Genomic DNA, 57,671 nt, shown 5'->3' with positions numbered 1-57,671 from the left:
CCATCCGCATTCTGGGTCTTGAGAAAAAGACCCGCTTTTATCAGGCCAGCACCAGTGAACTTTTTGGCCTGGTGCAGGAAATCCCCCAAAAGGAAACCACACCCTTTTACCCGCGCAGTCCCTATGCCGTAGCCAAGCTGTACGCCTACTGGATCACGGTGAATTACCGCGAAGCCTACGGCATGTATGCCTGCAACGGGATTCTTTTCAACCATGAATCTCCCCGCAGGGGGGAAACCTTTGTGACCCGAAAAATTACCCGAGGCCTTGCCAATATTGCCCAGGGTCTTGAGCAGAGCCTTTATCTCGGGAACCTTGATGCCCTGCGGGACTGGGGGCATGCCAGGGACTATGTGCGTATGCAGTGGATGATGCTGCAGCAGGAAAAACCCGAGGATTTCATCATTGCCACAGGAAAGCAGTACAGCGTGCGGGAGTTTGTAATGTGGAGTGCTGCGGAGCTTGGCATCCATTTGCGCTTTGAAGGTAAAGGCGTGGATGAAGTGGCCAGGGTGGAAAAGAAAGAAGGAGATCAGGCACCCTTTATCAGGCCTGGGGATGTCATTGTGCGTGTGGATCCCCGTTATTTCCGGCCCACGGAAGTGGAAACCCTTCTGGGGGATCCTTCCAAGGCCAAGGACAGGCTGGGTTGGGTCCCGGAAATCAGCGTTCGGGAGATGTGCGCGGAAATGGTGCGGGAAGATCTGAAAACCGCCAGACGGCATGCGCTTTTGAAACAAAACGGGTATGAGATTCCCGTTTCCATTGAATAAGACTTTTTCAGCCGGAGAGATCCTGCCAGGGGGGAAAGCCTTGGGAGGAAGGGAGGGGCAAATGACCGCAGAAGGGGTGGTTTCAGGGCCAAGAATTTTTGTCGCAGGTCACAGAGGTATGGTGGGAAGCGCCATTGTTCGGCGTCTCCGGGCCCTGGGGCAGGGGACCCTTATCACGCGGTCCCGGCATGAGTTGGATCTTCTGGACCAGAGGGCGGTATGGGATTTCATGCGGTCGGAAAAAATTGATGAGGTTTATCTTGCGGCCGCCAGGGTGGGAGGCATCCATGCCAACAGCTACTATCCTGCGGAATTTATCCATGAAAACCTTGTGATTGAGACCAACATGATCCATGGAGCACACAAAAGTGGGGTTCAGAAACTGCTTTTTCTGGGAAGCAGCTGCATCTATCCCAAGCATGCGTCCCAGCCCATGCGGGAAGATGCCCTGCTCACAGGTCCCCTGGAGCCCACCAATGAGCCCTATGCCCTCGCCAAGATTGCAGGCATCAAGCTGTGCGAAAGCTACAATCGCCAGTATGGGCGGGATTACCGCAGTGTAATGCCCACCAATCTCTACGGGCCTGGGGATAATTTTCATCCGGAAAACAGCCATGTGGCCCCTGCGCTTTTACGGCGTTTCCATGAGGCTGTGGAGAAAAACATACCAGAGGTGGTGATCTGGGGCAGTGGGGCCGTTATGCGGGAATTTATGCATGTGGATGACATGGCTGCGGCCTCGGTGTATGTGATGGGACTGGAAAAGGATGTATACCAGGCCCATACCCAGGCCATGTGTTCCCACATCAATGTGGGTACGGGAAAGGACTGCACCATCCGGGAATTGGCGGAAACCCTGGCAAAGGTGACGGGATTTCAGGGGAAATTGGTTTTTGATGCGACCAAGCCGGATGGCAGCCCCCGTAAACTTCTGGATGTCTCTTTGTTGAAATCCCTGGGATGGGAGGCGGGGATTTCCCTTGAAGAGGGGCTCCGTGATACCTATGCTTGGTTTTTGGCCAATCAGGACCAGCTGAGGGCCTCTTAGGCCCTTTTACATGAAGTATTCACCTTGTTTTCCGGAGTTTTTGAATGGATGTGCTGAGAATTCTGCATGTGGCCAATTTCGGTTGGTTTCAGAATGCCACAAACTACTATGCCATTGACCATAAAATTTCCAATGGCCTGATCCGGAAGGGCCACAATGTGCATAACTGGAGTTATCGTGAGCAGGTCCGGAGCCTTTCGCCCCTGAAGACCACAGGAGATGTGTTTGCACGGAAAAAAATGAATCAGAGCCTTTTGGCCACTGTGGAGACCTACAGGCCGCATCTTCTGCTACTCGGCCATTCAGAGCTTGTCACCAAACAGACCCTTGAGCGCATTCGCTTGAAATATCCAGAGATTCGTATGGCCCAGTGGTGGGTGGACCCACTGGACACGGTGGCCCATATCCGGGATCGCCTGGATATTCTGGATGCTTTTTTTGCCACCACAGGCAAGGAAACCCTGCAGCGGGTCTTTGGATCCCTGCATGGCGAGAAACTCTTTTTTTTCCCGAACATATGTGATCTCTGTGTGGAAGTGGGTCGTGCCTTTGAAAAGAGCTCGCCTGCCTATGACCTGGTGTTCATTGGACGATCCACCCCGGACCGCATGGCTTTGCTTGATCACTTGAAAGCTGTGTGCAGGGGCCTTGTCATTGGGCATTTCGGCCACTCTCCGGAAACCATGCGATTTGGAAGCGCCTATGTGGAGACCCTGAAAGAGGCAAGAATGGGTTTGAATTACAGCCGTTTCAACGATATTCCCCTCTATGCCTCAGATCGTCTGGTTCACCTTGCGGGCAATGGATTGCTGGTGTTTTCTCCCAGGGTGCCTAAAATGGAGCTTCTGTTTTCCCAGGAAGAGCTTGTGTATTACGAGGATGTGGGGGATCTTGTTGAAAAAATTGCCTATTATCATGCAAATGAAAAAGAGGGGCAAAGCATTGCCCAGCGTGGATGGATGCGCGCCCATCGGGCTTATGCCGCGGAGAGGGTGGGACAGTTCATGCTGGAAACAGTCTTCAGAAAGCCGTATTCAGAGCCTTATGAGTGGATAGGCGCATAGATCCCATGGTGGATTGGCCATGGGGGGGATTAAAGGAGGCATGAGCGTGTTTCGTCACTATTTTAAAAAAGATCCCCATGAGGGGGCAGAGTTGCACTCCGGTGACCAGCGCCTGCACCTGGTTATTTTTTCCAAAGACAGACCCTGCCAGCTGGCCAGTCTTCTTGAGAGTCTTCAGGACCACATGCGCTGGCCGCTGGCTTCCATTCATGTTCTTTTTAAAAGCACTTCGCCGGATTTTGAAGCCGGATATGCCCTGGCCCGCAGGGAAAGCCCCATCCGGGATATTCACTGGCAAAAGGAAGGGTCTTTCCGTTCAGACCTCCTATCTCTGCTGGAAAGGATGGAGGGACGGGATCTCATCATGTTTCTTGTGGATGATGACATTGTTTTTCGCAGTGTGGATCTTGCCCCGGTGATGAAGCACTTCCGTGCAGACCATCTTTTTATCAGTCTCAGAGTTTCTTCAGCCTATGAGCCACTCCAGGGGTGGATGCCCTGTTTTAAGCAGGAGGATGGATTTTTGATGTGGGAATGGAGATTTCATCGCAGAAAAAGCAATGCATGGAATTATCCCTTCAGTCTGGATGGCAACATTTATCATCTGGATCGCATTCGCTCGATCATTTCCAGCGTGGACTTCAAAGCCCCGAATTCTCTGGAGGCTGCCATGCATGCCTATCGTCATGTGCCTTGGGTGAAGAGGATCCGAACAGGTCTGGCTTGCGTTCCTCCCTGCGTGGTGAACAATCCTTTGAATCGGGTGCAGACCGAAGGGGAAACCGCCCACAAAAATATTGATCCTGCATGGATCAATGCCTGCTACCTCCGGGGCCAGCGGATTGACAATCGTCAGCTTTACGTGCAGAATCCGGGACATACCCATTGGGATCTGGGATTGCCCCTTACGCCCCTGGCAGAGGCCCTTTTCTAGGGAAGGCGGATCATTTCAAAAATACCGCATCCGTAGGTGCAACCGTAATTATCCGCAACGCCTACCTCTTCAAGGGGTACATCGCGATGGAGGTTCCCCGCATCGTCCACATAGGAAAAATGGACAATCCGGTATAGGGGGGATACAAGATCGAGAAGATAGGGAAGAGAAAAAACCCTGTGGGCGTTGAATTCAATGCGCAAGGGGCCGATGGGTACAGAAAAGTAAAAGACACCTCCGGGTTTCAGCAGGCGGGTGATGGCCATGAAACCTTTGCGATGGCCCTCAATATCCAGGGGATCTCCGTAGCGACCCAGCCCGAAGTGTTCCAGGGCATGGAGACAGGATACGGAATCGCAGCAGGCGGTGAGTTCAGGTACAGGGTGCATGAGGTCGGCCTGACGGAACTGGATGTTGGGATGATCAATGGAAAGGGGGCGCACATCCAGAACTTCAATTTTCCGGAAAGAGGCTACGTGGGCAATGAATCCATCAATTCTGGAGCCAATGTCCATATGAGTTTGGGGCTTATTTTCGAAGATTCTCTGTGCAACCAGCAGATCCTGATGAAAGTAGTGACCTGAGGCTGTTCCGGAGGGCGCTTTCTTGTCTTTCAGACAAGGATAGGGTTTTCCGAAGGGAATGGGGGATGATTTTGCTGAAGACTGTTTCCTGAGAATGCGATAATCTTTTAAATATGCGAGATACTGCAGCATAGGTCTCCTGTCTTTGTGTTTGACAAGGGGCTTGTCGTTTCCGGCCTGGCTTTTTAAGAATTCTGTGATACATAGCAACAGATTCTGGTAAATGAAAATATCCCTTGCGTCAAGCAATACCCATGATCCATCCTAAAAGGAGGTTTTTTATGCAGTACGAAAACATCGTTTATGAGTGCGCCGATGGTATCGCAACCCTGACCTTCAATCGTCCCAAGGCTCTGAACGCCCTGAACGCGGCGCTTCTCAGGGAATTCTCCCAGTGCCTTGAGGTCATTGACCAGGATGAGAATGTGCGCGTTCTTATCCTGACAGGCAGTGGCGACAAAGCCTTTGTGGCTGGTGCGGACATCTCCGAGCTGGCTACCCTCGGGCCCCTCGACGCCAAGTTTTTCTGCCAACTTGGCCATGATGCCATCGGAAAACTCCAGGCTCTTTCCATCCCTGTCATTGCCGCAGTCAACGGTTTTGCCTTGGGTGGCGGCAGCGAAATGGCCCTGGCCTGTGATTTCATTTATGCCTCGGAATCCGCCATGTTTGGCCTGCCGGAGATTACCCTGGGCATCATTCCGGGCTTTGGCGGAACCCAGCGTCTGCCCCGTCTGGTGGGGAAAAACATGGCAAAGGAGATGATTTTCACGGGAAAAATGCTTTCTGCTGCGGAGGCCCTTGCCATTGGCATGGTTAACAAGGTCTGCAAACCCGAAGAACTGATGGATGCGGTGCGCAAGACGGCCAAGGGTATTGCAGCCAAAGGCCGGGTTTCCCTGCGTGCTGCCAAGGCTGTGGTGAATGCGGGAATGGATGTGGATCTGGCCACGGCCTGCCGTATGGAAATTGATGCCTTTGCCCTGTGTATGGCAAGTCCGGATGCCAAGGAAGGGACCACGGCTTTCCTTGAAAAACGGAAACCGAGTTTCACAGCCGGCCTGAAGGGGTAATGGCTTTTTCCAGGGACATCCCAGGCTTGTTTTTATCTGGACTCGACCTGGGGTGGGGGGCTCACTTCACGCACAGGGTTTTGTCTGGAAATGGGCTTGACAAGGGGGCTGCCTCCGGTTACATTGCCCTGGAATTTAAGGGGGAGGTGCAGCGTGCAGGGGCGCATATATGATCGGGCAACTTATCTTTTTTGTAAGTCTGCCCATAAAGATGCGGATCTCGGATTGTAAGAATCCGGCCACCTCCCATGGGCAGACGTACTCCGTCGATACCGCCCATGGAATCTGAGTAACCATAAAGCTGTGGGAGGATCGCTCCCGCAGCTTTTTTTGTATGGGGCGTATCCGACCCGGGATTAGGACCCAAGGAGAATGGTTCATGATTTATGATATGGAGTTTGAAACCCTGCCCAGGGAAGCGCTGGAAGCCATACAGCTGAAAAGACTTCAGGCGACGTTGCAGAGGGCCTATGCCACGGTTCCTTTCTACAGGGACCGGTTTCGGGAATACGGGGTTCTGCCTACGGACATTCGAAGCCTGGATGATATGGAAAAGCTGCCCTTTCTTGTAAAGCAGGATTTAAGGGATAACTATCCCTTCGGGCTTTTTGCCGTTCCCAAGGAGAACGTGGTACGCATCCACGCGTCCTCCGGCACCACAGGTAAGCCCACGGTGGTCGGGTACACGGCAAGGGACATTGAAACCTGGGCCAGCCTCATGGCCAGAGCCCTGTCCGCTGGCGGCGCGCGGCGGGGAGATATCATCCACAATGCCTACGGCTACGGTCTTTTCACCGGCGGTCTCGGAGTGCATTACGGTGCGGAAAAACTGGGAGCCACTGTGATTCCCGTTTCCGGCGGCAACACCAAACGCCAGATCACCATCATGAAGGATTTCGGGCCTTCCATTTTGACGGCCACGCCATCCTACACCCTCCATCTTGCGGAAGTGGCGAGGGAGATGGGGGTGGATTTCAAGGAGTTGAATTTCCGCCATGGTATTTTTGGGGCTGAACCCTGGAGTGAGGCCATGCGGCGTCAGATTGAAGGGGATCTGGGGCTTTCGGCTGTGGATATTTATGGCCTCAGTGAGGTGATGGGACCGGGTGTGGCTGTGGAGTGCCATGAGGCCAAGGCAGGTCTGCATATTTTTGAGGATCATTTTATTCCGGAGATCATTGATCCGGATACGGGTAAGCGCCTTCCCATGGGAGAAGTGGGCGAATTGGTATTCACCTCCATCACCAAGGAGGCCTTTCCCGTGATCCGCTACAGAACCCGGGATATCACAAGACTGACCGCAGAGCCCTGCGTCTGTGGTCGGACACTGATCCGTATGGAAAGGGTCTCCGGACGTACGGACGATATGCTGATTATCCGGGGAGTGAACGTCTTTCCCTCGCAGATTGAATCCGTCCTCATGATGATTTCCGAAGTGGAGCCCCATTACCAGCTGGAAGTGGACCGGGAAGACAGTCTGGATATTCTGACCGTCAAGGTGGAAATCAGCCAGAAACTTTTCACCGATGAGGTCCGGGGGTTACAGAACCTTGAGCGTATGATAGCCAAAAACATCAAGGAATATCTTGGAATTTCAGCCAAAGTCCGACTTGTGGAGCCTAAAAGCATAGCAAGAAGTGAGGGAAAGGCTGTCAGGGTTATTGATCGGAGAAAGATATAAAGCTAGTATGACCTCCTGGCTTCATGCGTATGCGTGTCTGGCGGAAAAGCTCAGGTTCTGTCCGCTCCGGGAAAAGGAAAGGGCTTTGCGGGATGGATTGTTCTGGAAGCCCCTGTTTTCCAGCGTCCCATGGACACAAAAAAAGCATTTCGTTTCAACACCCATTCACGACGGTGACAAGGAGGATTGCTGATGAAGGTGGAACAGATTTCGATTTTTATGGAAAACAAGGCTGGGCGTCTTGCGGAAGTGACCGCCATCCTCAAGGAATCCGGCGTGAACATACGGGCGCTTTCCCTGGCGGATACGGCGGATTTCGGTGTGCTGCGTATGATCGTCAATGATACGCAGCGGGCGGACTCTGCCCTGAAAAAGGCCGGATTTACCGTGGGGAAAACGGAGGTTGTGGCTGTGGAGGTTCTGGATACCCCAGGAGGCCTGCACGATATTCTTGAAGTGCTGAGGGAAAAGAACATCAATGTGGAATACATGTATGCCTTTGTGCAGCAGAGCGGGGACAGGGCGGTGATGATTTTTCGGTTTGATGACGTGGATGCGGCCATCACCCATCTTTCCGCCCGCGGCATCACCATAGTTTCCGGAAAACGTCTTTATTCCATGTAACCTGAGATTGCTGAACCCAATGACCATCAAAAACGGCGTCTTTTTCCCCACCTGGGAGAAGACGCCGTTTTGAGTTGAAAAAGGGCTCTTTCAGAAATACCCGGGAAGGGTTCAGGATTTCCAGCCTCCGATGAGGTGGAGGTGAAGATGAAAGACCTCCTGACCGCCTCCCTTTTCCACATTGAACTGGAGTTTGTAGCCGCTGGCGCTGATGCCTTCCCGTGCGGCCATTTCCCTGGCTGCGAGGAAGAGTTTTCCAAGCACAACGGTATGGTTTTCTTCGATATTGTTGATGCTGCGGATATGCTGCCTGGGGACAATGAGAAGGTGTACGGGCGCTTTGGGGTTGATATCCCGGAAGACTACCAGGTCTTCGGTTTCCATGAGAAAATGTGTGGGGATTTCTTTTGCGATGATTTTACAGAAAATACAGTTTTCCATGAAAGCTCCTTATGTGGCCGGGGTGGAAAGGTCGCATGTCCGATAGGCATCCCCTGTAAAGGCAGGGAAAGGGTCCGCCTGGCTTAGCGTTTTTTTAAGGCTTTTTCCGGGATTCCTGGGGAAAATGATCCTGGATATAACGCCGGATGCCGTCCAGAATCCCGTCGGCAAGGCGGTTCTGGTACTGAGGCGTGGTCAGGCGCTGGCACTCCCTGGGATTGGTGATAAAGCCCGTTTCAATGAGAATGGAGGGCATCTGAGCCCCCAGGAGCACATAAAAGGGAGCCTGCTTGACGCCTTTGTCGCTGATATCGCTGTAATGGGGACGCACGCTTGTGACCATGCCCCGTTGCACGTAAGAGGCCAGTCGACTGGATTCATTGATTTTGGCATTCTGCATGAGATCGTTCAGAATGGTCTGGAGATCACTGATGTTTTTGGTGGAAGTGGCGTTTTCCCGTGCAGCCACTGCGATGGATTCCTCATCGGTGGCAAGGTTGAGAAAATAGGTTTCAATGCCATGGGCATTGCGGTTCATGGCCGCATTGGTATGGATGGAGATAAAAAGATCTGCTTTGTGCTGGTTTGCAAACTGGGTGCGTTCTTCAAGGGCGAGGTAGGTGTCCCCGGTGCGGGTAAGAAGGACTTCGCACTTGAGTTCTTTTCGTAGTTTTTCCGCAAGTTTCTGGGCAATCTGGAGATTGATGTCCTTTTCATAGACCCCCTTGGTATGGCCGATGGCACCGGGATCCTTACCGCCGTGGCCGGGGTCCAGTACGATACGGTGAACCCCCAGGGCCAGTTGTCTGCGGATGGCACCAGGGGCCAGATTGCCAGCCGGAGGCAGAGGAGCTGGGGGCGCAGCGGGCAGGGCTGCGGCGGGCAGAGAGGCAGCGAGCTGGGCCCTGTCAGCGGGTTTGCTTTCTCCCCAGATGTCAATCACGGTCCTGGGCGGATCAAAAAGCTGAAAAACTTTGAAGTCCCTTGATTTATCAAGGTCCATCACAAGGCGGACCTTTTCTGGTGTGTTACGGGCAATGCGGACGGTTTTGACCTGGGGGTCATTGATCTGCAGGGAGGGGGGAAGATCGGCCATGAGGGTGGTGTTCTGAAAATCCACATAAACCCTGGGCGGTAGTCCCTTATCTCTGTCCTGATGGAGATCATTGTACGCGTAGGCAATTTCTCTGTCCGCATCCACCACAATGCGGGTACGGTTGGGATAAGTCTGGTAGCGCACACCTCGGATAACGCCCATCTGTGAGGGGTCCGGGTTTTTTTCCGCTGAACCCTCTGAGAGAAGCTCAGGGGGTTTTTCCGGCTCAGGGGAGGGAAGGGCTGCCGGGATGAGTACCAGAGGTAAGGCCGGAGGCGATGGGGATTCAGGCAGGGGAAGGGAAAGAATGGGAGCCTGCTCTTCGGGCCTTGTGGTTTTTGTGGTTTTGATGGGAGGCGGAGAAAGGGTGGGCTGCGGGGATACGGCCTGCTCTTTTTTGACAATGGGGGCCTGAAGGGGAGCTCCCAGTTCTTTGAGCTGTTCCGCAGCCCTGAATTTGTAACGACTTTTGGGACACTCGTGGAAAACCCTGCGGAAAAGGGTGATGGCGTTTTCCCTGTCACTGCTGCGGCCGGAAAAAAAAGAAAGGCCCAGGTAAACCTCGCCTGCGCGGTACAGGGAGGCGGGAGCCCAGGCATCCTGGGGATCAAGGGTATAAGCCGCCTCAAAGTTTGCGGCGAGTTCTTCCCAATGGGATCGGAATTTGCGTTTCTGGGGATCCTTTTGCAGATCCTGAAAGGCCTTGTCTGCCTGAAGATAGAGGTTGCGTACGGATTCGGCCCATGCAGGCATGGCATGAAGGCTGAAAGCAAAGAGCATGAAAAGGCAGAACGCGGCTTTCCTGCAGGAAAAGCGACCTGCGGCATGACAAGAGGATGCGGGGTGTGCCCGGGTCCGGTGCAGTTGGGTAACCATGGGTGCGGAGGTTCCTTGAGCTAGCCCTGTTTCGATTCTGTTGCCATGGCCTTTTCCTTGAGTATGAAGAGCATGTGCATGGCTTCCATGGGGGTCATGGTATTGGGATCCATTTCCTTAAGCATTTTGACGATGGCCGCCTCAGGACCTGGAAAAAGACGCATCTGCCTTGGATCTTCGCGGCGGCCTTCCTGTTGCGCGCCCATTTCTTCCCAAAGGGGCTTTCCGTTTTCCACCCGCGCAAGCAGAACGCTTGCACGATGTATCACAGAATCCGGAAGTCCGGCAAGCTTTGCCACCTGAATACCGTAGCTTCGGTTGGCCCCTCCGGGGATGAGCTTGTGAAGAAAGATGATATGATCCTGAAACTCGCGCACGGCCACACTGAAGTTTCTGACCCTGGGCAGGGTTTCAGAAAGCTGAGTCATTTCATGGTAGTGGGTGGCAAAAAGGGTTTTAACTCCTTTTTTTCTGAGGTTGTGGAGATACTCGGCAACGGCCCAGGCGATGCTCAGCCCGTCAAAGGTGCTGGTGCCTCGTCCGATTTCATCCATGATGACAAGGCTGTTCGGGCTTGCATTATGGAGAATATTGGCGGCTTCTTCCATTTCCACCATGAAGGTGGATTGACCCTGGGCAAGATTATCCGAAGCACCCACGCGGGTGAAGATGCGGTCTGTGATAGGGATGCGGGCGCTGGTTGCGGGCACAAAGCTGCCCATCTGGGCCATGAGTACGATGAGGGCCACCTGGCGCAGCACCGTGGATTTGCCCGCCATGTTGGGCCCTGTGATGATCAGCACCTGGGATTCGCTGTTATCCATACAGATGGAGTTGGGCACATAGCGTTGGTCTCTCAGCATGCCCTCCACAACGGGGTGACGGCCTTCCCGGATATCCAGGATGCCGTCTTCGGTCATTTGCGGGCGCACATAGGTCCTTTCCTCGGCCAGCTGGGCCAGGGCAAAGAGAACGTCCACCCGGGCGAGAAAATCTGCTGCCAGGAGAATTTCTGCATGCAGCTCTGCGGCCTGGAGGCGGAGATCTTCCAAAAGGGCCAGCTCCATGCGGCTGCGCTCTTCCTGGGCGGAGAGAACCCGTTCTTCAAAAATTTTCAGTTCATCGGTAATATACCGTTCCGCATTCACAAGGGTTTGTTTTCGAACATAATCCGGAGGAGTCGATTTGGCCTGGGCCTTGGATACTTCAATAAAATACCCGAAAACCCGGTTGAAGCGCACCTTGAGGGTACTGATTCCGGTTTTTTCCCGCTCCCGGGCTTCAAGACCTGCAAGATAGCTTTTGCCGTCTGTGGCCATGGCGATGAGGGTATCGAGTTCAGGATTAAAACCGGGCTTGATGACCTCGCCCTGATCCGCATTCACGGGAGCGTCCTCCCGGATGGCGGAATCCAGGGTCTGAGCCAGCTCCAGAAGGTTTTCGAGGTTACCGGCAAACAGGAAAAGAGGAGAGTGCAGAGCTTCGATGGGGCTGAGGAGTTCGGGAAGGGTAAAAAGGGAGGTGCGCAGGGCTAAAAGGTCCCTGGGATGGCAGCGTGCCATGACGATACGGGTGCTGATGCGTTCTAAATCGTGAATCTGTTTAAGTTTTTCACGGATCTGCCTGCGGACCAGGGGATGGCCCAGGCCAAGGTCTACGGCATGATGCCGCTGTTCTATGGCTTCTTTGTCAAGGAGGGGGTAGGTGAGCCAGTGCCGCAGGGTCCTTGCGCCCATGGCGGTGACGGTTTTGTCCATGGTGTGAAGCAGGCTGCCCTTGGGGCTGTTGTCCCGGAGATTTTCCGTAAGCTCAAGATTGCGGAAGGTGGTGTCATCCAGAAGCAACACACCGTTCAGGGCGTAAAGCTGCAGGCCGCGGATATGGGTGATATCCTGTTTCTGGGTTTCCCGCACATAATGGATGAGAGCACCCGCTGCAGCCACACCTGCCCCGGCCTTGCGGATGCCAAAACTGTCAAGACTCCTTATGCCAAACTGCTCGAGAAGGATATGCCTGCCCTTTGCCGGAAGAAAATCCGCCTGTGGCGCGGGACTGACGCGGGATTGTTGGAAGGCTGGGCCGAGAAGATGGGTTTGCACATGCTGGGTAAAATCTTCAGCAACGAGAATTTCTTTGGGTCGGATGCGGACCAGTTCATCCCGCACAGCGCCTTGGGAGCGGGTTTCTGTCATGCGGAAAACCGCAGTGGAAAGATCCAGGCTGGCGATGCCCCAGGTATTGCCCTGAAAGGCAAGGGCTGTGACAAAATTAGGATTTTTATCGTCCAGAAGATGGTCTTCCACCAGCATGCCGGGGGTGAGGATACGCACCACATCCCGTTTGACCAGGCCCTTGGCCTTGGCGGGATCTTCCATCTGCTCGCAGATGGCCACCTTGAAGTTGGCTTGCACGAGTCTTGCCATGTAAAGTTCCGCAGATTTCACGGGAACGCCGCACATGGGAATGGCATCCGGATCCTTTCGATTCCGGGCTGTGAGGGTGATGTCCAGAACGCGGGAGGCGGTTTCCGCATCCTCATAGAACATCTCGTAAAAGTCGCCCATGCGATAGAAGAGGAGGCAGTCGGGGTATTGGGCCTTGAGGTCAAGGTACTGTGCCATCATCGGGGTGGGGTTCATGCTGCTGTCCATGGGACGTCCTCTTCGGTATTACCAGCAACGATAAGGAGTGAGGTGAAGGGGGGAAAGACAGCTTCGGCCCGGCGGGAAGGCGCCGGGCCGAAGCTGTCCTGGAATCCGATCCGTAAAAACCTTTCAGGCCGTATGTTCCCGTCTCTGTCCACCGGACGCAGCCCGGTGATCCTCGGAGTCTTCGGGATCCGATTCAGGGGAGGCCATGCTTTCCAGTTCGTTCTGCAGGGCTTCGATGGTTTCCAGGTGTTCGAGATTTTCGTTGTGGAGCATGCGGATACGGGCTGCGGCGCGGAGCCGGAGGGCGATGCTGGAAAAAAACATAAGAAGGAAGCCTGCGGAAAAACACAAGACCCAGTAGATGCCCGTGGGGGTTTCTGGAAAATCATACTGAAAAAAATAAAAATTCAGGGAAAGGACATGGGGCTGAAGAAAGTAGGCCTGATTCTGGTAGAAAAGCAGCGCGATCAACCCAAGGGTAAGGAGGGTGAGGGTGAGTTTGATACGTTTCATGAATTTCCTTCTCCCATGGTGAGAAAAGCAGTAGAAATTTTTTCGAAGCCGGGAAGTGGTCAATGGGATGCGTATGCCGGGCATGACGGGATTGTCTTGGGCCATGGTAGACCGGAAAGGCCGCGCCACAGGGAGAGATAAGGCCGATGCCAGCGCACCCTGAATGTGTTTTGATACGTGTTTTACAGGTGAAATTCAACCTCTTTTTGTGGGGCGCTCCCCCCCCGCTGGTGTGCTGGGGGGCTTGGAGGGGGCAAGGGGCAGAATTTCAACATCACCGCAGAGGGCAAGGCGTTTTCCCTTGACGAGGATCATGGCGGAAATCTCGGGGATATTCCGGGCTTTTTCAATGAGGGTGTCCATGTCTTCGGCTTTATGGATGCCATTGCCCATGGCCGTTGCCAGGGCGTCGGCCATGGCGGTGTCCGGGCCGATCACCACAGCCGCATCCGCCCGTCCAAAGCTGAAGGAGTGCCCAAGGGTACCCGAGGAGGTGCAGATGCCCATGCCGGATTCGGAAGCGGGGATACGGAAGGCGATTTTTCCGGAAAAGGGACTGTCTCCGGCATAAAGCCCCAGGGTCAGGGGATGGCCTGAGCAGACAAAAAGATCGCCGCCGTTTTCCACGAGCACTTCCGGAGAGCGGCGGAGCAGCTTTCGTCCCAGGGCTTCGGCGATGGCTCCGGCAACCGCGGCCATGGGGCCAACACCCGCAAAGCGTCCGGCCCGGATCATGCTGCGGATGACCGGAGGGGCCAGGGGATCCTCGGGCCAGGGATCAAAGGTTTCAAAAAAACCCGGGTGGGTCCCGATATAGGCGCGGATTTCCCCGCGCAGTCGGAGCAACTCTTTTCTGGCGGGAAGGGAAAGGTCGGTATCTGCCTGAATATGGAGGTCGCTTTCTTTTTCCGTAATGCGAAAGGAGACAAGATCTTTACGGCCCATGAGGCGGCGGTAATGGTTGCGGCTGGCAAAGGGATCGTGCATGGGGGCTCCTGGGTAGAAAAGAACAAATTATACGGTAAAGGCGAAAGCGGAGCAAGGTGGGCCTGGGAGATTTTTCTTGTGGGAACTGGGATGGGAAGGCTGCGGCATGCGGCATTGACAAAGCAGGCGGGCTTCCGTCATAAAAGGCTGCTTTGCCTTGTTCTAACCCGAACAGGAGGACCGCTATGCCTGTGGACAGAATTTTTGCATCCGAAGATGCTGGCCTTGCGCCCTTTTCCTTTAATGCCAGTGTGGCTGCGGTTTTTGATGACATGCTGCACCGCTCCGTGCCCCTTTACCAGGAGATTCTGGCCCAGCAGAAAACCCTGGCCAGGCGTTTTTATCAGCCCGGAACCCGCATTTATGACCTGGGCTGTTCCCATGGCAATTTCGGGATTGCCTTTCTGGAAGCCGCAGGGGGCATGGACTTTTCCATGGTGGGCGTGGACAACTCACCACCCATGCTGGAAATCTATGAAAAACGGCTTTCCGTGCGCAGGGGAAGGGAGCGGATCCGGCTTTGCTGTGAGGATATCAATGATTTTCCCATGGAAGGGGCTTCGGTTGTGGTAATGAACCTGACCTTGCAGTTCTTACCCCTGCATCTGAGGGATGCCCTGATCCAGAGGGTGTATGGGGCGCTGGTGCCGGGTGGTATTTTTCTTCTTACGGAAAAGGTCGTGCATAAAGATCCCTTTCTGACATCCATACAGCAGGATATCTATTATGATTTCAAGGCACACAACGGATATTCGGCCCTGGAGATCAGCCGGAAGCGAGAAGCTTTGGAAAATGTGCTGGTACCTGAAACCCTGGAAGATCATCAGAAACGCCTTGGCGGGGCGGGTTTCAGGAAGGTTGAAATTTATCTGAAGTGGTTTCACTTCACAAGTTTTCTTGCGCTGAAGGAAGGTTCCCCATGCGACGTCTGATGCTGGAAGCCCAAAGGGTGGGACTTGGGTCCTATGGGGCAGAGCTTCTGAATCTGGTGGTCAGTCTGGAGTCGAAACTCGGGGAAAGGGAGGGACAGGCGCGGATACTCCGGGAAGCCTTTGAATGCCTGCCCGAAGTCAGACCGTCTGAGGTGGACCTGGATTCGGACTGGGTGCGTGTGGGCCGGGCTGAGGATCTTGAAGAAGGGCAGAGAATGGGCTTTTTGAGGGTATTGCAGGCCCTGATTCCCTGGCGCAAAGGGCCTTTTTCGATTTTTGGCACGGAAGTGGACACGGAGTGGCGCTCTTTTATGAAATGGCGGCGTCTTCTTCCGTTTATGCCTGCCCTTGAAGGCAGGCGGGTGCTGGACATCGGCGCGAGCAACGGCTACTATCTTTTCCGCATGGCGGCCCACAGGCCAGGTCTGGCCCTGGGCGTGGAGCCCTTTTTACCCTATTATTACCAGTTTCAGCTGATCCAGCGTTATGTGTCCCATCCTGATCTTTTCATGCTGCCCGCAGGCTTTGAGGATCTGCCTGAAATGAAGGGTTTTTTTGATGTGATTTTTTGCATGGGCGTGCTTTACCACCGGAAATCGCCTGTCACTTTTCTGCAGGATGTGCGGCGATACATGAAAACCGGGGGGGAACTTGTGCTGGAAACCCTTATCATTGAAGGGGATGCGCCCGTAAGCCTCACCCCTTTGGGCCGCTACGCCAAAATGCGCAATGTCTTTTTCCTGCCCACGGTGTCCTGCCTTGCCCGCTGGCTGGGGCATGCGGGCTTTGGGGATGTGCGCTGCATGGATACCGCCTTTACCACAACGGAAGAACAGCGCCGTACGGCCTGGGCCTTTGATGAATCCCTGGAAGATTTTCTGGACCCCCTGGACAGATCCAGAACCGTGGAAGGAGAACCCGCGCCCCTGCGGGCTGTACTGCTGGCACGGGCGCTATGAGGGGGGCTGCAACCTGCCTATTCAAGAAGGAATTTTTCTCAGATGGAAAAAATGGAAGATCCGAGGGCTGAAGCTTCACCTTTTACCGTTAAACTCATGGGTCGCATGTCCCCTGAGCATTTTGCCATGCGTTTCACCCGTCAGCTGCCCCGGCGGGATGGACGTCTGGGAAGCTGTCGTTTTTCCCTGGACTGGAACCTGAGAACCTACGACTGGCTGGTGGTGTACCATGACCTTTATCGGGCCCAGGGAAAACTGAGCCTTGAGCCTCTGGCCTGTCCCAGAGAGAGGACCATTCTGGTGACCACGGAGCCTTCCACCATCACGGTTTACGGAACCGATTACCTGCGCCAGTTCGGTACGATCATTACCAGCCAGGAGCCCTGGGTGATCCGCCATCCCAATGCCGTATTCACCCAGCCGGGTCTGGTCTGGTTTTATGGTATTCCCTATGAGGGAGGCAAGGTCTTGAACTATGAGGATCTTGAGGCAACGCCTCCCATTGTTAAAACGAAGGATCTTGCAACGGTGTGCTCCAACCGCAAGGGAAACCTGACCCTGCACACCCGCAGGGTGGCCTTTACCCAGAGACTTCAGGAAGCGATTCCGGATATGGACGTTTTTGGCCATGGCGTGCGGCCCATGTCAGACAAGGCTGAGGCTCTCGATCCTTACCGCTACCATATCACCATTGAAAACCATGTCTATCCCCATCACATGACAGAAAAGCTGCCCGATGCCTTTTTAGGTTATACCCTTCCTTTTTACCATGGCTGTCCCAATGCGGCGGACTACTTTCCAAAGGAAAGTTTTATCCCCATTGATTTCAATGATTTTGAAAAAACGCGGGACATCATCCAAAGCACCATCGCCAACCGGGAGTACGAAGACCGTCTGCCCTACATCCTTGAAGCCAGACGCAGGGTGCTGGAAGAGCATAATTTTTTTGCTGTCATTGAACGCTATATCCGAAACCATCCCGAAGGCGCTCCTTGTGTGGGGGAAAGATCCGGGACCGCCTCCCAGCAGTACATCATGAACCGCCCCACCCTGCGGATCCGAAAACCCCTGGCGGGTGTCCGGACCCTGCTGGAAAAGGTGGAAATCAAGGGCCGACACTGGATGCGCCGCACACCTGCGCCGGAGTGAGAGAAAAGGGCTTTGGCGGTTTTCAGCACGGGAGAGGGGGAAAAAGGGCGGGTTGATGGAAATCCGGAACCCCGCCCCCTGTGGGATGGGCGCAGAGGTACCGTCGTTTTTCTCCTTGTCCATGGATGGCGAAGGCATTAACCCGGGTAAGGGGGAGGGGCAGATGCTCCCTGGCCAGCCGGGCGCTGCCCTGCCATGCAGGGCCTGAAATTTTTGCCTGGAATGCCAGGGGGATGTGGGCTTTTTCCAGGCAGCGCACATCCTTGAAGAAAAGCACCAGATAGTGTCCCTGGGGCCCCATTTCAATTTCGATGTAACGCCCGTCCGCTCCCACGAGAAAAATTTCCACCACCTCATACTCCCAGAGTCTTTCCGTGCTGCCCGCTGGCTGGGCAGGCGCAGGGTCGCCATGATAGGGGGCTTCAAGCCAGAGTCTGAGCTCCGTATCCGTCAGCGCCATGCGGACCTCTGTCCGTTCTTCGTCGGCAAGGGGGAAGCCTTGCCAGGTGTGGGCAATCTCCAGTGTGTGTGTCATTTTCATAGGATCATCCTGGCAGGATCTGGGGTTGGGGGATATGGGACTTGTATCCCTTGCTTCCCCCATTTTTGTGAGGCCTGATCAGGTGGAAGCGGAAAATTCCGGTTGGGTTTTCAGAGCAGGGCCGTGGCCAGGCTGAAGTAGATCAATACGGTGCAGATATCCGCCATGGCCAGGGTGACGGGGCCGGCTGCGATCTTGGGGTCGAGCTTCAGCGCATGGAGCAGGGAGGGAATGCTGAGCCCGAAAAAGGAGGCGGCGCAGAGGGCCAGTGCAATGCTGCCGCCAATGATCAGAGCTACCCCGAAAAGCCCCTGCCAGAGCCAGACGATGAGGGCCACCACAGAACCGCAGCCCATTCCCAGGAGAAAGGCTGTGCAGATTTCCTTACGCAGAGCTGCGAGGTACCAGCGGAGGGTGGGCTGGGCGGATCGCAGGGCCTGGAGGGTAACGGTCATGGATTGAATGCTGACGCTTTCCCCGAGCCCCAGGACCAGGGTGAGGAAAAAGGCGAGCACCAGACTTTTGGCCAGGGTCAGCTCAAAAACCCCCACCAGAAGGGCGCAGGCCGTGCCGCTGGCAATGGTGGCAAGGAGCCAGGGAAAGCGGAAACGAAAAGCCCTGAAGGCCGAAGCATCCCGTACCTGGGAAGCGCGGAAGCCTATGGACTCAAAGACGGCATCCATGTGTTCTCTGTCTGCAATGGCGATTTCCTCGTCCGTAAGCATCCCCACATCCACCACACCGAGGATGCGTTTGTGTCCATCCACCACGGGCAGAGCCAGGAGCTTATGCCGGGAGAGGAGGTCATGGGCGTCCAGAATGGAGGCTCCCTTGTGAAGGCTGACCACATGATGGATCATGACGTCCGAGATCTTCTGATTCAGGGCCGTGGTGAGAAGTTTTCGGGTGGGCAGCACACCGGTGAGTCGGGCCTGGGGGTCCACAACATAGAAATAGGCGATTTTGTCCTCAAGCCCACGGGAGCGGATATCGTCCAGGGCTTCTTGTATGGTCATGTCCTGCTGAAGGGTGACCACTTTCTTCCTTGCGATGTCGCAGATGGGCTGATGGAGGCGATGATGGGCCGATTTTCTGGGCATTGACAGCGTCCTTTCCTGGAATGATTCTGGGCTATGGAGGTGGAGGAAGCCGGGAAAAGGCGTGGTCCGATGGGAATAGAGCATAAAAGCGGGGTAAAGGCAAGGCGGGGAAGGGAAGAAGGGAAAGGACGCTTAAGGGGGGGCTGGTGGCAGCCAGCCCTCAGTTTTTTTTAAAGGCACGGGGAGCCTTGGGGCATGGGAGACCTTTTTTCAGGATCTGGGCCTTCATGGGAATCCTGGGGGAAAGTTCAGGGCTTTTCCGGTGAAAGCCATTGCCTGAGGCGTAAAAAGAGATCCTTTGGGTTGATGGGTTTGACGATGTGGTCATTCATGCCTGCAGCCCTGGCCATTTCCTTATCGTCGAGCATGGCGTTGGCCGTGAGCGCAAGGATGGGAAGCTTTGCAAAGCGCGGATCCCTGCGGATGATCCGTGTGGCTTCATAACCGTCCAGCACAGGCATCTGCACGTCCATGAGGATACAGAGGTAGTGATCCGGTGGATGGCTTGAAAGGATGTCCAGGGCCTGTTGTCCATTCTGGGCCAGATCGATCCGGGCCCCAGCCTGCTGCAGGAGTTCGCTTGCCACCAGCTGGTTTACCTCATTGTCTTCCGCAAGAAGAATGTTTGCGCCCTGAAGATAGGCAAGGTCGCCGGGATTCATGCCGGATCTGCGTCGGGAAAGGAAGGGCTGCCTGTCCATGCTTCCAAGGCCTTCCATTATCATATCAAGAAGGTAGGAAGGGGTTACAGGCTTGATGATGAAAGCGCTGATCCCTTCGGCAAGGCTTTCTCTGAGAACTTCCTGTCCTGCAAAGGCGGAAGAGAGGAGAAGCCTGGGAGCGGGTGAGTGGGAAGGGATGGCGAGGATTTTTTTCGCGGTTTCAAGACCGTTCAATCCCGGCATCCTGTAATCAAGGATGATGAGATCGAAAACCGGATCCTGTTTTTCAAAGGCCTTGAGCGCGGCCTGGCCGGAGGTGACGGTGGTGACGCTGAAGGTGAGGGCTTCCAGATAGTGGCGGAAGATCTCCAGGGCCGTTGGATTGTCGTCCGCCACAAGAATCTGAAGTCCCTGCAGATAGCGGGGCGGCAGGGGGTCGCTTCCCCTTGCGCTTTTCTGGCGGGTAAATTCGCAGGATACCATGAAGGTGCTGCCTTCTCCGGGGCGGCTTTCCACCCGGATACTGCCGCCCATGAGGTGTACAAGCTGGCGGGTGATGCTGAGCCCCAGCCCGGTTCCGCCGAAATGACGGCTGGTGCTGCTGTCAGCCTGGGAAAAGGCGTTGAAAATCCCTGCGGTCTGTTCCGGCGTCATGCCGATGCCCGTATCCTTTACCACAAAGAAGAGGGCTGCCGTATGGGGGTTTTGCCAGAGGCATTCGATGCGGATGAGTACTTCACCGGAAGGGGTGAATTTGATGGCGTTGTGAGTGAGATTGGTGAGTACCTGTCCCAGGCGTAAGGGGTCGCCCATAAGGTGGGAGGGGGTATCCACCTCGCGCCAGAAGAGAAGTTCAATGCCTTTTTGTCTGGCGGCCTCGGAAAAAAGGGTGCGTACCTTTTCCAACACCTCATCCAGATGAAAGGGAATGCTCTCAAGGCTGAGTTCGCCCGCTTCGATCTTTGAAAAGTCAAGAATGTCATTGAGGATTCCCAGAAGGGAGAGGGCAGAGCTGTGGATTTTTTCCAGATAATCCCGCTGCACGGGGGCAAGATCGTTTTTGAGGCAAAGATCGGCAAGGCCGATGATGCCATTCATGGGTGTTCTGATTTCATGGCTCATATGGGCAAGAAAGGCGCTTTTGGCCACATTGGCATCCTGGGCCTTTTGGGCGAGAAGGTTGGTGTGATTGATGGCTTTTTCCAGCATGGCATTGGTGCTGCGCAGCTCCGCCTCAATGGCTTTTCGTTCCGTGATGTCCAAAAGGGTAAGAAGTACGTGATTTTTCTCATCCAGAAAAAGGGGAACTGCACGGATCTGAAAAAAGAAGGCCTGAGCCCTCTGGTCAATGAGGAGGGTCTGCATGGTTTCCACATCCCGGATTTCTTTTCGTGTCTCGAGTACGCATTCCAGTACGGCCCGGATGCGGCATTGGGAGCAGGGTTCTGTATCCGTGTACCCGCAGAGGTTTTCATGGGTGAGGGCCTGCATGCACCGGAGGATGGGGCCTATTTCTCCGGGCAGGAGAGAGGAGGGATTTTTTCCAAGCATGGTGGAAATCACGGGATTTATCCGTACGACCTCTCCTTTGTCGTTGATGAGAAGCATACCAACGGGCATGGTGTCAAAGATGGCCTGGAGATTGGCCCGTCTCCTTTCCAGGGTAAGGTGTTCCTGCCACCGTTTCCGTGCGGCCTCCTGTCGGGCTTTCTGGTTGAGGAAGAAGAGGAGGCTGGCCAGTGTGGTTCCCAGAAAGAGGGAAAGGAGAGCGCCTTTGCGAAGGAGATCTGCAATCTTAAGGTTTTGCCGTGTCATGGCGGAGGTGTTGGCGATGTTGTTGTCCGTCAGGGCGTTAAAGGTAAGGGCCATGGCGTTGGAAAGGGGAAGGGCCTTACGGATGAGGCTTTCGTACTGCCCATGGAGAAGTTCTTTTTGCAGGGGATTCTGGGTTTCAGTCAGTTCTTTGAGGGTTTGATCCATTTCCGCATGAATCCGTCGCCAGGTGCTGTATCGCTCACCCGCTTCTTCCATCAGGGCCCGACCCTTTTCCGATTGCCTGGGGATGGCGCGGAGGGAATTCCAGGCCGCGTCAATGTGCCGCCAGGCCTCCTGCTGGTGCTCCCGGAGCCGGATGTAGGCTTCCGGGTCTGCGTTCTGATGCTGGAGAAGGGCAATGGCAAAGGTATCGCCCCGGATGGTCATACGCTGTTGGTTCAGGGCGGCCAGGGCGCGGAGGTCGGGGATGCGGTTGTTGCCAAGGTTTTCCAGTTCATTCTGGAGGGTCGTCACGGCCACATACCCTGTGATGCCCACAACAAAAACAATGGCGATCATTGCCATGAAGGTGAAGGTGGTTTTTTTCCCTGCGGCCCAGAGGGCGTAGGGTGTGGCGGACGGGGCCTGGGTCATGGTTGGGGACTCCTTTTTCCATGGGATCCGGGAAAGTCCGGGGATGTGGGCGTCTCTTGGGTGTGACAGGCATGGAGCCAGGGCTCCTTGATATCGCAGCAGAACACAAGGCTGTATCCGGATCGGGGCGAAAGGATTTCCTGGGAAAGGGTAACACAGAGGCCATCCTGAAGAAAGGAGCGGTAAGGGCGGGTGCGGCAGATGACTCCGGGATGGTGCAGGGCGTTTTTGAGAAAGGGCTTATGGATGTTGTTTCTGCTTTTACCGGGCGTAAAGGGAAGAAAATAGGGATCCGTCACCTTGGGCGTGGGCGTGGGAAAAACAGGAGAACCCAGAAGGTGGCCTTCTGAGGTGAGGCAGAAGCAGCGCAGCACATCCGGATGAACCATGAGGGGATGGGCGGCTTCCGGAAGGGGGAGACCCTTTGCGATGTTTTGGCTCGTTTTCCGGAAGGCTTCACCCAGAAGGCGGTATTTTTCGAGGGTGTGTTTTTCCCTGGACAGGAGGTTTTGGTGATGGTGCATGTAAAGTCGGCTCCATGCGCCGAAAACCAGGGAAGGCTGGGGGGGCCGGACGGCCGAAGTAATACCCCTGAACCAGGTCGGCTTGGGCTTCCAGGGCAATGACCGCTTCCTCCTCGGTTTCAATGCCTTCCACAAGAACCAGGGATCCGCTTTCCTGAAGAAGGGAAACCATGCCGCAGAAAACATGGCGGATGCGTGGGCTTTCTGCGGCATTGCGGATGAGATTCCGGTCGAGCTTGACAATGTGGGGGGAAAGGCGCCAGACCCGGTCGAAATGGGATTGTCCTGTGCCAAAATCATCAATGGCGATGCCGCAGCCGATTTGACGGTAAAAGAGGACGGCATTTTCCAGGAGCGCAGGATCTTCCACAGGATGCTCCATGATTTCAAGGACCACGCGGTTGGGGTCAAGGCCCATTTCTGTGATGACTTTCTGGAAAAAGATCCCGTAGCTTCGGCCGTAAATGGCCACCTCATGGGCAAGGTTTAAGGAAAGCCAGAGCTCTTTTTCCTTTAGAGTCAGAAAGTTTTTTCCATGGAGCAGGCGACAGATGCGATCTGCCAGCACGATGCGCGCTCTGCTTTTTCCGGAAAAGAGCAGAGGGGGGGCCAGAAAATTCCCCTGGGTATCCTGCACCCGGACCAGGGCCTCCAGCCCCACGCACTGCTGGTGGGCTGGGCTGAAAATGGGTTGAAAGACGGAAGAAAGCCGAAAGCCTTCAAAGCGGGCGCACCAGCGGCCCTCACACTGAAAAAGGTGGTGCGCAATGTCGGCAATCTCCATGGGTTCAGGGGAAAAATCCGGGTTATCCAGTTGTACAATGGTGTTCATCCTGGGCTCCTTGGCATCCTATGCGGTCCTGAAGCGCCTGACCATGGATTGGATTTCCACAGCAAGAAGGGCAAGGCTTTCCGCCTCTTTGCGAACCTTGCTGCTGGTGGACTCCATGCGGCTGACCGCCTGATCCACCTCACCCATATTCCGGCTTACCCCATCCACCTCCTGGGCGGCTGACACCACACGACCTCGGACTTCCCCGATGCCGCATGCGGCTTCTCCGATGTTGGAGGCCACCTCCCGCATGGAAAGGGATTGTTCCTCCACAGCGGCGGCAATGCTGCTCACAATATCCTCAATGGAGTTGATGACCTCTGTGATGCCGATGATTTCCTGTTCTGAATCCCGGCTGCTTTTCTGAATATCCTCAATGCGGGCCTTGATTTCCTGGGTCGATTCCCCGGTCTGACGGGCCAACTCCTTGATTTCGTTGGCCACTACGGCAAAGCCGCGACCGGCTTCCCCTGCTCTGGCCGCCTCAATGGTGGCGTTCAGCGCAAGAAGGTTGATCTGGGCGGAAATGGCTTCAATGGCTTCGGTCACTTTGTCGATGCTACGGGCGGAAAGACCGAGGCTGGCCATGCGCTGGGAGGCAGAAGCGCCTCTCTGCGCTGCGTTTTCCGCGATGGCTCTGGCCCTGGAGGCATTCTGGGAGATCTCAGAGATGCTGGCGGTCATTTCCTCACTGGCTGCGGCCACCACATCAAGATTGCCTGAGGCCTGGGTCATGGCTGCGGCCACGGCCTGCATGTCCATGCTGGTTCGCGTAATGGCTTTTTCAGCGTTCTGGGAAAGGCTGTGGGTCTTGCGGGTTTCCCCATCCATGGATACGGAAAGGCCCGTAAGTCCCTTGGCCGCCCCATTGAGGGTTTCGGCTTTCAGGGCAATCTGGGCGATGATCTGTCGGATATTCTCGGCAAAGCGGTTGAACCATCCGGCCATTTCCCCCACCTCATCCTGGGTGTGAACGGAAAGCCTGCGGGTGAGATCGCCTTCTCCCTCGGCAATGTTCTGAAGCAGAAGGGAGGTGGCACGGATGGGAGCTGTGATGGCCCTTGTGATGAAAAAGATGAGAAGGACGGCCAGAATAACGCCGCCTGCGGCCAGTTTGATCAGGGTCTGGGTGGCCCTTTCCACAATGTCGCCTGTTCTTTTTCCGCCGCCAATGGCTTCGTCATTGGCCCGGGAAGCAAGCTCTGTGGCGCGATGCAGAAGTTCCTGGTAGGCAAGATCCTGGGTACGACTGGTCTCCTGGGCCTTCTGTCTTGCCAGAACAAGGGCCTGGACGGCATGAACATTGGCTTCCATGGCCTCCATGGCGTTTTGCAGTTGCGCAAGATTCTGGGGCTGGCGCGTGACATCCAGGAGGGCGGCCGTGCTTTGCCGGAGTTTTTCGATTTCTCCGGTCAGCTGACGGAGAGCGTCGGCGTTCCGTGCGGTTTCCGCTTCCCATAAAGACTGGTAGATGGCCCTGCCATCGGAAAGAATGCGGGCACCCGCCTGGATGCGCTCGTGGCGTATCTGCAGTTCTTCCTCAGAGGCAAGGTTGAGGCCTGCATTCACCATGGCATTGCCTTGGAAGGCCGCGCGGAGCTGGCGGGTCATGGCGGCTTTCTGCATGTCGTTGTAAGCACGGATGCTTTCCATGAAAAGGGTGGAGGAGGCCTGGACGCGTCTGTGATTTTCGAGAATCAGCAGGCCTGCATTTTTGGATTCGGGAAGGAGGCTGCGGTAATGGGTGAGAGTTCCTTCCATGCGGTTGAGCTGTGCGCTCAGTTCGGGCATGCCCGCCTCCAGGGCCATGTGTTTACCCTGGCGGAGGCTTTCCATGCAGCGCTCTGTGGCTTCCATGGCCCTTTCCCAGAAAAGCGGCTCCAGGTTCTGACCATAGGCGGCCATGAAGTATCCCGTTTCCGCAATGGCCTGGTAAAGGGTATTGGCCAGGGTCCACTGGGGCAGGCTCTGACTTACCAGGTCAAGGGCTTTGCCCCGGATGTGGTTGAGGTTGAAAATGGCTCCGCCCCCCATCATGAGGACGATGGCGGTGAGGATGCCAAACCCCGCGAGCAGCCGGGTACGCAGTGTCATTTTTTTCAGCATAGGTCTTATCCTCCAGGTTTGTGCCGCTTGGTTGCTTTCCCCCCGAAGAGGCAGATAGCAATAAGCCTGCCATGAATTCTCAGGCCTGGGCGCTGGCCCTGGAGGATGGGAAAGGCGCTTGGGGGTGTCCGTTCTTTTTACAGAATGTCAGGCTGGCATGTGGTGAAAATTTTGGGCTCAGGGACGTTTGCGCTGTACGCCCCAGCCGTAGAGAAAAAGAAGAAAAAAGACCACAAAGGCTCCGATGGCGCCCAGCTGCAGGGGAACCTTTGCGGAATGTGCGACAATGCGGCGGGTTGCGCTGCCCCCATGCATGGCATGGTTGTGGGCTTCCGTGGAAAGATCCGCAGCAAGGGAGAGGAGTTCCTGGTAAGCGGCTTTCTGGGCCTTTGAAGCATTTTCTGCAATCTGCCGGGTGCGCACCAGGTGTTCAACGGCCGCCTCATTGGCCTCCAGTGCGGTGAGTGCACTCCGTAACTGCCTCAGGTTCTGGGGTTGGCGCGTCACCCCAAGAAGGGTTGCCATTTTGTCATGCAGGTTTTTCATGTCCGGAAGCAGGGCTTCCAGGCGGGCCTCATTGCGCTGGGTTTCCGCTTCCCAGAGGCCCGCATAGAGGCCGTTTCCCTGCGCCAGTATCTGGCTGCCCGCCTGAATGCGCGCATGGCGGATTTTGAGCTCGCTTTCCGAGGCAAGGTTCAGTCCGAACCGGATCATGGATTCGCCTCCGAAGGCGGCTGAAATCTGCCTTTCCATTTCTTCCTGCTGCATCTGGTTATAGGCGCTGATATTCTCGATGAAAAGATGGGCCGACCTTTTGACGGTTTTGTGGTTTTCCGTGATGTTTTCCCCTGCAATGCGGGATCTGGCCATGACCTGCTGGTAAAGGAGGAGGGTGTCTTCCATCCGTTTGAGACGCCTTGCCAGTGCGTCCATGGACTCGGTCTGGGCCAGGGTTTGGGCTGCCCGGATATGCTGCATGCAGATATCAGAAGCGGACCTGGCCCTTTCCCAGGTTGCGGGATCGAGGTTCTGTTCATAGGTGGCCATGAAGTAACCGATTTCTCCGGTATGTTTGTAAATGGTATTGGCAAGGGCCCATTGGGGGAGGTTCTGGGTCACGAGAAGATCCGCATGGATGCGGATTTTTCTGATGTTGAGGAAGCTGCCCACGCCCATGATGAGGACGATAACGGCAAGAAAGACAGATCCCGCCATAAGGCTTTTATGGATTTTCGGATGGTTTGCCATCGGCGGCCTCCCCTGGTGTGAAATTTCATGCCAAGCCCCTGATACGGAGAATTAGCAAGAAATGTTCCATGGCCCCTGATGCCGCCTTCAGATTTTTTCCCCTCCGGGATGGGGCAAATCCCCGTTTCCCGTGGACGTCCGGGGCAAAACCCGGGAGACCCGATTCCGGCCTGAGGATTTTGCCGCATACAGCCCCTGGTCCGCAGCACGGATCAGGGCTTCCGGCGTAAGGGCATCTTCAGGATACACCGCAAGGCCGATGGAAACGGTGAGGGGGATGACCCGGTTATCCCCAAGGCGGGTGGGGGTATTGAGCACAGCAAGGCGGAGAAGCTCTGCCTTTGCCATGGCGGCTTTGGGACATAGGCCTGGCATGAGCAGAAGAAATTCCTCACCGCCGAAGCGGCAGGCCACATCCTCGGCCCGGATATCCTTTTTGAGGAGTGCGGCCAGGTGGATGAGAACCCCATCTCCTGCCTCATGCCCATGGTTGTCATTGACTTTTTTGAAGTGATCCGCATCCAGAAGGAGCAGAGAAAGACAGATACCTTTGCGTTGACATCTGGAAAATTCCCTTCGCAGCGTTTCTTCCATGTACCTTCGGTTATAAAGGCCTGTCAGTGCGTCGGTGATGGATTCCTGACGCAGCCTGTGCATGAGATGGAGGGTATTGAGCCCTGCACTGAAATGGTCGGCGACATTGCGGGCCAGGGCCTTGCGTACGGCATCCCTTTGCCCCATGAACAGGGAGGAGGGATGAAGACGGATGCCAAGCAGGGCTTCCTGACCTTCCGGAGGGCATATGGGAATATAAAAATCCCTGGACGAGGCTGAACTCCCTTCTTCCTCGGTTCCCGGAGGCGGTACATCCGGAGGATGGTTTCCCCAGGTCTGGATGAGGCGAAGAGTGGGGCCGGGATCCATGAGGGCCAGTATGCCGGCATCTTTGCTGAAAAGCCTTTTGCAGGCCTCAAGGGTGCAGGCGGTGGCTTCGGATACATCCTTTGCCTGCCTGAGACTCTGGGCCAGGCGGCTGAGCTGGGTCATTTCCAGGCTCTGACGTTCCAGGCTGGAAATCCGTGCGTGCAGGACGATGAGAATCCAGATGCCTGCAAGGGCCAGGGGAATGAGGAGTTTTACAAAATTTTCCGCAATGGCCTGGGTGCGGTTGCCACCATAAAGGGCGCTGTCGTGGGCATGGCTAGAAATGTTCTTTGCAAGGTGTAAAAGGTTCTCATAAGCCCGGGTGTGGCCGAGGTGGGCTTTTTCCGCGGCTTGCCTTGCCATGGCAAGGGAAGCGACAGCCCTGGCGTTATCTTCGAGGGCCGTCAGAGCGGCTTGCAGCTGCTGACGGTTGGGTTCCTGACGTGTAACTGCAAGGAGCGTGTGAAGGTCTCTGCGCGCTTCTTCGATTTTTACAGCAAGATCCTGGATCCTTACGACTTTTCTTTGCACATCCGCCTTGAGCAGAATTTCATAGATACTCCTGCCCGTATTCAGAATCTGGGTGCTGGCCTGCAGGCGCTCCTGCCTGATCCTCAGCTCTTCTTCTGTGGCGAGATTGAGTTCTCCCCGCATGAGAGGGGTTCTGGCAAAAACCGAACGGATCTGCAGGTCCATGTCGCCATGTTGCATTTCGATATAGGCCTGGATGTTCTGGATGAAAACCAGGGAAGCCCTTTCAACGATGCTGCGGTTTTCAAGGGTGCTTTCTGCGGCTTTGCGGGCTTGCATGAGTGCCTGGTGGTAGTCGGCCAGGGTTTTTTCCATCTCAAGAAGCTGGTTTTGGAATTCGGGCAGATTGTTTTTTCTGGCAAGCCTCAGACCTTTTTGGAGGGTGGTTGCGCAGCTTTCCATGGAAAGGCGGGCTTTTTCCCACCACTGGGGCTCCATGAGGAGTCCATAGGCCAGCATGAAGTAGCCGATCTGTGCAACTTCATGCTGAATTTCGTGGGCAACGGCCCATTGGGGCAGACTGAGGTGAGTGAGTTTTTCCGCATGGCTGCGGATATGAAAGAGGTTGAAAAGGGCCATGCCGCCGATGGTAAAGGCAATGAGACTGAAGGCCGCTATGGCGGTGAGGATTTTTCCTGTGGCCTTGGGAAAGGGGAACATGGGAATCCTCCTCCTGGAAAATGGGGGATGCGATAGTCCTTCCGGGAATCAGGAAAGCAACAAACGTTCCAGAAAGAGGCTGGGGGAAGCAGGCGGGGAATGCTGAAGGAGGGGGCCGGTTGGATGGGGGAAAGGGCTCAGTAGCGGTTCATCTGGCGGATTTCTTCCAGCTGGGCCAGATGAATGAAACGGCTGAGGATATCTTCGCTCTCTGGTTTCATTTTGATGAAGTGGAGTCCGATGAGGGCGGTTTTTTCATTGAAGCTGGGGTTGATGCGCACCACCTTGGCTGCGCAGGCCATTTTTTCCATGGCGCTGGTTTCACCCTGGGGATATTTGAGGGCCATGCCCAGGGTGAGGGTCGCCCCTGCTTCCATGTCGAGCAGGGGGTTGCGCTGGGATTCGATGCGCTGGGGAACCAGAAGGCCCACGCCGGTTATGGAAATATCGAGGATGGAAAAATCCTTGCCATAGATGTATTCCTTGGTCTCCCAGAGGATTTTGGCAAAAATGGAAAACTTCTTGTTGGGCGACATGCGAAAGGCGGAACGGATGTTCACCTCTGTGATGGGGCCTTCGTGGCGGAAAAGAACGACTTCGGCAAAATGGTTTCCGGAAAGGGGATAGTTTTTCTGGAAACCCTGGATGCTGCACCGGAGACCATAGCGTTTCTTTTCCCTTTTTTCTCCGGTCACCAGGGTGGTGATGTGCAGCTCCTCAAAGGGGGTGTGGGGAAGGATTCTGGGCGTGGTCTGTGCGACAATCAGCTCCCTGGTTGCGGGGGTGGCGTCATAGATCATGGAGGAACGCACCAGGGGAGCCAGGGAGTTGAGGTTGAACACAATGTCAATTCCGGCTCCGGGGTGAAATATTTTCTGAGGGATATCCGTCATAAAAAATCCTGCGGAGTGAAAATGGCTGTCTTGGGGTTGTTCCTCGTGAATGCCCGTTATCCGGTCTGCTGCGCCCTTTAGGCCTGGGGATTTCATGCCCAAGGCGGTGTCTGAAGAATTGTCTGTCAGTGTAACACAAAGATTCCCGAAGGCAATGCTTTCGTGCAAAGCGTTCCCGTTGCGGCCGGAGGCCCGGAGAGCCGGATGTCAGAGGTCGGCGATGAAATGAAAACCCGGCTGGGCTGCGCGGGGAGTCAGGCGGCGGACCTGATCCTGAAGGTCCCGGATTTCCTGCCGCCAGAAACCCTCGCTGCCCCAGTCGGGAAAGGTGGCTGCGAAGCGGGCGTCTTTCTGCTGCCTGTGGCACCAGGCGAGAAAGTAGATCTGTCGCATGGCCCTTAAGGGCTCCACAAGATCCCGGCTTCTGGGGGGAAGGGGACGGAAGCTTTCATAGCCTTCCAGGAGCAATCCCATTTCCCTTGGGCATTTTTCCGGTCGATCCGGTAAAAGCAGCCAGAGATCCTGGATGGGAGGACCTGTCATCATATCGTCAAAATCAATGAGCAAAAGCCCCTCTCCTGGCCTGTGCAGAATGTTTTTACGATGCAGGTCCCCGTGGAGCCGGATGACGGGTTGTTTCTCAAAAAGGGGAAGGGCGGTTTCCTTCAGCCTTGCCAGCAGATCTTCAAACTCCTGGCGCAGCCGGGGCGGAATGCAGTCGGCCATAAGGCTTCGGGCATCCTGATGCAGGGTTTTTTCCGGATGCAGATGCAGGCGGTGGGCGGCCCGGCCCGAAGCCGCCACATTGTGCAGCCTGGCAATGAGCCTGCCCAGCATTTCCCAGTCGCCATCGCCTGTGATGTCCAGCTCCCGACCGGCTTTTTTGGGAAAAAGCGCGAAGAAAATCCCACCCGCCTCGGCCAATGTAGGACCGTCGGCAAAATTTTGGGGTGCAACCACGGGGAGTTCGGCTTCCTGGCAATCCAGAAGAAAGCGGTGTTCATCCAGAAGGGCGTTTTTTGCCCACCTTCCCGGTCTGTAGAATTTAACGATGTGACGCAGGCCACTTGTATCCTGCAACTCGTAGACCCGGTTGATGTAGCTGGGCAGAGGGGCCACAAGGCCTGTCATGCGCAGGCCTGTGGCCTTTTCCACGGCCAGCAGGATGCGTTCGGGTGTCAGTTCGCTAAAAGTCCACGGCATCCTTGGGGTTTCCATATCAACCTTTCAGGCAAAGGGCAGCAGCCCTGTTTTTTTACGGATTTCGGCGAGAAAGGGAGCCGCAACGCTCCTGGCCTTTTGGGCACCTTCAAGGAGAATCTTTTCAATCCTGGCGGGATCCGCCATGAACTCGGCGTAGCGCTCCCGGGGATCCTTCAGGATGGCGTTGAGATATTCAAAGAGAAGAATTTTCATTTCTCCCCAGCCGATGCCCTGGGCATAGCGGGCGCGCAGGGACTGGATTTCCTCTTTTGTGGCAAAGGCGCTGTAAATCTCAAAAAGGGTGCAGGAATCCGGATCTTTGGGTTCGGAGGGTTCCTGGGAGTTGGTTTTGATTTTCATGATGATTTTTCTGAGCTGTTTTTCCGGCAGAAAAAGCGGAATGGTGTTGTCATAGCTTTTGGACATCTTGCGGCCGTCAATGCCGCTGAGTACAGCGGTTTTTTCATCCACCACAGCCTCGGGCAGGACAAAGGTGGGGCCGAAGATATGATTGAAGCGGCCTCCGATGTCGCGGGCCATTTCGATGTGCTGGACCTGATCCCGACCCACGGGTACCTTGCTGGCGTTAAACATGAGGATGTCCGCAGCCATGAGTACGGGATAGCTGAAAAGTCCCATGGTGATCCCCTTGTCCGGATCCTTTTCCTTTTCTTCCTCATTGATCTGCACAGCGGCTTTGTATGCGTGGGCGCGGTTGAGAAGGCCCTTGGCTGTGACACAGGTAAGAATCCAGGTAAGTTCCGGAATTTCAGGGATGTCCGATTGGCGGTAAAAGGTGGCGTTATTCGTATCCAGCCCCAGGGCCAGCCAGGTGGCGGCCACTTCAATGCGGGATGCGGCCACCCGCTTGGGATCCTGGCACTTGATGAGGGCATGATAGTCCGCAAGAAAATAAAAGGCTTGCGCATCGGGATTCTTGCTTGCTTCAATGGCGGGACCAATGGCGCCCACAAAATTACCGAGGTGGGGCGTACCTGTGGTGGTGATTCCGGTGAGCACCCTGTGTTTTTGGGTCATGCTTTCAGCTCCCTGTCTCCGTTTTCCGGAGTATCTTTGAGAATACGGGCCACAAAGGCCATTTCTTCTTCCCGGTTTCTGAGAATGCCGTTGAGCTTTGCGTCCAGTACCTGCATGAGGATTTTCCGGTAGCGGGGACCGGGCGGCACGCCCATGGCCTTTAAATCCCGGCCCTGAACGAGCGGGGTGACGGACCGCAGTTTGGCAAGGTAATGGGCAATGGCCTTTCTTACCTTGTTTTTGCCTGTGGCGGCCATCATGTATAACAAAACTTCGGTTTTGAAAACATGGAGTCTGCTGTAAAGGATGCTGTTATCGAGGGGCAGGTCGCGTTTGAGCCGCAGAAGGCAGATATCGGCGTTTTTTCTTTCCTGCACGCAGATATCCTCCTGCCATTTGGCAAGGCGGAGAATGCGGCAGATGGCTGTGGCCTCCCCAGGACTGCAGGGAGAAAGAAGGGCAAGAAAATAAACCAGCCAGCGGTGGCAGGTGAGGTCCTCGGCAAGAAGCTCATATCCGTCCATGACCCTGCGGGTTTCCATGAGCAGATCCAGGGTGGTCCCTGTGAGGGCCAAAGAAGGGTGCAGGGCGGAAAGGAGGCGGAAGGCTTCGAGCCTTTTGATGGAAGGGACGGGATCGTTTTCTTCGAGAATGGTGATGATCTCGGCCATGGCCCTTGGACCGGAAAGGCGCTTGAAAACCCCCATGCGTACGGCGTTTTCAATGAGCCGCACGGTGAGCTTGCCGATGGAAAAACCAAAGCGGGACTCAAAGCGCACGGCCCGGAAAATACGGGTGGGATCTTCCACAAAACTTAAATTATGAATGATGCGAAGGGTTTTGTCCTTGATGTCCTTCTGACCGGCAAAGTGGTCAATGAGGGTGCCAAAGCTTGCGGGGTTCAGGGCAATGGCCAGGGTGTTGATGGTGAAATCTCTGCGGTAGAGATCGGCTTTGAGGCTGCTCCTTTCCACTTCCGGCAGGGCCGCAGGGGAGGGGTAGTATTCGGTACGGGCTGTGGCCACATCGATTTTAAAATCATTTTCAAGAGTGATGACGGCGGTGCCGAATTTGGAATAGGCATGAACCCTTGCCTTCTGGGCTGCGGCAAAGGTTTCGGCAAAGAGAATGCCATCTCCTTCCACCACAATATCGATATCCTCGTTTTTTCGGTACAAAAGGAGGTCACGAACAAAACCGCCCACCACAAAGGTTCTGCATCCTGCGGCATCACCGCTGCGACCGATGGCGGCAAGCAGATCCAGGATGTTCCGGGGCAGCCTTTCCCGCATGAGGCTGAGGATGTTCCGGGTTTTGGGCAGACGATCTGCGGGGCTCTCGTCCCGGCCTGGAAGGCCGTCCTCCTGCTCCCGCACCATGAGTTGGAGGAGATCCGTTCGGGTGATGACACCGAGGATGCCGCTTGTGTCCACAACGGGCAGGATCCGCTGCTTGCCTCCCACAATGGCGTCTTGAATGCGGCTCAGGGCGGCGTCGGGATCCACCACCTCAAAGTCGCTGATCAGGTAGTCCTGCACCAGGGCCGTATCCATGGCGTGGGACAGGCCCTGTTCCACAATCTGGCGTGTGATGAGACCGAGAAGGGGGCTTGAGATATCCCCCTTTTCCGTTACAAGAAGGGCATTGACATTGTACCGGGTCATGGTCTGACTGGCCATGCGGAAGCTGGCCTGGGGCCCGATGACGTGGGGAGGGGTACTCATGATTTCGCGGGCCCGGAAGCGGTGAGGCATGATTTCATGGAGAAGGGTATGCAGCTGATTTTCCACCTGGGCCAGGGTCTGGTTGCGGATGGTGGCCGCGCCGGCCGCGCTGTGTCCCCCGCCGTCAAAATGGCGCATGACGGCACCGATATCCATGTACGGGAGTCGGCTGCGGCCGATGAGGTGAACCTTGCCATCCATGCGGGCCAGCAGAAAAAGAACGGAAACCTTTTCCATGCGCATGAATCGATGCACAAGAAAGGCCAGATCCGGGGCATATTCCTCCTGGGAGATGCGGGTCAGGACAACGGGGGTGCCATGGACGGAAAGTTCCGATGCACTGTCGAGCATTTCATTGAGCAGGCGCAGTTGACCCGGATCCAGTTCCCGTGCAAGCACATCGCCCACGGTGGGCAGATGGGCACCCTGGCGGACAAGCCAGGCCAGGGCCTCAAGATCTTCGGCTGTGGTGTTGGTACTGGTGAGGTGGCTTGTGTCTTCAAAGATGCCCATGGCCAGGAGAGTGGCCTCTTCCGGTGTGAGGCGGATATTCCGGGTCTGGAGAAGGGGCACCATGAGGGTGACGGTGGCACCCCGTTCGCCCGCAACCAGGTGATGGGCCTCAAGGTCTGTGGATGTTTCCGGGTGGTGATCGTAAATGTGGAGCTCCACATCCTTTTTCAGGGCCAGGGGAGCCAGCTCGCCGATCCTTTCCGCCTGGCGGGTGTCCACAATGACCATGCAGCGGACGGTTTCTGGTTGGATTTCCCGGAAGGGGATGAGATCAAAGAGATAGAGAAGGGACTGGACGAAAAAATGACGGAGCTGGGGAGAATCGCTGCCCGGTAGCACGATGCGGCCTTCGGGATAGAGCTTTTTGGCCGCCAGCATGGAGGCGATGCCGTCTAAATCTGCATTCTGATGGGTGGTGATGAGGGTGTGGACAGGAGCCCCGGGGTGTGGTGTGAATGGATGGTGCAAGGAGGCCTCCGGTGTTTTCCCTTGTGTAGGACAATAAAAAATTCTGATGAACCTGGTGGGGATGATTGTCCCCATGCGGAAACTGTGTTAGGTAAATTTACCCTCTGAACCTTCATGGACTGGACATGCATAATCGAGAAGCAAAAGACTTTCAATATGTTTTTGGCCCTGTGGCCTCCCGTCGCCTGGGACTTTCCCTGGGCGTGGACCTTCTGCCCGCCAAAACCTGTACCCTGGACTGTATTTACTGTGAATCCGGGCGCACCACCCGCAGAACCCTGGTCCGGAAAGCCTGGGTACCCACGGATGCGGTGATTGCGGAACTTGCCAGGGTCCTGGATTCAGGGCCTCTTCTGGACAGTGTGACCTTCTCAGGCTCCGGAGAGCCCACCCTGCATTCGGATATCGGCTATCTCATCGACACCATTCATCGTCGCTGGCCTGGCTATGGGGTGACCGTGCTGACCAATGGCACGCTTTTCTGGCAGGAAGAGGTGAGAGAGGATTTAAGGCATGCAGATCGGGTGATTGCCAATTATGATGCAGCCAGCCAGGAGGTTTTTGACGCCCTGAATCGCCCCTATCCCGGACTTTTTCCGGATCGTATGCTGGAGGGCCTGGTGGCCTTCCGGGAGATTTTCACAGGAGAACTCTGGGTGGAAATTTTTGTGGTGCCCGGCGTCAATGACAAAGACAGGGAAATTGAGGCCATTGCGGAGGCTGTGGCAAAGATACGGCCGGATCGTGTGCAGCTGAATACTCTGGATCGGCCGGGTGCGGAAAGCTGGGTGCAGCCTGCCATGGATGCCCTGATGCAGCGTTTCAGAGACCGCATTGCCGCAGCGGAGGCCGTGGGAGGGGTCCGGGGGCGGGGCAGTCTTGGGCCGCCGGACGATGGAACCCTGGAAAAAAAGATTGAAGCTTTGGTGCTGCGCAGACCCGTAACCGTGGAGGATGTGGTGCGCACCCAGGGGGTGGACAGGGATCAGGCGGAGCGGGTACTGAAGGGTATGTGTTTTGCAGGACGCCTTGGGGTGCAGCGGATGGACCGGGGGGATTTTTATACCTGCCCGGAAACATCCCGGTCCGGATGAAGGACAGGTCTGGGAGATAAGCCTTTTTTGTCAGATCTGGCCTTTTTTTGTCAGGATGCTCGGATAAGGCCTTTACGGATGTGGGCCCCGGAGCCTGCCTTGGCGGGATTTTCTTTAAAAGAGTCGGCTTTCAAGCAGGCCTGCGTCGACGAGGCGGGGCATAACGGCCTTTTACGGTGAATCCCTGAAAAAACAGGATTTTCTGGATAATCCCTTCATATTCCACCATGGGAGAGTGAGCATGCCCGTATTTATCTGGGAAGGCAAAAATCGTAAGAATCAGAAGCGCAAGGGCGAGATGGAAGCGCCCAACGAGGCGGCGGTGCGGATCCGTCTGGGGCAGCAGAAGATCACGCCCTCCAAGATCAAGCCAAAGCCCAAGGATATACTTGAAAATATTGCTTTTTTACAGCCCAAGGTTACCCAGGATGATGTGATTATCTTTGCCCGCCAGTTTTCCACCATGATTGACGCCGGTCTTCCCATTGTTCAGTGCCTGGAGATTCTGGGAAGCCAGCAGGAAAATCCCACCTTCCGGAAAATTATCAAGGAAATCAAAGCCGGAGTGGAAGGTGGCAACACCTTGGCCGATGTCTTGAAAAAATATCCCCACCTCTTTGACGATCTTTTTGTGAACATGGTGGCCGCAGGCGAGGCCGGAGGGATTCTCGACGTGATCCTGCGTCGTCTTTCCGCGTACATGGAAAAAATGTCCAAGCTGAAAAAAAAGGTGAAGGGAGCCATGACCTACCCTCTGGTGACCATTGTGATCGCCATTGTGGTGGTGGGGGTGATCCTCGTGTTCGTAATTCCGGTTTTTGAGAGCATGTTTGCGGATTTTGGCAGTGCCCTGCCAGTCCCGACTCAGCTTGTTATCACCATGAGTGAATTTGTCCAGGCCAAAATCCTCCATATTATCGTGGCGATAGTGCTTTTTTTCTTTGCCTTCAAACGAATTTATCGTACCCAGAAGGGGCGTCTGGCCATGGACACCCTTTTTCTCCGGCTGCCTGTGGCGGGCATTCTCATCCGCAAGGTGGCTGTGGCCAAATTCACCCGGACCATGGGTACCATGCTGGCCTCTGGGGTGTCCATACTGGAAGCCCTTGAGATTGTAGCTAAAACAGCGGGGAACCGGGTAGTGGAAAATGCCGTGTATGAGGTCCGGTCCAGCATCGCCGAAGGGCAGACCATGGCGGATCCTCTGAGCGAAAGCGGGGTTTTTCCTTCCATGGTCTGTTCCATGATCGCGGTGGGTGAGTCCACAGGAGCACTGGACGCCATGCTGGGAAAAATTGCGGATTTTTATGATGATGAAGTGGATCAGGCCGTGGAAAACCTTACCGCCCTGATCGAGCCTTTCATGCTGGTTTTCCTTGGAGTGGTGATCGGCGGGCTTGTGGTTTCCATGTACCTTCCTGTGTTCCAGATGGCTGCTGCGGTTGGCTGAAAAATGCGATGCAGGGTCATCAGGAATCTTTTTGTCAAGAAAGGATGACCATGCAGACGCAGGACAGGGAAATGCTGAAGAAACTCGGCTGGCTGATGGGCGCAAGGGTCTTCCTTGCGCTCTTGCTCCTTGGACTTTCCGCGGTTTTTCAGTATCAGGGAAAATCCATCTTTACCGTGTTCCCCGCCACAGCCCTTTATATTCTGGCCACCCTCACCCTGCTCATTTCCCTCATCTATGCCGTCTGGTATCCGAGAACCCTGCGGCCCCGTCTGTTTGCAATGGTCCAGCTATTGATGGATGTGGTATTGGTCACGGCCCTGATCTGGGTGACAGGCGGATATGATTCCCTTCTTACCTTTTTCTATATGATTGTGATCATCAACGCGAGCATCCTGCTTTCCCGCAGGGAAAGCCTTCTGGTGGCGGCGGCTTCGGCCATTCTTTTTGGTGTGCTGGTGGATCTTGAATATTATGGACTGCTTCCTTCCTTTGCGGAAAATACCACACCAATCATAGAGCGGGTGGATTTCTGGTCGGTTTTTTTCCGGATTCTGGCCACAACGGTGGCTTGTTTTTCCGTATCCCTTCTAACGAGTTTTCTTTCCGTGCAGTTGCGTAAAGCAAGGGATGAGGTCCGTCATATGGGAAGCTATGTGAAGCGTATGGAAAGTCTTGCCACAGCAGGGGAAATGGCCGCAGGGCTTGCCCACGAGATCAAAAATCCCCTGGCGTCCCTCACCGGCGCCATTGAGCTTCTTGAAACGGAAATCTGCAAGGATGCGGATTCCGTGAGGCTGATGCGCATTATTCGGCGGGAGTCGGATCGTCTTTCCAACCTTGTGACGGAGTTTTTGTTTTTTGCCAAGCCGGGCAAGGGGACTCCTGAGCCCCTGGAAGTGGGACGCCTCATCCACGAGACCGTACAAATCCAGGAACAGAATATCCGCAGTCGGGGTCGGATTCATTATCGGCTGCGCCTGGAGCCTGAGGTCTGGGTGGAGGCGGATCCGGATCGCCTGCGCCAGGTGCTCTGGAATCTCCTGCTCAACGCCGCAGAAGCCATTGCAGAGGAAGGTGAGGTGCGCGTGTTCCTTGAGGTGGAAAGGGAGCGTATGGTGCGCATTGTGATTCAGGATACGGGGTGCGGTATGCGGGAAGACCAGCTAGCCCTGATCTTTGATCCTTTTTACACCACAAAACCCAATGGAACGGGGCTTGGCCTTTCCATTGCCGTGCGCATTCTGGATGCCATGGGAGGGCGTATGCAGGTTGAAAGCAGACCCGGCGTAGGCAGCACCTTCACCGTTCGCCTGCCCCGCATGGGCGAATCCCGGAAAGGGGAGACAAAGGCGTGGGCCGGTGGTTGACACCCCATACGCAATAGGGTAGCTAGTGACTGGCTGAAAATCAGGGGTTTCATCCCGGCATCAGCGCACATTCTTTATTTTTAAGAACACTGCGGATCTTTTCAGGAACCGATCCTTAAAAACGTTAAGGATTTTTCGGAGACAGACAGAACAAAATGGACGAGAATCAAAGCGAGAGCAGCCAGGAAAACGCCGGAGACGTCTTGGGTCAGAGACGGCGTAAGCACCAGGAGCTGAAAGAAAAAGGCATCAACCTTTACCCCAATGATTTCCGCGTTTCCCATGGCATTGATGCCATCCGGGAAAGGATAGAAGAGGCACCGGAAACCTTAAGCCCTGAGGGTCCGGTGTTTTCCGTGGCAGGCCGCATGATGGCCATCAATCGTTTTGGCAAATCCGCCTTTATCCGCATCAAGGATGGCAGTGGGCAGCTTATGCAGGCCTATCTGCAGGAAAAGGGACTGGGAGAGGCCTATGCTCTGTTCCGCCAGATGGATGTGGGGGATTTTGTGGGGATCACAGGCACCCTCTTTACCACCCGTACGGGGGAATGGACCCTGGAAGCCAGGGAGTTCCGGCTGCTCTCCAAGGCCATGCGGCCTCTGCCTGAAAAATATCATGGGCTGAAGGATCCTGAAAAACGCTACCGCAAGCGGTATGTGGATCTGGTGATGAACCCCGAGACACGGGAAATTTTTCTCCGTCGAAGCCGTATGATCCAGGCGGTGCGGGAGTTTTTCATTGCCCGTCGTTTTCTGGAAGTGGAAACGCCCATGATGCAGCCCATTGCTGGTGGGGCCGAGGCCACCCCCTTTGTGACCCATCACAATGCTCTGGGCATGGATCTTTATCTTCGCATTGCGCCGGAGCTTTACCTGAAGCGTCTGGTGGTGGGAGGCTTTGAGAGAGTTTTTGAAATCAACCGGAACTTCAGGAATGAGGGGGTTTCCACCCGGCACAACCCCGAGTTCACCATGATGGAGTTTTACTGGGCCTATGCCACCTATGAGGACCTCATGGCCCTGACCGAAGCGCTTTTTGCCCATGTGGCAAAGGAGGTCACGGGAAGTACGGAGGTTCATTACCAGGGACATGTTCTGCGCTTTGACGGTGTCTGGCCCAAAATTTCCCTTCTGGACGCTCTGGTGGAGATTGGTGGCGTGAAACGCGATCTTCTGGAAGACCGGGAAGGTCTTTTAGCCTTTGCCAGGGAAAAGGGCGTCACAGTCACGAAAACGGAAAAACTGGGCAAGGTTCTCACCAAGCTCTTTGATACCCTGGTGGAGCCGAAACTCATCCAGCCCACCTTTATCACGGGCTATCCTGTGGAGGTTTCTCCCCTGTCCCGCAGGTCCGACAAAAACCCCGGCCTTACGGAGCGTTTTGAGCTCTTTGTGGCGGGCCGGGAGATTGCCAACGGTTTTTCAGAACTCAATGATCCCGAAGACCAACGGGATCGTTTCCTCATGCAGGTGGCGGAGCGGGAAGCCGGAGACGCCGAAGCCCATATGATGGATGAGGATTATATTGAAGCCCTTGAATACGGCATGCCGCCCACGGCGGGTCAGGGCATCGGCATGGATCGGCTGGCCATGCTGCTGACGGATGCCGCCTCCATACGGGAAGTGATTCTCTTTCCCCACATGAAACCCGTTTCCAACTGATCCGGATCCGGCGGGAGATCCGCCGGATCTGAAGAAGGTGACTTCCCCCACCCATGCCCCTTGAACTTTTTATTGCAGGACGGTATCTCCGTGCCCGGCGAAAACAGGGCTTTATTTCTCTGATCGGTATTCTTTCCGTTTTCGGGGTGGCCCTGGGCGTGATGGCCCTTGTGGTGGTCATTGCGGTGATGAGCGGCGCAGAAACGGATTTTCGTAAGCGCATTCTGGGGCTTGAGCCCCATGTGCTGCTCATGGGGCAGGGCGGAGGTCTCCAGAACCCTGATCTTGCAAGGGAAATGCTGGAAAAGATGCCCGGTGTGGCGGCCACAGCGCCTTTTGTCTACGGCAAGGTGGTTCTGAGGGCCTCGGGCGGGATGGGAGGCGCTTTTTTACGGGGGATTGATCCATCGGGACAAAGGGTGTCCATTGAAGGAGTGGACCGGGAAAGTATTATGGTCCAGCTGAAAGTTCCGGAAGCAGGGGCGCTTCCGGGCATTATCCTCGGAAAAAACCTTGCCTCTGAGCTGGGCGTGATCATCGGGGATACGGTGCAGGTGATGTCCCCTGAGTTCATGCTTTCTCCCGTGGGCATGCTGCCCAAGGTCCGCCGCTTTCAGGTGACGGGCCTTTTTTCTTCGGGGCTTTATGAGTACGATGGCGCCCTCTGTTATGTCCACATTGAGGAAGCCTCACGATTGATGGGGATGGGAGAGAAGGTGACGGGCATCGGCATCTGGATTGACGATGTGTATGCTGCGGAAAGTCTCGGGGAAAGAATCCGGGCGGATTTCGGTTGGGGATACTGGACCCGCAACTGGATGGAAATGAACAAGAACCTCTTTTCCGCCCTGAAGCTGGAAAAGGCGGCTATGTTTATCATCCTGACCCTTATTATCCTGGTGGCCGCCTTTAATATAGCCAGTTCGCTGATCATGCTCGTTATGGAAAAGACCCGGGATATCTCCATTCTCATGGCCATGGGCGCGACCAGACGTCTGGTACGGCGGATTTTTGTGATCCAGGGGATGATCATCGGTCTCATGGGCACGATCATCGGTGTTGCGTCCGGTGTGGCGCTTTGTTCTTTTCTGGAACGTTATCCCATCATCCGTCTTCCCGAGGCCTATCCTTTCACCACCCTTCCCGTTCTGCTGGAGTGGGGGGATGTGCTGGTCATCGGCCTTGCCTCCCTTGCCATCTGTTTTTTCTCCACCCTGTATCCCGCCATGCAGGCTTCCCGTCTGGATCCTGTGGAGGGCATCCGCTATGGATAGGTCGGAAGTTCTTGAACTCAGCGAAGTTTCGAAAACCTTCATGGGCGGGGGAGAGCCTGTCAGTGTACTCAAAGAGCTCACCTGGACGGTGCGCAGGGGTGACACCATTGCCATTGTGGGGCCTTCGGGCATCGGAAAATCTACGCTTCTGCATGTGCTGGGGGCTCTGGATCGTCCGGATAGGGGGCGGCTTCTCTTTGGGGGGCGCAACCTCTTTGATCTGGATGACGCAGGCCTGGCACGGATACGCAACAGGCACATGGGCTTTGTTTTTCAGTTTCACCACCTGCTTCCGGAATTCACAGCCCTTGAAAACGTCATGATGCCTGCCCGCATTGCAGGTATGGGGATCCGGGAGGCCAGGGAGCGGGCCAAGGCTCTTTTGGATCGCGTGGGACTTTCCCACCGTTTGGGCCACAGGGTTCCCCAGCTTTCCGGAGGAGAGCAGCAGCGTGCGGCCCTGGCCCGCGCCCTGGTGATGGAGCCACCCTTTCTTTTTGCCGATGAGCCGACGGGAAATCTTGACATCGAAAACAGCCACAATGTCCATGACCTGCTGCTGGAAATCCATGCGGAAAGGGGGTGCGCTTTGGTGGTGGTCACCCACAACATGGACCTTGCACGGATGATGCAAAGGCAGGTAACGCTGATGCATGGTCGCATTGCAGAGGTCTGTCCTTCGTCCCTGCACATCTGAAAACCCATGCATGGCACGGGTGTCCAGGGCCTTTGGGTTTTCAGAATTCTGATTTTGGCGTATAGCAAGGCGCGATTGTGCTTTTTTGTATTTGAGAGAGTCGTATGGGCGTTCATACCAGAGGATGGTTGCATGAATCGGAGTGTTTTCTGTAGCGGACTGATCTTCATACTGCTGATGGTGGGAAGTGTTGGAGCCTATGCCGGGGAATCCAGGAAGGTGTGGATTGCCCCCTTTTCCGTGGAAGGGGACCTCCGTTCCGTGGACCTCGGAAAGCAGGTGGCGGACCGGATTTCCCGGGAGCTGGTTGCTGCGGGGCTTTCTGTCCATATGGCGGAAAATCCGGTGGTACAGCCACAAGAGGCAGGGCAGGGCATGGAAAATACCGGTGCAGAGGCCGGAGTCTGGGGCCGTCTTCTCTTAGAAAACGGTGGTTTCCGCCTTTCAGGCCGTCTTTATTCCGAAGGCAGGGAACGCCGTCTTGTGGAAGAAGGTGCTTCCGTGGATACCCTTTTTCTTGCCACCCAGACCCTTGCCCGGAAAATGGCAGACCTTCTCGTGGGTAGGGAGACCGTGGCCCAAGTGGAGATAAAGGGAAATCAGCGCATTGAAAGTGACGCCATCTTACGGGTGATTCAGAGTGGGCCGGGTGATGTTTACCTGCAGAAGGCCCTATCCGATGACCTTCAGGCCATTTATGACATGGGATATTTTGATGATATCCGGGTGGCTGTGGAAGAAAGGCCGGAGGGTAAGACCGTTATCTTCACCATCAAGGAAAAGCCCACGGTGCGCCAGATTTTTGTGCGGGGCAATCGGGTGTATAACCAGGAAAAGGTTCTGGAGTCCGTTACCACCAAAAGCGGTTCCATCCTGAACGTCTTCCAGGTGCGGCGGGACATGGAGCGTATCCGGGATCTTTACCGCGCCAAAAATTATCACCACACCGAAGTCCAGTATGAGATCAAGGAGCTTGAAAATAACCAGGCAGACCTGATTTTCATCCTTTCCGAAGGTGATAAGGTCAAGGTCACGGAGATCGTGTTTGAAGGCCGCGAGAGTTATAAGAAAAAGGAGTTGCGCAAACAGATTGAAACTTCGGAAAAGGGATTTTTTTCCTGGCTCACCGGGTCTGGAGAGCTGAAGCGGGAAGCGGTGCAGCAGGATGCCGCACGGCTTACGGCTTTTTATCATAACCAGGGGTATGTGGATGCCCGGGTTTCGGATCCGGAAATCAGTTTTGAGGGGTCCGAAGCCAGGGTTCGTTTCAAAATTGATGAAGGCCAGCGTTTCCGTGTGGGGAAAATCTCCGTGGACGGAGATCTGCTTTTCACGGAAGAGATTCTGCTTGGGGTCACCAATATCGGCAAAGAAGAGTGGTACAAAAGGGATGTGATCCACCAGGACATGATGGCGCTTACGGATCTTTACGGAGATGCGGGTTATGCCAATACGGATGTCTACCCCCAGTTGCGCAAGGATCCGGAGGCGGGCGTGGTGGATATCCGTTACACGGTTCATCAAGGACGCCAGGTATACATTGATCGTATCGAAATTGAAGGCAACGTTAAAACAAGGGACAAGGTGATTCGTCGCCAGGTTCCCATTCTGGAGCAGGAGCTTTACAGCGGTACCAAAATCAAGCGGGGAATCCGGAACTTAAACCGTCTGGATTATTTTGAGGATGTGCGCCTGGATATGGAAAGAACCGCAGATCCTGAGAAGGTGGATCTGAAGGTGCGTGTGGAGGAAAAACCCACGGGCATGTTCACCTTTGGCGCGGGCTACAGTTCACAAGACAATCTCTTCGGTCAGGTTTCCGTCACCCAGCGCAACTTTGGGGGCAGGGGGCAGACCCTCAACCTCAGGGCGGATGTGAGCAGCTCGTCCACCAAGTATACCTTAAGCTTTACCGAACCCTATCTCTTTGATCGTCCCCTGTCCGCAGGCTTTGATGTGTATGACTGGGACCGGGAATACGATGATTACACGAAAAAAAGTACAGGCGGCACCGTGCGTTTCGGGTATCCCGTATGGGATTATACCCGGGCCTTCATTTCCTATGGTTTTGAGAAGTTTGATGTGGAGGTGGATTCGGGCAAAGAGCAATTGGTCAATGAGGACATCCTTGCCATGGTGCCCCTGGATACGGCCAGTACCCTGAGCCTGAGTCTGAATTATGACTCCACCAACCGGATGTTCAATCCTTCGGAAGGGGCCAACCACCGGGCCACGGTGAAGCATGCGGGAGGTTTCCTCGGCGGGGACATCGCCTTTACCAAGTACACGGCGGAAGTGGGCTGGTATTTTCCCCTGTGGCAGACGGTTTTTTTCATGCACGGTGAAACGGGTTATGTGCATAAGAACACGGAAGGCCATCTGCCGGACTATGAAAAATTCTATCTTGGCGGGATGAACTCTCTGAGGGGATACCGCTGGCGGGATGTGGCCGTGTATTACGATGGGGAATATACCTATGATGAGGTCACACGGGATGATGACGGCAATGTGACAAGCGTGGAAAAAAAGACCGTGAGCTATCGTAAAAACAAGGGGGGGGATAAGTTTACCCAGGCAAACTTTGAATTCATCTTCCCCCTGGTGCGAGAGGCGGGGCTGATGGGGCTTGCCTTTTATGATGTGGGTAATGTTTTTGACACGGATCAGAGCATTAACATGGATGGGGTGAAGCGGAGTGTGGGATATGGCATCCGCTGGTTTTCTCCCATTGGCCCCATCCGGCTTGAATACGGCATTCCCCTGGATAAGATTGATGGAGAAAAAAAAGGCGGTCGCTGGGAATTCACCATGGGCGGCGCTTTTTAATGGCCTGAAAACCGATAAAACGTCCGGTGATGCGGATGAAAGGAGCAATGAAAGATGGGATGGATGAGCCGTGTGATGCAGGGCATGCTGGTATGTCTTCTGGTGTCAGGGGTGGCTTTTGCCGCAGATGTGGCCAAGATCGGCGTTTTTGATTTTGAAACCTTCCTGAAGAACTCCAAGTCCGGGCAGCAGGCCAAGAATCAGGTGACCGAGGAAGCACGGAAACTGGAAGCCCAGCTGGAGGCTAAAAAGCTGGAAATTGAAAAACTGCGTGAGGGGCTTATGCGTGAAGCCATGGTCCTTTCCGAAGAAGCCAGGGCCCAGCGGGAGCGGGAGCTTCAGATCAAGGCCCTGGATCTGCGGAACATGGAGCAACGTTTCACCCGGAGTTTCAACCAGCAGCAGAATGAAATCATGGCCCGCATTCAGAATGAGGTGCGGGAGCTGATTCAGGAGATCGGTAAAAAGGAAAATTATCTGCTCATCCTTGAGAATGTGGGTGTGGTGTACGCGCCCGATCGCGTGGATATCACTGACCGGCTGATCCGGGAGCATGACAAGAAATACGGGAAAAGCGGATCATGAAGCAGCGCTTTTCTCTGGCTGAACTTGCTGAAGCCTGCGGAGGGCGGGTGGTGGGGGATGGGCAGTTTGAGATCAGGGCCATTGCACCCCTGGAGCATGCAGGCCCTGAGGACATTGCCCTTGCCATGAATGCCAAGTATCTGCGCCAGGCGGCTTTATCCGGTGCGGGCGCTCTGATCGTGGGAGAGGGGGCAAGTCTTGCAGGCCGCAACCTCCTCATTTCCGATGCGCCCTATTGGGCCTTTGCACGGATTCTGAACCTTTTTTATCCTGATCCCGAACCCTGCCAGCGCATTCACCCCACCACGGTGGTGGGAGAGCGTTTTGTGTGCAGGGGCAACCTTTTCACGGAAGCCTCGGTGGTGATCGGTGACGGGGTGAGAATGGGGGAAGGCTGCCGCATTGGCGCGGGCAGTGTGATTGGAGATGGCTGTGTGCTGGGGGATTTCTGTCATATTTATCCCAATGTCACCCTGTATCCGGGTACGGTTCTCGGAAGCCGGGTGCGCATTCACAGCGCATCGGTGCTAGGATCCGACGGTTTTGGGTTTGCTCCCAGAGCTGGCCGCTGGGAAAAGATTCCCCATCTGGGAACTGTGGAAATCGGTGATGATGTGGAAATCGGGGCTGGGTGCACCATTGACAGGGGCACTTTCGGGATCACCCGCATTGGACACGGGGTGAAGCTGGATGATCAGGTACACATTGCCCACAATGTGAGTATCGGAGATCACACCCTTCTTGTGGCCCAGGTGGGGATCGCAGGAAGCAGCCACATCGGGAAAAATACCATCCTTGCCGGTAAGGTGGGGATTTCCGGCCATATCCGCATCGGAGATGGCGTACGGGTGGGGCCCATGAGCGGAGTCGCCCAGAATGTCGCGGATGGGCAGGTGGTCAGCGGCAGTCCGGAAATGCCCCATGGCCTCTGGCTGCGGGTACAGCGCATCCTGCCCCGCCTGCCGGAAATGCGGCGGCGGATTCAGGCCCTTGAGCGTCGTCTTGGCATGGAAGACAAGGATGCGGAAAAGGGATCTGTGACATGACGACAGATGGCGAAGGACAGACAGGATTCGATGTGGTGGATATTCTGCGTTATCTTCCCCATCGTTATCCCTTTCTCCTGGTGGATCGGGTTCTCTCACTGGAGGTGGGAAAGACCATCTGCGCTATCAAAAATGTAACGATGAACGAACCTTTTTTTTCGGGCCATTTCCCCGGATATCCCATCATGCCCGGGGTACTCATCCTGGAGGCCATTGGTCAGGCAGGCGGTATTCTGGCCTATGCCTCCTGGCCCGAAGAGAGAAGACAATTTCCTCTTTTTCTGACGGGGGCGGATAAGGCCCGTTTTCGTCGGAAGGTCATTCCGGGGGATCAGCTCCGGATGGACGTGACTATCCTTAAACTGAAATCCAGAACGGTGAAGATGCACGGTGTGGCGACGGTGGATGGAGCCAAGGCCGTTGAAGCGGAATTCATGGCCGTTCTGGGAGATTAGGAAAACAATTATGGCCATTCATCCCACAGCCATTGTGGATTCAGGCGCGGAAATCGGCGAAGATGTGGAAATCGGACCCTTTGCCATTGTCAGAGATCATGTGTGCATTGGCGCAAGAACCCGCATCGGCGCCTATGCCATGGTGGACCATTATACGGAGATCGGGCCGGATTGCCGGATTTTTCCCTATGCCGCCGTGGGCGGAGATCCCCAGGATCTGAAGTTTAAGGGAGAAAAAACCTGGCTGAAGGTGGGCCGTAAGACCGTGATCCGGGAGTTTGCCACCCTGCACAGAGGCACGGAACTCGGCGGCGGGCTTACCCTGGTGGGGGAAGAAAATCTTCTGATGGCCTACTGTCATGTGGCCCATGACTGCCGGACGGGAAAAGGCGTGATCCTTTCCAACAACGCCACCCTGGCAGGGCATGTGATTCTGGGGGATCATGTGATTGTGGGTGGGCTTGCCGCCGTACACCAGTTTGTCAATGTGGGAGATCATGCTTACATTGGCGGCAAATCGGCTGTGGTGAAGGACATCCCTCCCTATGTGATCGCCTCAGGAGACAGGGCGACCCTCCACGGACTCAACAAGGTGGGGCTGAGAAGGCGGGAATTTCCGGAAGAAACCTTAAAGCAGCTCAAGCAGGCGTACAGGATTATTTTTCGGTATGGCCTTACCCTGAAAGAAGCCATTGAACGGGTGAGGGCCAGCGTGGAACCCATTCCTGAGGTTCACACCTTCATTGAATTCATTAAAAATTCGGATCGGGGCATTACCCGGTAATCCATCATGAGGGAAGGAGAGTTGGCGTCCCTTGGACAGCAGCGACCCTGGCAGTTGTAGCCATCGTCATCAAAAGATCGGTGTGATTGCAGGAAACGGCATGTTTCCTGTCATTTTTGCAAAAAAAGCGGCGGAACAGGGATACTTTGTTGCGACCGCAGCCTTCCGTGGGGAGGGGGATGAAAGTCTTGCCACCCTCTCCCATGCCTTCCGCTGGGTATATCTGGGGCAGGTCAGAAAGATCATCCGCTTTTTCAAGGATTCCGGCGTGGATACGGCCGTGATGATGGGGGGTATCCGAAAAACCCGGATGTTTGTGGATGTACGGCCTGACACCCTGGCCATCAAAGCCATGGCCCGTATGCGTCACAGCCATGATGACGGCGTACTGCGCCTTTTTGCGGACATTCTCCAGGAAAATGGCATCCGTATTCTCCACTCCACAGCCCTTCTGCCAGAGCTGCTTTCACCTCCGGGACTGTGGACCCGGATTCGTCCGCCCAAAGGGCTTCTTGCGGATATTGAGGTGGGATGGGAAGTGGCCCGCCGCATCGGAGAGCTGGATGTGGGGCAATGCGTGGTGGTGGGCGGTGGTTCGGTTCTGGCTGTGGAGGCCATTGACGGCACCGACGCCACTATCCGTCGGGGCGGTGGTCTTGGTCGGGGAGATGCGGTGCTGGTGAAATTGGCAAAACCTGGTCAGGACATGCGCTTTGACATTCCGGCCGTAGGGCCGGACACCATCCGTGTGATGGCGGAATCCGGTCTGCGGGTGATGGTGCTGGAAGCGGGAAAAACCCTGGCCCTTGATCGGGAAGCCCTGGTGAGGGAGGCTGAGCGCCTGGGCATCTGTGTGATTGCCATGGAAGAGCCCTCCGATCTGACCCGACTTCTGGAGGAAAGGGGAACGTCATGAAGCGGACCATTATGCTGGTGGCAGGAGAAGCATCCGGAGATCTGCATGGCGCGGGACTGATCCGGGCCATGGCGGAAAAGGATCCCTTTCTTTTTTTCTGCGGGATTGGGGGCGATCAGATGCGCAGGGCGGGGATGCGACCCATTGCGGACAGCACGGGACTTGCGGTGATGGGGATCACCGATGTGCTGGCCAGCCTGCCCCGTATCCGTAAAGTTTACAAGACCGCATCCATCATTCTGGCTTCCCTGAGACCGGATCTCCTTATTCTCATTGATTACCCAGGCTTTAACCTGCGTCTTGCCAGGGAAGCCAGAAAACTTGGAATCCCGGTTCTGTACTACATCAGTCCTAAGGTCTGGGCCTGGCGCTCTTCCCGGGTGCAGCAGATCGCAGACACCGTGGATAAACTTGCGCTGATTTTTCCCTTTGAGGTGGCGTGGTTTCAGGAACGGGGAGTGGATCAGGCCGTGTATGTGGGCAATCCTCTCATGGACCAGGCGCCGGAGTTCCGGGAAATGCGGTCGGATACGGTGGTGGAAACCCAGCCCATCATCGGACTTCTGCCCGGATCCAGGCCCGGAGAAATCCAGAGGATGCTGCCCGTTCTCTGTCAGGCTGCGGATCGGATTTCAAAAAAGATTCCTGGAGCGCGTTTTGTGCTTTCCGCAGCGCCGGGAACCCAGCTTTCGGATATGCAGGCCTTTGCCGCAGCTGCAGGGGCTCCCAGTCGCATGGATGTGGTGAACGGAGCCCATCCTGTTCTGGAAGTGGCCGATGTGGTGGCCGCCGTCTCCGGCACTGTGACCCTGGAGGCTGCCCTGGCTGGCGTTCCCACGGTGCTGGTTTACCGTATGTCCGCCTTCAGCTATGCCGTTGCCAAACGGGTGGTGAAGGTACCCTATGCCGGTCTTGCCAACCTGATCGCAGGGTCTGAGATCATGCCGGAACTCTTGCAGGAAGAGGCCACGGCCGAAAAGGTTTGCGACACGGTCTGCGGCCTTCTTTTGGACCGTGAACGCAGGATGCGGCATCATTATGCCCTGGGAGAAGTGCGTGCGGCCCTTGGTGAGCCTGGGGTGGCGGAACGCACAGCTGCGCTGGCACTTTCCATGTTGGGAGATCGATAGATGTTTGCAAAGCTGGACCCTCGGTACCGCAAAGTCCTGACCCTGGTGATGGAGAGCCGATGGCGGCTTGCCCTGGCCATGGTTTCCATGCTCCTGGTATCCGTCACCACGGCGGCTTCCGCCTGGCTGATCAAACCTGTTCTGGACGATATTTTCCTGAGTCGGGACATGAGCAAGCTCTATCTGATTCCCGGAGCCATCGTGGTGGTGTATGCCTTCCGAGGAGTTGGCATGTATGGGCAGGAGTTCTTTCTCAACTATGTGGGGCAGGTGATCATCCGGTATTTCCGCAATGCCCTTTACGAGAGGATTGTGGATCTGCCTTTGCGGTTTTTTCAGGACGAACGCACGGGCGCACTCATGAGCCGCATCACCAACGATGTGAATCTTGTGCGCAGCATGGTTTCCAGTGTGGTAACCAGTTCCCTGCGGGATTTTTTCACCATCCTTCTCCTTGTGGGCTACATTTTCTATCAGATATGGCACCTTGCGCTTTTTGCCTTTCTGGTTCTTCCCCTGGCCTTTTATCCCATTGTGTATTTCGGGAGAAGGGTGCGAAAGACCAGCACCGGTTGCCAGGAGGCCATGGCGGACATGAATGCCTTTTTGCACGAGACCTTTGCGGGTAACAAGATCGTTAAGGCCTTTGGCATGGAAGATTATGAGAAGAAACGGTTTCATGGGAAAACCGCAGATCTTTTTCGCCTTGAAATCCGCCAGGCTGTGGCCAAATCCCTTTCTTCTCCCGTGATGGAAGTGCTGGCTGGTGTGGGGATTGCCTTCATCATCTGGTACGGGGGCTCCCAGGTGATCCATGGTGTTTACACCCCAGGCACCTTTGTCTCCTTTCTTGCGGCTGTGATCATGCTCTATGATCCTGTGAAAAAAATGAGTAAGCTCAACAACGCCCTTCAGGAAGGGTTGGCTGCTGTGGACAGGATTTTTGAAATCCTGGATGAAAAATCCGAGATCCGGGAAAAGGACCAGCCCCTGCATCTGACAAAAGCTCCCCTGGATGTGCGCTTTGAAGGCGTGGGCTTTGCGTACGCGGATGGGGGAAAAAAGGTGCTGGAGGGGATTGATCTGGAAGTCCGGCCTGGTGAGGTGCTGGCACTGGTGGGGATGAGCGGAGGCGGAAAAACCAGCCTTGTGAACCTGATCCCCCGTTTTTATGACGTAAGCGAGGGCTCTATCCGCATCGGAGGTGTGGATATCCGGGATTTTTCCCTGGCTTCCCTGCGCGCCCAGATTGCAGTGGTCACCCAGGAACCCATTCTTTTCAACGACACGATCCGGGCCAACATTGCCTATGGTCGCGCCTTTGCCACGGAAGAAGAGATTGTTTCGGCTGCCCAGGCAGCCTATGCCCATGACTTTATTATGAAGATGCCCAGAGGATACGATACGGGCATTGGCGAGCTGGGCGGCAGGCTTTCCGGTGGAGAGCGTCAGCGCCTCTGCATTGCAAGGGCATTAATCAAGGACGCGCCCATCCTCATTCTGGATGAGGCGACATCGGCCCTGGATACGGAAGCAGAGCAGGTGGTGCAAAAAGCCCTGGACAATCTGATGGCCGGTCGGACCACCTTTGTCATTGCCCACCGTCTTTCCACCATCACGCGGGCGGATGCCATTGCCGTGCTCGTAGATGGGCGGATCGTGGAAATCGGGCGACATGAGGCGCTTTTGGCAAAAAACGCCGCCTATGCCAAGTTGTATCGCATGCAGTTTGCACGGGAAAGACAAGATGACTGAAGATCGCAAGCTTGGGGATGCATGGTTTTTCAGGAAAAGACCCTGGGGCCTGTCTCCCTTTTTTATGATGTTTTTTATACTGACCGCCCTTTTTTTCATTCTCTGGTCAGAGACCGATCTCTGGTTTTCGGGTCTTTTCTGGCGTCCGGAAGGGGGTTTTTTTTTGCGGAGCCATCCCCTGGTTCTGGGCATTTATCGGTCTGTGGAATGGCTTTCCTATGGGGCTGGGGCTTTTTTTATTTTCTGGCTGCTGGGCTTTGGTTTTTTTCCCCGCATCCGCAGATGGGGTGGATTCCGTTTTGCTGTTTTTTCCCTGCTCCTCTTGGCCCTTGGGCCCGGACTTCTGGTAAATGCCGTTTTCAAGGACCAGTGGGGCAGAGCCCGGCCCGGACAGGTGGAAGCCTTTGGCGGTGAAGCACCTTTTACCCCTGCCTTTGTACCCAGCTCAGCATGCGAACGCAATTGCAGTTTTGCTTCCGGTCATGCCTCCGCCGCTGCCTGGCTTTTCTGTCTGGCCCTGTTCTATCCCCGCCGTAACCCCTGGGTTCTGGGAGCAACGGCCTTTTATTTTGTCCTCGCCGGACTGGGGCGCATTGTGCAGGGAGGACATTTTTTAAGCGATGTGATTTTTGCCCTTCTGCTGGTCTATCTGGTGGCGGCCCTTCTGGCTCCCCGCATTCTCATGAAATCCCAGAGCCCCTGACACAGCCAACCGATCCCTTTCAGTTTTTTATACGGATACGCAGCAAGAAAGCTTGTTGCGTATTTTTTTGCGTGAAGGTTTTGTCCTGCGATGGCTGTTTACGCTCATTGCAATGGATTCTTTTGGCTTGCTTTATCCATGTATTTCTTTAAAAAATGAAGAAAACGGAAGGTTTTAAGAGATAACCGAGAATTAAAACCTTATGGGTCTCTTTAAAATTAGATTGCTTGACATGGAGTGCTTTAAACATTATTTTTGTTCTTAGATAAAACAGAAAGGATCGGAAAGAGGAATGTGTACAAATGATTTCGGAAAACGGTTCCCGAAATCCCCAGGGTGCAGGTGGGGTCCCGACTTCAGGGCTGCCCCCGCTTTCCGGTCCTGAATACCTTATGCGGTGGGCTGCAGATTCGGGTTTTCCGGTTCGGAAACGCGGGGGTGAGGCAGCTCCGCCATGATTTCAGGAACCGGAAAGGATGAAGGCCATGGAACCCAACAGCGCCAGACCCCGTTACCGTCCCTATACCCCGGAAAATTTTCACGGCCTTCCCCAGATTGACAAGATTCCAGGGGAACGGTTACGGTCCATGAAGCTGATCTCCCGTATCCTTCCTTTTCGGGTAAGCAGTTATGTGACCGATGAACTCATTGACTGGAACCGGATTCCCGACGATCCCATCTTCCAGCTGACCTTTCCCCAACCCGAAATGATTGCTGAAGCGGATTTGCGGCTTTTGCGGCATTATGTCCGGACGGGCAATGAGCCTGCCGCATCCGCTCTGGTGCGTAAGACGCATCAGGCCATGAATCCCCATCCCGCAGGCCAGATGGATCTTAATGTGCCCATGCTGGATGGCGAAATTCTCACAGGAATGCAGCACAAATATCCGGAAACCGTCCTCTTTTTTCCTGCCCAGGGACAGACCTGCCACAGCTACTGCACCTATTGTTTCCGCTGGCCTCAGTTTGTGGGGCTGGATACGGCCTTCCGATTTGCCTGCAATGACGAGGCACTGTTGCCGAGGTATATCCTGGCCCACCCTGAGGTGACGGATGTGTTGTTTACGGGGGGGGATCCCATGGTGATGCACGCCAAACTCCTGCGTAAATATGTCGCGCCTCTTCTTGGCGAAAAACCTGGAAATCTGCACAGCATCCGTTTTGGTACCAAAAGTCTTGCCTACTGGCCTTACCGCTTTACCACGGACAAGGACGCCGACGATATTCTGCGGCTTTTTGACGATATTGTAGCTGCGGGTTATCACTTGTCCATCATGGCCCATTTCAGTCATCCACGGGAGCTTTCCACCGCTGTGGTGGAAAAGGCCATAGCCCGCATCCGGGCCACAGGTGCACAGATTCGATGCCAGGCACCTCTGATTCGTCATGTGAATGCGGACGCCGGGGTCTGGGCCGCCATGTGGAAGCGTCAGGTGGCTCTGGGCGCTGTGCCTTATTACATGTTTATGGAAAGGGATACGGGACCTGTGGGCTACTTCAGTGTACCGCTGGTGGAGGCTTTTAATATTTTCACAGAAGCCTACAGGGAGGTGTCGGGGCTCTGCCGTACGGTGCGCGGACCTTCCATGTCCGCAAGTCCGGGCAAGATTCTCATGGAAGGTGTGGCGGAAGTGGGAGGTGAGCAGGTGATGGTTCTGAAATTTATTCAGGGCCGAAACCCTGAGTGGGTGAACCAGGTATTCTTTGCCGCCTATGACGCCAAGGCCCACTGGATTGATGATCTGAAGCCCGCCTTTGGAAAGAAACAGTTTTTTTATGAGGCGGACTACCTGCGTCTCCAGGACTCCCTGCGGCGACGCAGGCAGGGGGTTGCGGCATGAGATTTCAAGCGGGCAGGTGATGGGGCGGGATTCCCTGGCTGGGGATTCGGCATGACCTGAACACCCAACCCCCCTTTACGCATGTGATGATCTGCGTAAAGGGGGGTTGTTTTTTTTATTCAGCGATGCTGAGCTGAGCCCTCAGTGCTGCGGGGCAGGGCGCAAAAACACCCTTCTACCGGGACCTACTTGAAAGTGGATGTCCATGCAGGCGGTGCGGCGGGATTCCAGGGAGAAGGAGATCTGCGTTTTTTTAGGGTCAGGCTTTTTCCATGGCCATGAAACGCTCCACCTGAGGGTGGATGCAGTGGTAAATATCTTCATCGGAACCATAAACATCGACCACATCCCGGTTTTTGATGAGGTCTTCTATCACAAAGGCGGTGAGATAGAGGGTCACCACATTGGGATTGGAAACCACCTGGCGGTAAGGAGCGATTTTATAATCAAGGTCAAAGTCTTCCATCTGACCCAGCTGTTCCAGCGCCTTGGCAATCTGCGCCTGCAGTCCGTTTTTGTTTGTGGTTTCGATGATCTCATTTTCCACAAGTTTCATGGAGACGGTGTTGCTCAGCATGTCGGCATGGTTACGCACCATGTGCAAGGCCTGCCCCCGCTCCCGTTCCTTTGAAGATTCTATCTTGGAGAGGATTTTTGATTCACGGTTACTCGGGCGGAAAACCTTTGCCATTGAATGACCTCTGCGGGTTGTGATGTTGGTGAAAGGGGGGGCACTGCGTGACGCATAGAATGCCCTGCATCAGTAATGGTGCATCATAGGGAAAGCCTTGTTCCGACGCAAGAAAAACCTTTGTTTTTTTCAATACCAGGCCTCAATTTGCATCTGAACCCCTTCTTCCTTTGCCCATTCCCTGCGCAGCCTGAAAAGGCAGACATCTATATGGGGAGGAAAACTCCGTCCCTTTCCCACCCCAAAAACAACGGCGGAAATGTTGCGGGTGTGGATGGAGGAAGGCTGACGCAGCAGGAGACGGCGGTGGCAGCCCTCGCTGCCCATGGGCAGGCTGCTGAGCACCTCCAGGTGACGCGCGGCAAAAAGCGGAGGGGCGTTGCCCATGCCAAAGGGGCCTAAGGCCTGCATTTCCGCAAGCAGTCTGGGGGTAAGGGTATCCAGATCCACCAAGGCGTCGGCCATGAAGGGAGGCGGATAACCCAGAAGGTCCGGGTACTGGGCCGCCAGAGCGCAAAACTGCCTCTGAAAGGCCGGGATGTTGCGATCCTGGATACGAAAGCCTGCGGCCATGGCATGACCGCCGTATTGTTCAAGGAGCGGGCTGCAGGCGCTCAGTGCGGCAAAGAGATCGACCCCCGGAATGCTGCGGGCCGAAGCCTGACCCAGATTGTCCTGGGTGGCGATGAGAACTGCGGGCTTGTGGTAACGCCGCACCAGACGTGAGGCGACGATGCCGATCACCCCCAGGGACCAGTCCTGGCTGTGGAGTACAAGGGCTGGCTTTTGGGCGAGATCCGGTTTTTTTTCGAGTGCATCTTCAATGGAGGTGAGAATTCGGTTTTCCTCCACCTGCCTTGTGCTGTTGAGCCTGTCCAGCTCCAGGGCAAGGGGCATGGCGGTGTCCAGAGAAGGGGCGGAAAGGAGACGAAGGGCCATGTCCGGATGGGCCATGCGGCCTGCGGCATTGATGCGCGGAGCCAGGCGAAAGGCAATGGCTTCACTGTCCACATCCTCGCAGCGGATTCCCGCAACCCGGCAGAGGGCCTGAATTCCAGGTCTGGGGGCCTTGCGTATGGTGTTCAGTCCCGCATGCACCAGGGTGCGGTTGATGCCGGTCAGAGGCACAAGATCTGCTACCGTGCCCAGGGCGACGAGATCCGTTTCCGGAAGAAGGGGGGGCTCCGGAAATTTCTCCCAGTACCCCCTTTCCCTGAGCCCTTTTCGGATGGCCATGACAAGGTAAAAGGCCAACCCCACGCCCGCCATGTTGCCAAGCCCCGATGGGCAGTCCCTACGCTGGGGATCCACCACGGCCCAGGCCTGGGGTAGGGTGTCTCCGGGTCTGTGGTGATCCGTGACCACCACATCCATGCCGATTTTTCTGGCTTCAGCAATGGCCTCGTGGCTGGATATGCCGCAATCCACTGTGATCACCAGGCGGATGCCCGATTGGGCGAAAAGGGGAATGTGGAGGGGCTTAAGTCCGTATCCTTCCCTTTCCCTGTGGGGCAGGTAAAAGCGAGTTTTGGGGTTGAGACGGGAGAGAAAGCCGTACACCAGGGCCGTGGCGGTCACGCCGTCGGCATCGTAATCTCCGAAAACCAGTAGGGGCTCTTGGAACAAAATGGCCTGGATGATGCGTTCTGCAGCCAGGGAAAGATCCTGGATGCCATCGGGATGGGGCAGGTTTTTGATGTTCGGATTGAGAAAATCCCTTAAAGAGGCAATGGAGGTCAGTCCCCTGGCGGCAAGGATTCTGGCCGTTGCGGGCAGATAACCCGTTGTCCGCATCAGACGGTCTGTGGCGTCTTCCGGAGCAGGGCGTAGTCGCCAGACAAAGGGGGAAGACGGTGCGGATTTCGTGGTCGTGGGATAAGGAGGTGTTTTTTGCATATGTCAGGTCATCATGCGCTCATAATTGGCCATTTTTCTGGCAAGTTCGGACCAGCGCAGGCTCTGGAGCTCTTTGGCGGCCTCATGGTGCAGGCCTTTTTTGATGATTTTTCTGCGGTCTCCGGCCTTATGAACGCCGTAAAAGGGGAGCATGTGGAAAAAGGCCTCGTCCATATAGGTCTGTATGGGGATGAGGACGTCTTTTCTGCGGGTGAAATAGGCGTCCTCGCCTTCCGCGCAGGGAGTGGAAAAAACGTTGAAATGGCGGCAGGCCAGAGGACGCATGGGATGGATGGCGCAGACGCCGTCCACAAGAAAAACACACGGGTCTCCGGGCCTGTTGGCGCTGAGGCGTTCCTGGAGCCTGTCCCGTAGCTCGCCTTGGAGTTTCTCTGTAACATACCAGGCAATGCCTGTCAGCTCAATGGGATATACGGGAATGGAACGATGGGTGATGCAGCAGGCGGAGCAGCCTTTGGCGCAGGCCAACTTTCTGCCTTTGGCCTCTTCCCTGTGTATGGATGCCCAAACGCCTTGGTCAGCGATGTGAAAGGCGTCCAGCAGCATGGGAAGCCAGGTATGGATTTTTTCCTCTTCGGGAAAAAAAAGGCGTTTGATCTTAGGGCGTGTCATCAATTGTGCAGCTGACAATTTTCCGGATTCACAACGAGGTGTTTTTGTGCTTTTCTGTTGATGGGCTGTGGGAGGACCCTTCAATGACAAGACGTTATGG

Annotated in this window: 47 protein-coding genes (1 of these 47 running past the window's edge); 26 read left to right on the top strand and 21 right to left on the bottom strand. The window is 55.3% G+C overall.

Annotated features, from left to right (window positions below; translation table 11 throughout):
* The 4 genes from gmd to RBR60_RS07025 form a co-directional block, all read left to right on the top strand.
* On the top strand, nucleotides 1-773 hold the 3' portion of the coding sequence (gene gmd, locus RBR60_RS07040; RefSeq protein ID WP_320355185.1) for a GDP-mannose 4,6-dehydratase. 343 nt of this gene lie to the left of the window's left edge; the window shows 773 of its 1,116 coding nt (coding positions 344-1,116); the start codon falls outside the window, past its left edge; it ends in the stop codon at nucleotides 771-773.
* A gap of 61 nt (nucleotides 774-834) precedes the next feature.
* The gene (gene fcl, locus RBR60_RS07035; RefSeq protein ID WP_320355184.1) at nucleotides 835-1,821 is read left to right on the top strand and encodes a GDP-L-fucose synthase; all 987 of its coding nucleotides are present in this window, start codon (nucleotides 835-837) and stop codon (nucleotides 1,819-1,821) included.
* Nucleotides 1,822-1,865: 44 nt separating this feature from the next.
* Entirely contained in the window at nucleotides 1,866-2,885 is a 1,020-nt protein-coding gene (locus RBR60_RS07030) for a glycosyltransferase (protein ID WP_320355183.1), read from the top strand.
* Nucleotides 2,886-2,925: 40 nt separating this feature from the next.
* Nucleotides 2,926-3,819 carry a hypothetical protein gene (locus RBR60_RS07025; protein ID WP_320355182.1) on the top strand — a complete coding sequence of 298 codons (894 nt, stop codon included), beginning with the start codon at nucleotides 2,926-2,928 and terminating at the stop codon, nucleotides 3,817-3,819.
* On the opposite strand, the gene RBR60_RS07020 is transcribed toward RBR60_RS07025, so the two are convergent.
* Nucleotides 3,816-4,535 (bottom strand): DUF268 domain-containing protein, encoded by a 720-nt coding sequence (locus RBR60_RS07020; protein WP_320355181.1) that lies wholly within the window; start codon nucleotides 4,533-4,535, stop codon nucleotides 3,816-3,818. The genes RBR60_RS07025 and RBR60_RS07020 overlap by 4 nt on opposite strands.
* Nucleotides 4,536-4,684: 149 nt before the next feature.
* On the opposite strand from RBR60_RS07020, the gene RBR60_RS07015 reads away from it, so the two are divergent.
* From RBR60_RS07015 to RBR60_RS07005, 3 genes are all read left to right on the top strand, one after another.
* Entirely contained in the window at nucleotides 4,685-5,476 is a 792-nt protein-coding gene (locus RBR60_RS07015; RefSeq protein WP_320355180.1) for an enoyl-CoA hydratase/isomerase family protein, read from the top strand.
* 379 nt (nucleotides 5,477-5,855) lie between these two features.
* Nucleotides 5,856-7,157, top strand: a complete 1,302-nt coding sequence (locus tag RBR60_RS07010) for a phenylacetate--CoA ligase (RefSeq protein WP_320355179.1) — start codon at nucleotides 5,856-5,858, stop codon at nucleotides 7,155-7,157.
* A gap of 192 nt (nucleotides 7,158-7,349) precedes the next feature.
* A complete protein-coding gene (locus RBR60_RS07005; RefSeq protein ID WP_320355178.1) occupies nucleotides 7,350-7,781 on the top strand; it encodes an ACT domain-containing protein in 432 nt (143 codons plus the stop codon).
* Between the two features lie 111 nt (nucleotides 7,782-7,892).
* Here the strand turns inward: RBR60_RS07005 and RBR60_RS07000 are convergent, their stop codons facing one another.
* From RBR60_RS07000 to RBR60_RS06980, 5 genes are all read right to left on the bottom strand, one after another.
* The gene (locus RBR60_RS07000) at nucleotides 7,893-8,222 is read right to left on the bottom strand and encodes a histidine triad nucleotide-binding protein (RefSeq protein ID WP_320355177.1); all 330 of its coding nucleotides are present in this window, start codon (nucleotides 8,220-8,222) and stop codon (nucleotides 7,893-7,895) included.
* 94 nt (nucleotides 8,223-8,316) lie between these two features.
* Nucleotides 8,317-10,194 carry an N-acetylmuramoyl-L-alanine amidase gene (locus RBR60_RS06995; RefSeq protein ID WP_320355176.1) on the bottom strand — a complete coding sequence of 626 codons (1,878 nt, stop codon included), beginning with the start codon at nucleotides 10,192-10,194 and terminating at the stop codon, nucleotides 8,317-8,319.
* Between the two features lie 20 nt (nucleotides 10,195-10,214).
* Entirely contained in the window at nucleotides 10,215-12,833 is a 2,619-nt protein-coding gene (mutS, locus tag RBR60_RS06990; protein ID WP_320355175.1) for a DNA mismatch repair protein MutS, read from the bottom strand.
* Between the two features lie 135 nt (nucleotides 12,834-12,968).
* On the bottom strand, nucleotides 12,969-13,358 hold the full coding sequence (locus RBR60_RS06985) for a LapA family protein (RefSeq protein ID WP_320355174.1): 390 nt from the start codon (nucleotides 13,356-13,358) through the stop codon (nucleotides 12,969-12,971).
* A gap of 195 nt (nucleotides 13,359-13,553) precedes the next feature.
* Nucleotides 13,554-14,345, bottom strand: a complete 792-nt coding sequence (locus RBR60_RS06980) for a UPF0280 family protein (RefSeq protein WP_320355173.1) — start codon at nucleotides 14,343-14,345, stop codon at nucleotides 13,554-13,556.
* Nucleotides 14,346-14,530: 185 nt separating this feature from the next.
* Between RBR60_RS06980 and cmoA the strand changes: the two genes are divergently transcribed.
* Genes cmoA through RBR60_RS06965 form a run of 3 tightly spaced genes read left to right on the top strand, consistent with a single transcriptional unit; the run spans nucleotide 14,531 to nucleotide 17,385 of the window.
* Nucleotides 14,531-15,277, top strand: a complete 747-nt coding sequence (gene cmoA, locus RBR60_RS06975) for a carboxy-S-adenosyl-L-methionine synthase CmoA (RefSeq protein WP_320355172.1) — start codon at nucleotides 14,531-14,533, stop codon at nucleotides 15,275-15,277.
* The gene (gene cmoB / locus RBR60_RS06970; protein WP_320355171.1) at nucleotides 15,265-16,236 is read left to right on the top strand and encodes a tRNA 5-methoxyuridine(34)/uridine 5-oxyacetic acid(34) synthase CmoB; all 972 of its coding nucleotides are present in this window, start codon (nucleotides 15,265-15,267) and stop codon (nucleotides 16,234-16,236) included. The genes cmoA and cmoB overlap by 13 nt, the downstream gene beginning before the upstream one ends.
* 42 nt (nucleotides 16,237-16,278) lie before the next feature.
* On the top strand, nucleotides 16,279-17,385 hold the full coding sequence (locus tag RBR60_RS06965; protein ID WP_320355170.1) for a glycosyltransferase family 10 domain-containing protein: 1,107 nt from the start codon (nucleotides 16,279-16,281) through the stop codon (nucleotides 17,383-17,385).
* 22 nt (nucleotides 17,386-17,407) lie between these two features.
* Here RBR60_RS06965 and RBR60_RS06960 read toward each other — a convergent pair whose 3' ends face one another.
* The 12 genes from RBR60_RS06960 to RBR60_RS06905 all read right to left on the bottom strand — a co-directional run bounded on the left by RBR60_RS06960 (nucleotide 17,408) and on the right by RBR60_RS06905 (nucleotide 34,761).
* Nucleotides 17,408-17,926: a hypothetical protein gene (locus tag RBR60_RS06960; RefSeq protein ID WP_320355169.1), complete on the bottom strand. Its 519-nt coding sequence runs from the start codon at nucleotides 17,924-17,926 to the stop codon at nucleotides 17,408-17,410.
* A 110-nt stretch (nucleotides 17,927-18,036) separates the two neighbouring features.
* Nucleotides 18,037-19,026, bottom strand: coding sequence for a magnesium transporter (locus tag RBR60_RS06955; protein WP_320355168.1), 990 nt, complete (start codon nucleotides 19,024-19,026; stop codon nucleotides 18,037-18,039).
* 248 nt (nucleotides 19,027-19,274) lie between these two features.
* Nucleotides 19,275-22,097 (bottom strand): response regulator, encoded by a 2,823-nt coding sequence (locus tag RBR60_RS06950; RefSeq protein ID WP_320355167.1) that lies wholly within the window; start codon nucleotides 22,095-22,097, stop codon nucleotides 19,275-19,277.
* Nucleotides 22,094-22,621, bottom strand: a complete 528-nt coding sequence (locus tag RBR60_RS06945; protein ID WP_320355166.1) for a hypothetical protein — start codon at nucleotides 22,619-22,621, stop codon at nucleotides 22,094-22,096. Before RBR60_RS06945 ends, RBR60_RS06950 begins: the two co-directional genes overlap by 4 nt.
* On the bottom strand, nucleotides 22,554-23,453 hold the full coding sequence (locus tag RBR60_RS06940; RefSeq protein ID WP_320355165.1) for an EAL domain-containing protein: 900 nt from the start codon (nucleotides 23,451-23,453) through the stop codon (nucleotides 22,554-22,556). Before RBR60_RS06940 ends, RBR60_RS06945 begins: the two co-directional genes overlap by 68 nt.
* An 18-nt stretch (nucleotides 23,454-23,471) precedes the next feature.
* Nucleotides 23,472-25,559 (bottom strand): methyl-accepting chemotaxis protein, encoded by a 2,088-nt coding sequence (locus tag RBR60_RS06935; protein ID WP_320355164.1) that lies wholly within the window; start codon nucleotides 25,557-25,559, stop codon nucleotides 23,472-23,474.
* Between the two features lie 177 nt (nucleotides 25,560-25,736).
* Nucleotides 25,737-26,807: a hypothetical protein gene (locus tag RBR60_RS06930; protein ID WP_320355163.1), complete on the bottom strand. Its 1,071-nt coding sequence runs from the start codon at nucleotides 26,805-26,807 to the stop codon at nucleotides 25,737-25,739.
* A gap of 87 nt (nucleotides 26,808-26,894) precedes the next feature.
* Nucleotides 26,895-28,922, bottom strand: a complete 2,028-nt coding sequence (locus tag RBR60_RS06925) for a diguanylate cyclase (RefSeq protein ID WP_320355162.1) — start codon at nucleotides 28,920-28,922, stop codon at nucleotides 26,895-26,897.
* A gap of 137 nt (nucleotides 28,923-29,059) precedes the next feature.
* Nucleotides 29,060-29,815 (bottom strand): PilZ domain-containing protein, encoded by a 756-nt coding sequence (locus tag RBR60_RS06920; RefSeq protein ID WP_320355161.1) that lies wholly within the window; start codon nucleotides 29,813-29,815, stop codon nucleotides 29,060-29,062.
* A 207-nt stretch (nucleotides 29,816-30,022) separates the two neighbouring features.
* On the bottom strand, nucleotides 30,023-31,018 hold the full coding sequence (locus RBR60_RS06915; RefSeq protein ID WP_320355160.1) for a serine/threonine protein kinase: 996 nt from the start codon (nucleotides 31,016-31,018) through the stop codon (nucleotides 30,023-30,025).
* Nucleotides 31,019-31,042: 24 nt separating this feature from the next.
* Nucleotides 31,043-32,056 (bottom strand): tryptophan--tRNA ligase, encoded by a 1,014-nt coding sequence (locus RBR60_RS06910; RefSeq protein ID WP_320355159.1) that lies wholly within the window; start codon nucleotides 32,054-32,056, stop codon nucleotides 31,043-31,045.
* Nucleotides 32,053-34,761, bottom strand: coding sequence for a CBS domain-containing protein (locus RBR60_RS06905; protein WP_320355158.1), 2,709 nt, complete (start codon nucleotides 34,759-34,761; stop codon nucleotides 32,053-32,055). Before RBR60_RS06905 ends, RBR60_RS06910 begins: the two co-directional genes overlap by 4 nt.
* Nucleotides 34,762-34,886: 125 nt before the next feature.
* Between RBR60_RS06905 and RBR60_RS06900 the strand changes: the two genes are divergently transcribed.
* The 16 genes from RBR60_RS06900 (at nucleotide 34,887) to RBR60_RS06825 (ending at nucleotide 54,351) form a co-directional block, all read left to right on the top strand.
* Nucleotides 34,887-35,855 (top strand): radical SAM protein, encoded by a 969-nt coding sequence (locus RBR60_RS06900; RefSeq protein ID WP_320355157.1) that lies wholly within the window; start codon nucleotides 34,887-34,889, stop codon nucleotides 35,853-35,855.
* 241 nt (nucleotides 35,856-36,096) lie between these two features.
* The gene (locus RBR60_RS06895) at nucleotides 36,097-37,305 is read left to right on the top strand and encodes a type II secretion system F family protein (RefSeq protein WP_320355156.1); all 1,209 of its coding nucleotides are present in this window, start codon (nucleotides 36,097-36,099) and stop codon (nucleotides 37,303-37,305) included.
* Nucleotides 37,306-37,355: 50 nt separating this feature from the next.
* A complete protein-coding gene (locus tag RBR60_RS06890; RefSeq protein ID WP_320355155.1) occupies nucleotides 37,356-38,675 on the top strand; it encodes a two-component system sensor histidine kinase NtrB in 1,320 nt (439 codons plus the stop codon).
* A 155-nt stretch (nucleotides 38,676-38,830) separates the two neighbouring features.
* Nucleotides 38,831-40,339 (top strand): lysine--tRNA ligase, encoded by a 1,509-nt coding sequence (gene lysS / locus RBR60_RS06885; protein ID WP_320355154.1) that lies wholly within the window; start codon nucleotides 38,831-38,833, stop codon nucleotides 40,337-40,339.
* Between the two features lie 53 nt (nucleotides 40,340-40,392).
* A complete protein-coding gene (locus RBR60_RS06880; RefSeq protein WP_320355153.1) occupies nucleotides 40,393-41,613 on the top strand; it encodes a lipoprotein-releasing ABC transporter permease subunit in 1,221 nt (406 codons plus the stop codon).
* The gene (locus tag RBR60_RS06875) at nucleotides 41,606-42,310 is read left to right on the top strand and encodes an ABC transporter ATP-binding protein (protein WP_320355152.1); all 705 of its coding nucleotides are present in this window, start codon (nucleotides 41,606-41,608) and stop codon (nucleotides 42,308-42,310) included. Before RBR60_RS06880 ends, RBR60_RS06875 begins: the two co-directional genes overlap by 8 nt.
* A gap of 132 nt (nucleotides 42,311-42,442) precedes the next feature.
* Complete coding sequence (bamA, locus tag RBR60_RS06870) at nucleotides 42,443-45,136, top strand: outer membrane protein assembly factor BamA (RefSeq protein ID WP_320355151.1); 2,694 nt, start codon at nucleotides 42,443-42,445, stop codon at nucleotides 45,134-45,136.
* 54 nt (nucleotides 45,137-45,190) lie between these two features.
* A complete protein-coding gene (locus RBR60_RS06865; RefSeq protein WP_320355150.1) occupies nucleotides 45,191-45,721 on the top strand; it encodes an OmpH family outer membrane protein in 531 nt (176 codons plus the stop codon).
* Nucleotides 45,718-46,767 carry a UDP-3-O-(3-hydroxymyristoyl)glucosamine N-acyltransferase gene (gene lpxD / locus RBR60_RS06860; protein ID WP_320355149.1) on the top strand — a complete coding sequence of 350 codons (1,050 nt, stop codon included), beginning with the start codon at nucleotides 45,718-45,720 and terminating at the stop codon, nucleotides 46,765-46,767. Before RBR60_RS06865 ends, lpxD begins: the two co-directional genes overlap by 4 nt.
* A complete protein-coding gene (gene fabZ / locus RBR60_RS06855) occupies nucleotides 46,764-47,222 on the top strand; it encodes a 3-hydroxyacyl-ACP dehydratase FabZ (protein ID WP_320355148.1) in 459 nt (152 codons plus the stop codon). Before lpxD ends, fabZ begins: the two co-directional genes overlap by 4 nt.
* Nucleotides 47,223-47,232: 10 nt before the next feature.
* A complete protein-coding gene (gene lpxA / locus RBR60_RS06850) occupies nucleotides 47,233-48,006 on the top strand; it encodes an acyl-ACP--UDP-N-acetylglucosamine O-acyltransferase (protein WP_320355147.1) in 774 nt (257 codons plus the stop codon).
* An 82-nt stretch (nucleotides 48,007-48,088) separates the two neighbouring features.
* Nucleotides 48,089-48,922, top strand: coding sequence for an LpxI family protein (locus RBR60_RS06845; protein WP_320355207.1), 834 nt, complete (start codon nucleotides 48,089-48,091; stop codon nucleotides 48,920-48,922).
* On the top strand, nucleotides 48,919-50,052 hold the full coding sequence (lpxB, locus tag RBR60_RS06840) for a lipid-A-disaccharide synthase (protein ID WP_320355146.1): 1,134 nt from the start codon (nucleotides 48,919-48,921) through the stop codon (nucleotides 50,050-50,052). The genes RBR60_RS06845 and lpxB overlap by 4 nt, the downstream gene beginning before the upstream one ends.
* Nucleotides 50,053-51,807, top strand: coding sequence for a lipid A export permease/ATP-binding protein MsbA (msbA, locus tag RBR60_RS06835; protein WP_320355145.1), 1,755 nt, complete (start codon nucleotides 50,053-50,055; stop codon nucleotides 51,805-51,807). It begins immediately after the preceding gene.
* Nucleotides 51,800-52,510 carry a phosphatase PAP2 family protein gene (locus RBR60_RS06830; protein WP_320355144.1) on the top strand — a complete coding sequence of 237 codons (711 nt, stop codon included), beginning with the start codon at nucleotides 51,800-51,802 and terminating at the stop codon, nucleotides 52,508-52,510. The genes msbA and RBR60_RS06830 overlap by 8 nt, the downstream gene beginning before the upstream one ends.
* 485 nt (nucleotides 52,511-52,995) lie before the next feature.
* On the top strand, nucleotides 52,996-54,351 hold the full coding sequence (locus tag RBR60_RS06825; RefSeq protein ID WP_320355143.1) for a lysine 2,3-aminomutase: 1,356 nt from the start codon (nucleotides 52,996-52,998) through the stop codon (nucleotides 54,349-54,351).
* Nucleotides 54,352-54,610: 259 nt separating this feature from the next.
* Here the strand turns inward: RBR60_RS06825 and RBR60_RS06820 are convergent, their stop codons facing one another.
* The 3 genes from RBR60_RS06820 to RBR60_RS06810 form a co-directional block, all read right to left on the bottom strand.
* On the bottom strand, nucleotides 54,611-54,949 hold the full coding sequence (locus RBR60_RS06820; RefSeq protein ID WP_320355142.1) for a hypothetical protein: 339 nt from the start codon (nucleotides 54,947-54,949) through the stop codon (nucleotides 54,611-54,613).
* Between the two features lie 222 nt (nucleotides 54,950-55,171).
* Entirely contained in the window at nucleotides 55,172-56,938 is a 1,767-nt protein-coding gene (recJ, locus tag RBR60_RS06815) for a single-stranded-DNA-specific exonuclease RecJ (protein ID WP_320355141.1), read from the bottom strand.
* A gap of 3 nt (nucleotides 56,939-56,941) precedes the next feature.
* Nucleotides 56,942-57,571, bottom strand: a complete 630-nt coding sequence (locus tag RBR60_RS06810) for a YkgJ family cysteine cluster protein (protein WP_320355140.1) — start codon at nucleotides 57,569-57,571, stop codon at nucleotides 56,942-56,944.
* Nucleotides 57,572-57,671: the final 100 nt, after the last annotated feature.

The sequence above is a fragment of the Desulfobotulus sp. genome, from assembly GCF_034006065.1.
Lineage (GTDB): Bacteria > Desulfobacterota > Desulfobacteria > Desulfobacterales > ASO4-4 > Desulfobotulus.
This window is presented reverse-complemented; position numbering and strand designations above follow the sequence as displayed.

Bases quoted from the DNA above. Each gene is read 5' to 3' on its own strand.
- RBR60_RS06955 (WP_320355168.1), bottom strand. From the start codon at position 19,026: ATGCCCAGAAAATCGGCCCATCATCGCCTCCATCAGCCCATCTGCGAC.
- RBR60_RS07005 (WP_320355178.1), top strand. From the start codon at position 7,350: ATGAAGGTGGAACAGATTTCGATTTTTATGGAAAACAAGGCTGGGCGT.
- RBR60_RS06910 (WP_320355159.1), bottom strand. From the start codon at position 32,056: ATGACCCAAAAACACAGGGTGCTCACCGGAATCACCACCACAGGTACG.
- RBR60_RS07030 (WP_320355183.1), top strand. From the start codon at position 1,866: ATGGATGTGCTGAGAATTCTGCATGTGGCCAATTTCGGTTGGTTTCAG.
- RBR60_RS06900 (WP_320355157.1), top strand. From the start codon at position 34,887: ATGCATAATCGAGAAGCAAAAGACTTTCAATATGTTTTTGGCCCTGTG.
- cmoA (WP_320355172.1), top strand. From the start codon at position 14,531: ATGCCTGTGGACAGAATTTTTGCATCCGAAGATGCTGGCCTTGCGCCC.
- RBR60_RS07000 (WP_320355177.1), bottom strand. From the start codon at position 8,222: ATGGAAAACTGTATTTTCTGTAAAATCATCGCAAAAGAAATCCCCACA.
- RBR60_RS06945 (WP_320355166.1), bottom strand. From the start codon at position 22,621: ATGCACCATCACCAAAACCTCCTGTCCAGGGAAAAACACACCCTCGAA.
- RBR60_RS06920 (WP_320355161.1), bottom strand. From the start codon at position 29,815: ATGACGGATATCCCTCAGAAAATATTTCACCCCGGAGCCGGAATTGAC.
- RBR60_RS06935 (WP_320355164.1), bottom strand. From the start codon at position 25,559: ATGCTGAAAAAAATGACACTGCGTACCCGGCTGCTCGCGGGGTTTGGC.
- cmoB (WP_320355171.1), top strand. From the start codon at position 15,265: ATGCGACGTCTGATGCTGGAAGCCCAAAGGGTGGGACTTGGGTCCTAT.
- RBR60_RS06965 (WP_320355170.1), top strand. From the start codon at position 16,279: ATGGAAAAAATGGAAGATCCGAGGGCTGAAGCTTCACCTTTTACCGTT.
- lpxB (WP_320355146.1), top strand. From the start codon at position 48,919: ATGAAGCGGACCATTATGCTGGTGGCAGGAGAAGCATCCGGAGATCTG.
- lpxA (WP_320355147.1), top strand. From the start codon at position 47,233: ATGGCCATTCATCCCACAGCCATTGTGGATTCAGGCGCGGAAATCGGC.
- RBR60_RS07015 (WP_320355180.1), top strand. From the start codon at position 4,685: ATGCAGTACGAAAACATCGTTTATGAGTGCGCCGATGGTATCGCAACC.
- RBR60_RS07020 (WP_320355181.1), bottom strand. From the start codon at position 4,535: ATGCTGCAGTATCTCGCATATTTAAAAGATTATCGCATTCTCAGGAAA.
- RBR60_RS06915 (WP_320355160.1), bottom strand. From the start codon at position 31,018: ATGCCGTGGACTTTTAGCGAACTGACACCCGAACGCATCCTGCTGGCC.
- RBR60_RS06825 (WP_320355143.1), top strand. From the start codon at position 52,996: ATGGAACCCAACAGCGCCAGACCCCGTTACCGTCCCTATACCCCGGAA.
- RBR60_RS06810 (WP_320355140.1), bottom strand. From the start codon at position 57,571: ATGACACGCCCTAAGATCAAACGCCTTTTTTTTCCCGAAGAGGAAAAA.
- recJ (WP_320355141.1), bottom strand. From the start codon at position 56,938: ATGCAAAAAACACCTCCTTATCCCACGACCACGAAATCCGCACCGTCT.
- RBR60_RS06940 (WP_320355165.1), bottom strand. From the start codon at position 23,453: ATGAACACCATTGTACAACTGGATAACCCGGATTTTTCCCCTGAACCC.
- RBR60_RS07010 (WP_320355179.1), top strand. From the start codon at position 5,856: ATGATTTATGATATGGAGTTTGAAACCCTGCCCAGGGAAGCGCTGGAA.
- msbA (WP_320355145.1), top strand. From the start codon at position 50,053: ATGTTTGCAAAGCTGGACCCTCGGTACCGCAAAGTCCTGACCCTGGTG.
- RBR60_RS06820 (WP_320355142.1), bottom strand. From the start codon at position 54,949: ATGGTGCGTAACCATGCCGACATGCTGAGCAACACCGTCTCCATGAAA.
- RBR60_RS06960 (WP_320355169.1), bottom strand. From the start codon at position 17,926: ATGAAAATGACACACACACTGGAGATTGCCCACACCTGGCAAGGCTTC.
- RBR60_RS06950 (WP_320355167.1), bottom strand. From the start codon at position 22,097: ATGACCCAGGCCCCGTCCGCCACACCCTACGCCCTCTGGGCCGCAGGG.
- RBR60_RS06925 (WP_320355162.1), bottom strand. From the start codon at position 28,922: ATGTTCCCCTTTCCCAAGGCCACAGGAAAAATCCTCACCGCCATAGCG.
- RBR60_RS06880 (WP_320355153.1), top strand. From the start codon at position 40,393: ATGCCCCTTGAACTTTTTATTGCAGGACGGTATCTCCGTGCCCGGCGA.
- RBR60_RS06980 (WP_320355173.1), bottom strand. From the start codon at position 14,345: ATGCACGATCCCTTTGCCAGCCGCAACCATTACCGCCGCCTCATGGGC.
- RBR60_RS06890 (WP_320355155.1), top strand. From the start codon at position 37,356: ATGCAGACGCAGGACAGGGAAATGCTGAAGAAACTCGGCTGGCTGATG.
- lysS (WP_320355154.1), top strand. From the start codon at position 38,831: ATGGACGAGAATCAAAGCGAGAGCAGCCAGGAAAACGCCGGAGACGTC.
- RBR60_RS06875 (WP_320355152.1), top strand. From the start codon at position 41,606: ATGGATAGGTCGGAAGTTCTTGAACTCAGCGAAGTTTCGAAAACCTTC.
- RBR60_RS06895 (WP_320355156.1), top strand. From the start codon at position 36,097: ATGCCCGTATTTATCTGGGAAGGCAAAAATCGTAAGAATCAGAAGCGC.
- RBR60_RS06830 (WP_320355144.1), top strand. From the start codon at position 51,800: ATGACTGAAGATCGCAAGCTTGGGGATGCATGGTTTTTCAGGAAAAGA.
- bamA (WP_320355151.1), top strand. From the start codon at position 42,443: ATGAATCGGAGTGTTTTCTGTAGCGGACTGATCTTCATACTGCTGATG.
- fabZ (WP_320355148.1), top strand. From the start codon at position 46,764: ATGACGACAGATGGCGAAGGACAGACAGGATTCGATGTGGTGGATATT.
- RBR60_RS06995 (WP_320355176.1), bottom strand. From the start codon at position 10,194: ATGGTTACCCAACTGCACCGGACCCGGGCACACCCCGCATCCTCTTGT.
- mutS (WP_320355175.1), bottom strand. From the start codon at position 12,833: ATGAACCCCACCCCGATGATGGCACAGTACCTTGACCTCAAGGCCCAA.
- RBR60_RS07025 (WP_320355182.1), top strand. From the start codon at position 2,926: ATGAGCGTGTTTCGTCACTATTTTAAAAAAGATCCCCATGAGGGGGCA.
- RBR60_RS06865 (WP_320355150.1), top strand. From the start codon at position 45,191: ATGGGATGGATGAGCCGTGTGATGCAGGGCATGCTGGTATGTCTTCTG.
- RBR60_RS06985 (WP_320355174.1), bottom strand. From the start codon at position 13,358: ATGAAACGTATCAAACTCACCCTCACCCTCCTTACCCTTGGGTTGATC.
- RBR60_RS06930 (WP_320355163.1), bottom strand. From the start codon at position 26,807: ATGGCAAACCATCCGAAAATCCATAAAAGCCTTATGGCGGGATCTGTC.
- fcl (WP_320355184.1), top strand. From the start codon at position 835: ATGACCGCAGAAGGGGTGGTTTCAGGGCCAAGAATTTTTGTCGCAGGT.
- lpxD (WP_320355149.1), top strand. From the start codon at position 45,718: ATGAAGCAGCGCTTTTCTCTGGCTGAACTTGCTGAAGCCTGCGGAGGG.